We start from the raw sequence: 55229 nt of genomic DNA, 5'->3' as shown, positions 1-55229 counted from the left end.
TGATCCTCACCACGCTCATGGCGGCCGTCGCGGTCATGCTGCTGGGCCTGGCGGTGCCGGTGACGGCGAGCTTCATCATCGCCGCCGTGATCATCGGGCCGGCGCTCACGACGCTCGGGGTCACGCCGGCCGAGGCGTACATGTTCGTCTTCTACTACGCCGTGCTGTCGGAGGTGAGCCCGCCCACGGCCCTGTCGGCGGTGGCGGCGGCCGCGATCACCGGCGGGAACACGTACAAGACGATGATGATGACCTGGCGTTACACGCTGCCGGCGTTCCTGGTGCCGTTCGCGTTCGTGCTGACGCCGAACGGCCAGGCGCTGCTCGGCCAGGGGCCGATCGGCACCGTGCTGCTGATGACCGCCGTCTCCGCGCTCGCCGTGGCGGCGCTCGCCATGGCGACGGGCGGGCTGAGCGGCCTGCCCGAGCGGGTGCTGGCGGCGGTGGCCGCGGTGCTGCTGCTGTTCCTGGAGCCCGTCCCCATCGGCTCGGGCCTGGCCGTGCTGGCCGTGGCCGCTGCCGTGCACCTCGTCAGAAGAAGGAGAGAGGACCCAGCGTGAAGCGGATCTTTGCGATGATCGCCGTGGCCGCCGTGGCGGTCGCGGGCTGCGGCGGCGGGGGCGGGGGCGGCGGCGCGGGCAACCGGCTGTCGATCGCCACGGGTGGCACGACGGGCGTCTACTACGTCTACGGCGGCGGCCTGGCCAAACAGCTCTCCGCGAACATCGCCAACACCCAGGCCACCGCGTCGGTCACGTCGGCCTCGGTCGAGAACATCAAGCTGCTGGCCTCCGGCAAGGCCGACATCGGCTTCTCCCAGGCCGACACCGCGGCCGACGCGGTCAACGGCAAGGACACCTTCACCGCCAAGCAGCCGATCAAGGCCATCGCCCGCATCTACGACAACTACGCGCACGTCGTGGTCGCCCCCGGCGTGACCGCCGCCAAGGTCGCCGACCTGAAGGGCAAGCGCGTCTCGCTCGGCCCGGCCAACTCCGGCACCCAGGTCGTGGCCAGGCGCATGCTGCAGGCGGCCGGCCTGGACCCCGACGCCGACATCACCAAGCAGCAGCTGTCGATCAACGAGTCCGTGCAGGCCGCCAAGGACGGCACGGTGGACGCGTTCTTCTGGGTGGGCGGGCTGCCCACGGCGGGCATCACCGACCTGGCCACCAGCAAGCCCGACATGAAGCTGCTCGACACCGGCGACGTGCTGGAGAAGATGCGCGCGACCTACGGCGAGCAGTACGTCCCGCTCGACGTGGACCTGAGCACGTACAAGCTGTCCGGCACGATCAAGACCGTCGGCATCGCGAACGTGCTCCTGGTGCCGGACAAGATGACCGACCAGCTCGCGTACGACATCACCAAGACCCTGTTCGAGAAGAAGGCCGAGCTGTCGGCCGTGCACCCGGAGGCGAAGAAGCTCGACGTCAAGCTGGGCCAGCAGGTGGCGCCGGTCGAGCTGCACCCGGGCGCCGCCCGCTACTACAAGGAGAAGGGCTGACCAGGCTGCTCCTGGCGCTCGCGGCGGTGCTGGCGCTCGGCTCCGGCGGCGGCGCCGGGCGCCTGACCCTGAACGGCCTGCCGGTGCGCGGCGCCTTCGCGATCGGATACGTCCATTCGGTCTACCAGGCGCCGTCGGCCGAGGTGTTCACGGTGGAGGGCCGCCGGTTCACCATGCGGGCGATCGTCTCCACCAGCCAGGGCGTGCTCGACTACTACGCGGTCGAGGGCGATCGCACCCGTACGCGGGACGGCCTGTGGGTGCTGCGCCTGGCCGCGCCCGCCTCCTACGGCGAGCTGTCGCTGCTGACCACCTCGATCGGCCGCAGGACGCTGCTGTCGGGCGAGCGCTGCCTGGCCCTCTACCCCGCCACCGGGGCCGCGCAGGTGCGCCTCGCGGTCCTGCTCACGGCCGAGGTCCGCGGCGAGCCGTGCCCGCCGCCGTTCGACCGGCTCGCCCCTACAGCCAGTCTTTCCGTTTGAACACCGAGTAGAGCCACACCGACGTCACCGCTATCAGGACCGAGGACGTCCAGAACCCCCACGGCTCCCCTGATCCCGGATAGGGCACGTTCTGGCCGTAGAAGCCGGTGATCATGGTGGGCACGGCGATGATCGCCGCCCAGCTCGTGACCCGCTTCATGATCTCGTTGAGCCGGAAGCCCTGCTGGGCGAGGCGGGTCTCGCGGACGTTCGCGAGCGTCTCGCGGATCGACTCGACCCATTCCGTCACCCGCAGCACGTGGTCGTAGACGTCCGCGTAGTAGGGGGCCAGCACGGGGTCGGCGACGAGCTTCTGATCGCGGCGGAGCAGGGTGCCGACCACCTCGCGCATCGGCATCGTGACCTTGCGCAGCGTGGCGGTGTTCCTGCGCAGGACGAACATGCTGCGCTGCAGCTCCTTGCCGTACGTCACCTGCTCCTCGAACAGCGCCTCCTCCAGCGCCTCCGCCTGCCCGTCGAGGTCCTGCACCAGGTCGAACTGGGTGTCCACCACGTAGTCGAGCAGGCCGTGCAGCAGGAACGTCACGCCGTGCCCGGCCAGGCTGGCGGCGGCGTCCCAGCGCTTGACCACCTCGCCGATGTCGAAGTGGTCGCTCGCGCGCACGGTGACCAGGGCGTTGCCGGTGACGAAGACGTTCACCTCGACGGGGTCGATCCGCCCGTCGTCGAAATGGACGCCGTACACGGTGATGAACAGGTGGTTGTCGTAGACGTCCACCTTCGGGCGCTGATGGTCGGTGACCACGTCCTCCACCGCCAGCTCGTGCAGCCCGAGCTCCTCGCCGATCACCGCGAGATCGTCCGCCGAGGGCGCGCACAGGTCGAACCAGACCGTGTTGTCAGGGTCGCCGACGTGATCGGAGACCTCCTCGACGGGGAAGCCCTCCTTCTCGAGGACGCCGTTGCGATAAAGACGCGTATGCACTAGGCGAGTCTGGCAAATCGGATGGCGTTTCGCACGGCCGCTCCTCCTGGATCGTTGTTGAAGTACACGTAGGCGTCCTGCCAGCCCGCCTCCCCGACCCGCCGGGCCCAGGTCTTCAGCGCGGTCTCGCCGTACGCGAAGCCCGCTCTTCCCTCGTGCAGGCGCACGTAACCCCAGTCCGCCGTACGCCAGAACGGGCTCTGCGGCCTGCCCTTCCGATCCGCCCAGCACAGGGCGGCCGCGTGCGCGCCGAGGATCTCGCGCACCTCGCCGGTCCACCACGAGGGGTGGCGCGGCTCCACGGCCACCCGCACGCCGTCGGGGAAGCAGCCCAGGCACCGGTCGAGCCGGCCGGGGTCGGCCTGGAGGGTGGGCGGGAGCTGCAGCAGGATCGGCCCCAGCTTCTCCTTCAGCGCGGACGCGGCGCTCATCAGCCGCTCCACCGGCTCCTCCGGGTCGGCCAGCCGCTTGATGTGGGTGAGGAACCTGCTGGCCTTGACGGCCATCACGAACCCGTCCGGCGTGCGCTCGCGCCAGGCGGCGAACGTCTCGGGCGACGGCAGCCGGTAGAAGGCGTTGTTGCTCTCGACGGTGCAGAACGTATCCGCGTACGTCTCCAGCCAGAGCCGCTGCGGCACGCCCTCCGGATAGAGGACCCCGCGCCAGTCCTTGTACTGCCATCCGGAGGTGCCCACCTGCCACGTCATGGCGTTGGACTACCCCGCGGCGCGAGGTGCAGTACTGTCCTTGTTCGTCAGCCGAGGAGGAGCTTCACCCGATGGGCGCCAACCACGCGCACGGCACCACCGCCGTCCCCAGCTCGCGGCGCACCGTGCTGGCCAGCCTGGCCGTGCTGGTGCCGCTGGCGATCATCACGCTGGCCGCCCTGCTGTGGCTGTGGCCCGACGGGCGGCCGGCCGCCGCGCAGGGGTCTCCCGGCGTCGAACGGCACAGCGGCACCCTCACCGGCGTGACGCTCAAGCCGTGCCCGGCCGTCACGGAGGGCGCGCCCCGGCCCGACCCGGCGACCTGCGGAAACGCCACCGTCAGGGTCGAGGACGGTCCCGACGTGGGCAAGGATGTCACGCTTCGCCTGCCGAGCGGCCCCGGGGCCCAGCGATTCGCCGCGGACGACGCGGTCATCCTGCTGCGCGACACGGACGGGGCCTACCAGATCTCGGACCATGACCGGGCGACGTCGCTGTGGCTGTTCGGGGCGGCGTTCGCGCTGGCGGTGATCGCGTTCGGCCGGTGGAAGGGGGTGACGGCCCTCGTCGGGCTGGCGGTGACGTTCGTGCTGCTGCTGACGTTCGTCATCCCGGGCATCCTGGAGGGCAGGTCGCCCATGCTGGTGGCGATCGTCGGGGCGGCGGCGATCATGCTGGCGGTCCTCTATCTCACGCACGGCTTCTCTGTGCCCACGTCCATGGCCGTGCTCGGCACCCTGGCCAGCCTGACGCTCACGGGGCTGCTGTCGTACGGCGCGCTGGGGTTCGCCAGGCTCAACGGGATCACCGACGACAGCGCGATGACGCTGGGCATGAGCCTGTCGATCGACACGCAGGGGCTGCTACTGGCCAGCATCATCATCGGCGCGCTCGGGGTGCTCGACGACGTCACGGTCACGCAGGCGGTGACGGTGGCCGAGCTCGCCCACGCCAACCCCTCCTACGGCTTCGCCCGCCTCTACCGGGCGGCCGGGCGCATCGGGCGCGCGCACATCGCCTCGGTGATCAACACGATCATCCTGGCGTACGCGGGGGCGTCGCTGCCGCTGCTCCTGCTGTTCAGCATCGGGGAGCAGCCGCTGGGGGACGTGCTGACCACGCCGGTCATCGCCCAGGAGATCGTCCGCAGCATCGTGGGCACGCTCGGCCTCATCGCCGCCGTCCCCATCACCACCGCCCTGGCAGCCCTGACGGCCTCTCGCACCCACGGCAGCACCGACTCCCCTGACGATTCTGTGGGCCACCGTGACGAGCGCGACCCCTTCGAAGGTGCCGGCCACCACGATCACGAGGGCGGCTTCTTCGGCCGCGAGGAGGAGCCCACCGGGTTCTTCACGCCGCACCCGGACCAGCGCGGCCTCGCCGGGCGGACCGGCGGTCCCGCGCCCTCGGGCGACGGCCGCTCCGCCCGTCACCGGCGCGGCACGGGCGGCTGAGGGGCGGTCAGTCGACCTCGGCGCTGCCGTCCACCCGCAGCTTGCGCCGGGCGCGTTCGTAGAACGTGGTGCCGAGCCGCACCACGTTGGCCGCCCCCGGCCAGGCGGCGACCGTGACGCTGTCGCCCGGGCACAGGTGCCCGACCACGGCCCCGTCGACCTCCACCGCCAGCCGCCCGCTGGTGGGCAGCACCTGCAGCGTCACCTCCTCGTCCGCGGGCAGCACCAGGGCCCGGTTGAAGGAGGAGTGCGCGGCGGCGGGCACGACGAGGATCGCCTCCACGCGCGGCGACACGATCGGCCCGCCAGCGGAGAAGCTGTAGGCCGTGGAGCCGGTGGAGGTGGCCACGATGACGGCGTCGGCGGCGTAGCGGACGAAGGGGCTGCCCGACGGGGTGACGGACACGGCCGCCAGCCCGTCGCCGGGGATCCGCACCAGCGCGATGTCGTTGAACGCGGTCACGTTCGTCCCGGCCACGGTGCTGCGGATGGCCATGCGCGGCTCGGTCGTGTAGCGGTGGCCGTCGATGGCCGAGAGCGTGTCGGCCAGCCCGTCCACGTCGATCTCGGCCAGGAAGCCGAGCCGCCCGAGGTTCACCCCGAGTATGGGCGTCGGCCGCCCGGCGAGCAGCCGCATCGTGCGCAGCATCGTGCCGTCGCCGCCGAGCCCGACCAGCAGGTCGGCCCGCTCGACGAGGCTGTCGGCGTCGACCGCCACGGCGGTGCAGTCGATGCGTCCTACCTCCTCGGGCAGGCCCAGCACGGTCACGCCCTTGTCGGCCGCCCAGCGCAGGATGGTGTCGATCGCCTTCTTGGAGTCGCGCTGGGGGTGCAGCACCAGCCCGACCGTCCCGACCATGCCCATGCGCCCACACTAGGCGATGTCCCGCACCGCTCTCTCAGCGGACGAGGCAGGGCCGCTTGGCGTCGAACGTCCAGCCCTCCACCAGGTACTGCATGGCCACGGCGTCGTCGCGGGCGCCGAGGCCGTGGCGGAGATAGAGCTCGTGGGCCGCGGCCAGCGCGTCCCGGTCGAGCTCGACGCCGAGCCCGGGCGTGTCGGGCACGTCGATCCCGCCGTCGGTGATCTGGAACGGCCTGGTCGTGAGCGCCTGGCCGTCCTGCCAGATCCAGTGCGTGTCCAGTGCCGTGATCTCGCCCGGGGCCGCCGCCCCGACGTGTGTGAACATGGCCAGCGAGATGTCGAAGTGGTTGTTGGAGTGCGATCCCCAGGTCAGCCCGAAGTCGTGGCAGAGCTGGGCGACGCGGACCGAGCCCGCCATGGTCCAGAAGTGCGGGTCGGCGAGGGGGATGTCCACGGCGCCGGCCCGTACGGCGTGGGCCATCTCCCGCCAGTCCGTGGCGATCATGTTCGTCGCGGTGGGCAGGCCGGTGGCCCTCTTGAACTCGGCCATCGTCTCCCGGCTGGAGAAGCGGCCTTCCGCGCCGCACGGGTCCTCGGCGTAGGCCAGGACGCCGCGCAGGTCGCGGCCCAGGCGGACGGCGTCGGCGAGCAGCCAGCCGCCGTTGGGGTCGAGGGTGATGCGCGCGTCGGGGAACCTGGCGGCCAGCGCCTTGACCGCCGCCGCCTCCTCCTCGCCGGCCAGCACGCCGCCCTTGAGCTTGAAGTCGGTGAACCCGTAGCGCTCCCTGGCCGCCTCGGCCAGCGCGACCACCGACTCGGGCGTCAGGGCGGGCCTGCGGCGCAGCCGGGACCAGCGGTCCGCGCCCTCGTCGTCGACCCGGTAGGGCAGGTCGGTCTTGCCCGGGTCGCCGACGTAGAAGAGGTAGCCCAGCATGGGCACCCGGTCACGCTGCCGCCCGTCGCCGAGCAGCTCGGCCACCGGCAGGCCGAGGTACTGCCCGTGCAGGTCGAGCAGCGTGGACTCGATGCCGGTGACCGCGTGCACGGTGGTGCGCAGGTCGAACGTCTGGGCGCCGCGCCCGCCCGCGTCCCGGTCGGCGAAGCGGGCCGCCACCTCGCGCAGCAGGCTGCGGTAGCGGGCCACGGGCTTCCCGGCCAGCAGCGCTCCCGCCTCCTCGACGGTCCGGCGGATCGCCTCGCCGCCCGGCACCTCGCCGAGGCCGGTACGCCCGTCGGAGTCGGTGGTGATGACGACGTTGCGGGTGAAGAACGGTCCGTGCGCGCCGCTCAGGTTGAGCAGCATGCTGTCGTGCCCGGCGACCGGGACGACCTCGACGCGCTGGATGGTGGGAGACACGAGCCGGCCCTCCGGGCTTAGTTGATCTTGCTGATGAGCGCGGTCAGCTCGGCGAGCTCGCCGTCCGTGAGGTTCTGCAGCGGCGGCCGCACCGGTCCTGCCGGGCGCCCGACGGCCGTGAGGCCCGCCTTGACGATCGAGACGGCGTACCCCTTGGTGCGGTCACGGATGTCCAGGTAGGGCACCACGAACTCGCGAATGCGGCGGTAGACGGCCTCGCGGTCCTGCGCCAGGACGTCGGCGTAGAAGCCGAGCGCGAACTCCGGGACGAAGTTGAAGATCGCCGAGGAGTACGTGCTCATGCCGAGCTGCAGCAGCGGCAGGGCGAAGGTCTCGGCCGTGGGCAGGCCGCCGATGTAGGCCAGGCGGTCGCCGACCCCGGCGTAGATGCGGGTGAGGCTCTCGATGTTGCCGACGCCGTCCTTGAAGCCGACGAGGGTCTCGTTGCGCTCGGCCAGAGCCTGGACGGAGCGGTCGTTGAGCACGGCGTTGGCCCGGCTGTAGACGATGACGCCGAGCCCGGTGGCCGCGCAGACGGCGCTGACGTGCTCGACCAGGCCCTCCTGGCCGGCTTCCGTCAGGTAGGGCGGCATGAGCAGCAGGCCGTCCGCGCCCGCCGCCTCGGCCGCCTTGGCCTGCTCGACGGCGCTCGCGGTGCCGCCGGTGGCCGGGGCCACGACCGGCACCCGGCCGGCCACCTCGTCCACCGCCACGCGGACCACCCGGTCGATCTCGGCGGCGGTCAGCGAGAAGCCCTCACCGGTGCCTCCCGCGGCGAACAGACCGGCCACGGGGTAACCGCTCAACCAGGACAGGTGATCGCGATAGCGCGCCTCGTCGAACTCCAGGTCCTGGTCGAAATGGGTGACGGGGAACGACAACAGGCCGCTCTTGAGCTGAGCGGCGAGCTCCTGCGGCGAGTACTTGGCCATGGCGGACGTCCTTTGCTTGACACGCGCGCGTGGTGTCACCCCGCGCCACCGGTAAGGTCTGACGCCGCCAGGCTAAGAAGGCGGAGTGATTCCTGTCCAAGTGCGATTCTGAATCCGACGATACCCACAAAGCATCGCAAAGCAGGACAAGCCCTCAGCCGATGCGTTCGGGGAGCAGATCGAGCACGCGCCAGAGCGCGGGATTGGTCGAGCCGCGATCCCAGATGACGTGCAGCTCCACCGGCTTTCCCGCGACGCCGTCGCCCTCGTCCAGCGGGTCGCCGCCGCCGCGCGTGAGGTCGCAGAAGGCGATGCCCTCGATGCCGAGCGAGCGCGCGCTGGCCGGCGCCAGCGCCACGCCGCGCCCGGCCGCCACGAGGAGCGCGGCGGTGAGGATCTGGTGCACCTGCTGCTCGATCCGGGGATGGGCGTTGGTCAGGAACCGGACGGTGAGCTCGTGGAAGTAGCGCGACTGGACCGGGCTGTAGCTGATCACCGGCAGGCCGTCGAAGTCGTCCGGCACGAGCGGCCGGCCGAGTGCGGCGAGCGGATGGCCGAGGGGGACCACGGCGCACAGCGGCTCGCGGAAGACGACCCGGGAGTCGAGCGTGGCGATGTCGAAGGGCGGGCGCGCGAGCCCCAGGTCGAGCTCGCCGCGCAGGATGCCGTCCACCTGCCCGGCGGTCACCCGCTCGTGGAGGATGACGTCGATCTCCGGCAGCTGCTCCGCCAGCCGGCGCAGCAGCGCGCCGAGCATGCTGATGGCCGAGACCGCAGTGAAGCCGAGCCGTACCGTGCCCGTGGCGCCGTTGGAGATCCGGCGCGCCCGGTCGCCCGCGGTGTCGACGAGCGAGAGCATCCGCCGCGCGTCCTCCAGGAAGCCGCGGCCCGCGTCGGTGAGCACGACCCGGCGATTGTCACGTTCCAGGAGGGTGACGCCGACCGCACGCTCCAGCTTCTGGATGTGGCGGCTGAGCGGGGGTTGCGTCATGCGCAGCCGATCAGCGGCGCGGCCGAAGTGAAGCTCCTCGGCGACCGCTACGAACGCCCTGATCTGATCGAGTGTTAGCATGATGCGCAAAGAGTATCACTTAATACCGAAATGAGCCTGGACAGGCATCGAAGCTGCTACCTAGTCTCCGGAGACTACGGAGCGGTAACCCAGCCGAAACATCGAGGCGCCTCCGACCGCCGCTCCTTAGCAGAGACGCGGTCCACCGCCTGCACGAAGGAGAAGTCCATGCCGACATCTCGGACAACCCCCCGCCGCATCCTCGTGGGTGTCCTCGGCGCCACCGCCGCGCTCGCGCTGACCGCGTGCGGTGGTGTCAAGACGACCTCCTCTGGTGGCGGCGACGGTAAATATCCGACCGGGAACATCGAGTTCAGCGTCGGCGCCTCCGCCGGCGGCTCCAGCGACCTCATCACCCGGTCGCTGGCCCAGGGCATGAGCAAGGAGCTGGGCGTCTCCACGCCCGTGCTCAACAAGCCCGGCGCCAACGGCGCGCTCGCCGCCAAGGAGCTCCAGTCCGCGAAGGCCGACGGCTACAAGATCGCCGTCCAGAACGCCTCGCTCTTCACCATCACGCCGCTCACGGTGTCCGCCGCCGAGGCCACGAAGATCGACTCGTTCGAGGTCATCACGGGCGTCTCGCGCGACGACTACGTCATGGCCACCAACCCCAAGTCCGGCTTCACCTCGATCGAGGACATGAAGAAGGCCGGCAAGGCGATCCGCTACGGCACGACCGGCGTCGGCACCGGCGCCCAGCTCGCCTCCGCGCTGACCTTCAAGTCGGCCGCGATCGAGGCGACGGCCGTGCCCTTCGACGGCGGCGCCCCCAACCTGACCGCCCTGCTCGGCAACCAGGTCGACGTCTCGACCATGCAGGTCGGCGAGGCCATCGAGAACATCAAGGCGGGCAAGCTCGTCCCGCTCGCGGTCTTCTCCGAGCAGCGCATACCCTTCCTCCCGGACGTGAAGACGGCCAAGGAGCAGGGCTTCGACGTCCTCGTGACGCAGTACCGCTTCCTGACCGCCCCCAAGGGCACGCCCGCCGACGTCAAGACGCGGCTGCTCGACGCGGCCAAGAAGACCTTCGCCACACCTGAGTACAAGAAGTTCAACGAGGACAACTCCCTCACCCCGATGGAGGTCGCGCCCGAGGAGGTCCTCAGCTCCCTGAAGAACGACTCCACCACCTACAAGGCCCAGCTCGACAAGTTCGGGATCAGTCTGGCCGGTTGATCGCGGCAGCGGCGGCCGGCGGCCGCCGCACCCCGGCACCGCCACCAAGGAGTGTGCATGTCCATGTCCGACCCCACCAGGTCGCCCGGCGCCGAGACACCTGGCCCCGACGGGGACGTCCTCGACGTCGACCGCCTCCAGGCGGAGCTGCTGGAGGAGACGCGACCGCCGCACGCGGGCCCGATCTCGCAGGTCGCGGCGGCCCTGGTGGCGCTCGCCACCGGTGTGGCCGGGGCGCTCGGATCCCTCGCGCTCGGGCTCGGCCGGCTCACGCAGCCGGGTCCGGGACTGTGGCCGTTCGCCATCAGCGTCGTCATCGTCGTGCTGTCGGTGACGCTCGTCGTCACCGGCCGCGGCCTGGAGGACACCGAGCGCTTCTCCAAGTCGAGCCTGCTCACCGTGATCGCCCTGGTGACGCTCGTCGCGCTCGCCGCGCTGCTCCCGGTGATCGGCTTCGAGATCCCCTCGCTGCTGCTCGTCTTCGTCTGGCTGCGCTGGCTGGGCCGGGAGTCGTGGCGTTCCTCCATCGTGATCAGCATCGGCACCGTGGCCGCGTTCTACGCGCTCTTCGTCCTGCTGCTGCAGATCCCGCTTCCCCGCCTCATCTAGGGCCCCATCCGAGAAAGCCACATGGACATCTCCCCGATCCTCAACGGCTTCAGCGTCGTCCTGGAGCCGGCCAACCTGCTCTACTGCCTCATCGGCGTCATCATCGGCATGCTCATCGGCGTGCTCCCGGGGCTCGGCCCCGGCGCGACGATCGCCATCCTGCTGCCGATCACGTACGGCATCGGGCCGGTCCCGGCGATCATCATGCTGGCGGGCATCTTCTACGGCGCCCAGTACGGCGGCACCATCACCTCGGTCCTGCTCCGCCTGCCCGGCGAGGCGTCCTCGGTGGTGACCGTGTTCGACGGCTTCGCCCTGGCCAGACAGGGCAAGGCGGGCACCGCACTCGGCATCGCCGCCATCGGCTCCTTCATCGGCGGCACCGTCTCCATCATCGGCCTGACGCTGCTCGCCCCGGTCGTGGCCGGCTTCGCGCTCGACTTCGGGCCCCCCGAGTACGCGGCGCTGGGCATCCTCGGCGTCCTGCTGATCTCCTCCGTGGGCAACGGCAACAAGCTCAAGGCGGTCATCGCGGCCGGCGTCGGCCTGCTCCTCGCGACCGTGGGCCGCGACACCTTCACCGGCGCCGAGCGCTTCACCTTCGAGAGCCTGAACCTCGCCGAGGGCATCGACTTCATCCCGGTGGCCATGGGCCTGTTCGGGCTCAGCGAGATCCTCTACAACATCGAGGAGCGGCACAACAAGGTCCACTCGCCGGCCACGGTCGGCAACGTGTGGCCGTCCCGCAAGGACCTCGGCCAGGCCAAGGGCGCGATCGGCCGCGGCTCGCTCATCGGCTTCATCCTGGGCGTGCTGCCCGGCGGCGGCGCGACGCTGGCCTCGCTGGCCGCGTACGCGCTGGAGAAGCGGCGGGCCAAGCAGCCCGAGCGGTTCGGCAAGGGCGCCGTCGAGGGCGTGGCCGCCCCCGAGACCGCCAACAACGCCGCCGCGACCTCGTCGTTCATCCCGCTGCTGACCCTCGGCATCCCGGCGAACGCGACGATGGCCCTCATGTTCGGCGCGCTGCTCATCCAGGGCATCCAGCCGGGGCCGCAGCTCGTCACCGAGCACCCGGACGTGTTCTGGGGCGTCATCAACTCGATGTACATCGGCAACATCCTGCTGCTCATCATGAGCATCCCGATGGTCGGCGTGTTCGTGAAGATCCTCCGCGTCCGGCCCGGAGTGCTGGCCCCGATCACCGTGCTCATCACGCTGCTCGGCGCGTACACCGTGAACAACCAGGTGTACGACATCTTCCTGGTCATCGGGTTCGGCCTGCTGGGCTACCTGATGAAGAAGTTCGGCTTCGAGCCGGGGCCGCTGGTGCTCGCGTTCGTGCTCGGCCCGATGATCGAGAACTCGGCGCGGCAGTCGCTGCTCATCTTCGGCGGCGACCCGTCCGGCTTCTTCACCCGCCCGATCTCCGGAACGGTGCTCGCCCTGGTGGTGCTCGTCGCCCTCCTGCCGCTCATTCGTAAGGCCGTGCGCCGCAAGAGCCCCGATCCTGTCGAGGAGAAGATCTCATGACCATCCTGGTCGGTTACCTGCCCACGCCCGAGGGGGCGGCCGCGGTGGACGCGGGCCTGCGCGAGGGCGCCCTGCGCGGCGAGCGCGTGATCATCGTGAACTCCCCGCGCCGGGGCGCGCCCGTCGACGAGCACAAGATCGACGACGCCGCGGGCGCCGAGCTGCTGAAGCGGGCGCGCGAGGCCGGCGTGGACGCCGAGGTACGCCAGCCGCTGCACGACGACGACCTGCCCGAGACCTTCGAGCAGCTCGTACGCGAGACCGGCGGCAGCTTGATCGTCATCGGGCTGCGGCATCGCTCGCTGGTGGGCAAGTTCATCCTCGGCAGCGAGGCCCAGCGCATCCTCATGGAGGCCAGCGTGCCCGTGCTGACGGTCAAGGCCGAGCTGTGAGCGGCCCGGCCGACCTCGCCGACCTCGCCGCCCGGATCAGCCGGGTCACCGTCACGCCCGTCGCCTTCCGCGACCCGCCGCTGCTCAACGTCGTCGGCGTGCACCAGCCCTTCGTGCTGCGCGCGATCGTCCAGGTGCACACCGACTCCGGGCTGGTGGGGCTGGGCGAGACGTACGCCGACCAGGCCCACCTCGACCGGCTCGGCGCCGTCGCCGCCGCCCTGCCAGGACTGGACGCGTTCGACCTGAACGGGCTGCGCCGCGTCGTCGTGGAGCGCCTCGGCGCGTCCACCGGCGGGGCGGGCGCCAGCTTCGGCGGCATGCTGGAGGTCTCCAGCGCCGTGGACACCGTGGCCGCGCCCTTCGAGGTGGCGCTGCTGGACCTGCAGGGCAAGGTGCTCGACCGGCCGGTGAGCGCCCTGCTCGGCGGCGCCGTACGGGATCGGGTGCCGTTCTCGGCGTACCTGTTCTACAAGTGGGCCGGCCACCCCGGCCACGACGAGGACTCCTGGGGCGAGGGCAGCACGCCCGAGCAGATGGTCGCCCAGGCCCGGCGGATGGTCGACGACTACGGCTTCACCGCGATCAAGCTCAAGGGCGGCGTCTTCGAGCCCGGCCACGAGATCGACACGATCGAGGCGCTGGCGGCGGCCTTCCCCGATCACGCCCTGCGCATCGACCCCAACGGCGCGTGGACCGTCGAGACCTCGATCAAGGTGGCGCACCGGCTGGCCGGTGTCCTGGAGTATCTGGAGGACCCCACGCCCGGCATCGACGGCATGGCCGCGGTCGCCAGGCACACCGACCTGCCCCTCGCCACGAACATGTGCGTGATCGCCTTCGAGCACCTGAAGCCGGCCGTAGCCGCCGACGCCGTGCAGGTCGTGCTCTCCGACCACCACCTGTGGGGCGGGCTGCGGCGCTCGGCGCTGCTCGGCGGCATCTGCGAGACGTTCGGCATGGGCCTGTCGATGCACTCCAACTCCCACCTCGGCGTGAGCCTCGCCGCGATGACCCACCTGGCCGCGGCCACCCCGAACCTCACCTACGCCTGCGACACGCACTACCCGTGGAAGAGCGAGGAGGTCGTCAAGCCGGGCGCGCTGGAGTTCCGTGACGGGAGCGTGGCCGTGCCGACCGGTCCCGGGCTCGGGGTCGAGCTCGACGAGGACGCACTCGGCGCGTTGCACGAGCAGTACCTCGGCTGCGGGCAGCGCGGCCGCGAGGACACCGCCTACATGCGCGGCATCGTGCCGGACTTCACGCCCAACACGGCCCGCTGGTAGCTAGGGAGCCTGTAGGCGGGCGCGCGAGTTGGACAGGTGCAGCCGCATCGCGGCCCGCGCCGCCGCCGCGTCCTGGTCCGCGATGGCGCGGTAGACGTTCTCGTGCTCCAGCGTCACCCGCGTGAGGTGGGTGGCGTCGGAGACCGTGTACGGGTGCGCCAGCCGCGTCCGCGGCAGCATGATCATCATCGGGCCGAGCGACGCGAGCAGGTCGGAGTAGAACCGGTTGCCCGCGGCCAGCGCGATCTTGAGGTGGAACTGGAAGTCGGCCTCGACGGCGTTGCCCGGGTGCTCGCCCGAGCGCGTGAGATCGACGAGCGCCCGTTCGACGGCCTTGAGCTGCAGGTCCGTGCGGCGCTGCGCGGCCAGCCCGGCCGCCTCCGACTCGACGCCGATCCGGAAGTCGATCATGTCGAGGACGTCGCGGTGGGTGCGGATCTGCGCCGCCTCCACGGAGAAGGCCGTGGAGGCGGGCAGGGCCAGCACGAACGAGCCTCGGCCCTGGAACGTCTCGACGAGCCCGGCCGCCTGGAGCCGCGAGATGGCCTCGCGGACCACCGTGCGGCTCACGCCGAACTCCTCGACCAGCGAGGACTCCGTCGGCAGCTTCTGACCGGGCTCGATCTCGCCCGCGAGGATGCGCGCCTTCAGCCGCTCGACGAGCTCATGCGCGAGCCCGCGCCCGGTGTCGCGATCGAGCCTGCGGTCTGATGGCACGGGTCACAACCTACCCGCGAACTCGGCCGCGTCGAGCCGCCAGTCCGCGGCCTGCCCGGCCAGGCTGAGCCCGAGCCCTGGACGGTCGGGGACGATCATGCGCCCGTCCTCGATCGCGAGCCGTTCGTTGAACAGCGGCGAGAGCCATTCGATGTGCTCGACCCAGGAGTCGCGCGGGTAGGCCGCGGCCAGGTGCACGTGGATCTCCATCACGAAGTGCGGCGCGACCTGGAGGTTGGCGTGGTCGGCGAGCGCCGCGACCTTGAGGTAGGGCGTGATGCCGCCCACGCGCGGCACGTCCGGCTGGAGGAAGTCGGCGCCGCGCAGGTCGATGAGGCGGACGAGCTCGGGCACGGCGGTCAGCATCTCGCCGGTGGCGATCGGGGTGTCGAGCGCGGCGGCGAGCCGCGCGTGCCCCTCGGCGTCGTGGGCGTCCAGCGGCTCCTCGATCCAGACCAGGCCGAGCTCCTCCACCGCCCGGCCGAACCGCAGCGCCGACGCCCGGTCCCACTGCTGGTTCGCGTCCACCATCAGCGGCACGTCATCGCCCAGATGCTCGCGAACCGCCGCCAGCCGCCGCAGGTCCTCCCGCATGTGGGGCTGACCGACCTTGATCTTGATGCCGCCGATGCCGTCCGCCAGCGACCGGCTCGCCCGTTCTGTGACCTCCTCGACCGGGGCCTGGAGGTAGCCGCCCGAGGTGTTGTACGTCCTGACCGAGTCGCGGTAGGAGCCCAGCAGCTTGGCCAGCGGCAATCCAGCCCGCCTGGCCTTGAGGTCCCAGAGCGCGGTGTCGACGGCGGAGATCGCCTGGGTGGCGACCCCCGAACGGCCGACGGAGGCGCCCGCCCACAGGAGCTTGTCGTAGATCGCGCCGACGGCGGAGGGGTCCTCGCCGAGCAGGGTCGCGGCGAGCTCCTTGGCGTGGGCGAACTGGGCGCGGCAGCCGGCCCGGGTGGTGTAGGAGAAGCCCAGGCCCGCGAGCCCGTCGTCCGTCGTGATCTCGCAGGTCAGCACGTCGATCTGGGACAGGGGCCGCTGGCGTCCGGTGGCCACCTTGGCGTCGCTCACCGCGAACGCGAGCGGCACGGCGTAGTGGCCGAACCGCACGGCCGCGATGCGGCCGGCTTTCGACATTGGGGGCATGCTCAGGCCTGCCCGAACTCGACGCTGTCGGTCGTCCACTTGCGGCACTGGTCGCTGAGCGTGAAGCCGAGGCCGGGGCGGTCGGGGACGATCATGCGGCCGTCGCGGGTCTCCAGCCGCTCGTTGAACAGGGGGTTGAGCCATTCGAAGTGCTCGACCCAGGGCTCGCGCGGGTAGGCCGCGGCCAGGTGGAGGTGGATCTCCATGGCGAAGTGCGGCGCGAGCTGCAGCCCCGCGTGGTCGGCGAGCGTGGCCAGGCGCAGGAACGGCGTGATGCCGCCGACGCGCGGCGCGTCCGGCTGGATGATGTCGGCGGCGCGGGCCTCGATGAGGCGTACGTGCTCGGCGACGCTGGAGAGCATCTCGCCGGTCGCGATCGGGGTGTCGAGCGCGGCGGCGAGCTGCGCGTGCCCCTCGGCGTCGTAGGCGTCGAGCGGCTCCTCGATCCAGACCAGGCCGAGCTCCTCCACCCTCCGGCCGAACCGCAGCGCCGACGCCCGGTCCCACTGCTGGTTCGCGTCCACCATCAGCGGCACGTCATCGCCCAGGTGCTCACGCACCGCCGCCAGCCGCCGCAGGTCCTCCTTCATGTCCGGCTGGCCGACTTTGATCTTGATGCCGCCGATGCCGTCCGCCAGCGACTGGCCGGCCCGCGCCTTGACCTCCTCGATCGGCGCGTGCAGGAAGCCGCCCGAGGTGTTGTACGTCCTGACCGAGTCGCGGTAGGAGCCCAGCAGCTTCGACAGCGGCAGGTCCGCCCGCCTGGCCTTGAGGTCCCAGAGCGCGACGTCGATCGCGGCCAGGGCCTGGGTGGCCACGCCCGAGCGGCCGACCGAGGCGCCGGCCCAGAGCAGCGTGTCGTACACCTTGCCGATGTCGGAGGGGTCCTGGCCGATCAGGTTCGCCCCGACCTCCTTGGCGTGCGCGTACTGGGCGGGGCCGCCGGCCCGCTTGGAGTAGCTGAAGCCGGTGCCGCGGTGTCCCTCCTCGGTCGTGATCTCGGCGAAGAGGAAGACGATCTCGGTCATCGGCTTCTGCCGGCCGGTGAGGACCTTGGCGTCGCTGATGGGAACGTCCAGCGGAAGCGTGACGGAGGAGAGCGTGACGTGGCGGATGCGGTCGGCTGCCAATGGAGGTCCCCAGGGTTCGGCGGGCGGTGGATTCGTCAGTCATCGTACAAAGACATAACTCGTACGACAAGTTTTATCGGTGTGGAGAACCTCCGCTAACGTCGAGTCCATGCGGCTTCATGTGGGATGCGCGATGTGGACCCACGCGCGCTGGCGGGGCCGGTTCCTGCCGGATCAGCTCCCTCCGGAGGAGCGCCTGCGCGCGTACGCGACCTGGTGCGACGCGGTTGAGGGGAACACGACCTTCTACGCGACCCCGGCGCGGAGCACGGTGGAGTCGTGGGCCCGCCAGATCGCCCCCGACTTCCGCTTCCTGCCCAAGCTGCCCAAGTCGATCACGCACGAGCGCCATCTCACCGGGGCGGACGAGGAGCTCCGCGCGTTCCTGGAGGCGATCGAGCCGCTGGGGGCGCGTACGCATGCGCTCTGGGTGCAGTTGCCCGGCTCGTTCGGTCCGGCCGACCTCGGCACGCTGGCCGCCTTCCTGCGGCGGCTGCCCGGTTCGTACCGGTACGCCGTCGAGGTGCGCCACCGCGCCTTCTTCGAGGACGAGCGCGCGGCGGCCCGCCTCGAAGAAGTCCTGGCGGGCGCGGAGTGGGTCCCCTTCGACACCGTCACGCTCTTCCAGAGCCCGCCGACCAGCGACGCCGAACGCGACGCGTGGACCAAGAAGCCGCGCCTGCCGCGCCGCTCGCGGGCGCTCACCGACCGCCCGATCGTCCGTTACCTGGGCCGCGACGATGAGGCGCGCACGGTCGAGGGCTGGCGGTTCTGGGTCGGGACGGTCACCGAGTGGCTGCGTGAGGGCCGCTCGCCGACCGTGTTCATCCACACGCCGGACAACGCCGACGCGCCCGCGCTGGCCCGCCGCTTCCACGACGAGGTGCGGGCCGGCCTTCCCGAGCTGGCGCCCCTGCCCGAGCCGGAGCCCGTCGAGCCGCTCACGCTCTTCTGATCCGCCGCAGAAGGGGGGTGCCGCCCACCCGGGCGGCACCCCCTTCTTCACGTTTGGCGCCCCGGTCTTTCGACCGAGGCATGTCGAGATTATTCCTTCGCGTCCTGTTTGTATAGCTTTCAGGCCAACCGTCTCTTCGGGATATGACACAGCCGGTATGGAATCTCGCATGGACCTCAATCGGGGTCGCTGCCGATAATCCGGGGAACGCCCCCCACTGCCCTGCCGGAAGGTCGTCCCCGATGAAGCGAATGCCGCGTTCCGTGGTCATGGCGGCCTGTCTCCTGCTGGCCGCCCTGGGCGTCCTCGTCACCCAGTCGTCGGCGAGCGCCGCGAACCTGCTGGCCAACCCGGGCTTCGAGACCGGACTCGGCCCCTGGTCCTGCACCGGGGGGCTGGGCTCCGTGGTCGCGTCGCCCGTGCGTTCCGGGACGGGCGCGCTCGCGGGGGCGGCGAGCGGCTCCGACACCGCGCAGTGCGGCCAGAGCGTCGCCGTGCTGCCGGGCACCGCCTACACCGTGTCGGCCTGGGTGCGCGGCGCCTACGTCTACCTCGGCGTGACCGGCGGCCAGTCGCGCTGGACCTCGTCGGGCACGGCGTACACACAGCTCACGCTGTCGTTCACGACCGGCGCCACGCAGACGTCCGCGGTGGTCTACCTGCACGGCTGGTACGGCCAGGGCACCTACCACGCCGACAACGTCACCTTCGACGGCCCGGGAACCCCGCCCTCACCCACCGTCTCGCCTTCTCCCACGCCAACCCCCACTCCCACTGACAGCACCTGCGCCGTCAAGCCCCGGCCGGCCGGCAAGGTCCTGCAGGGCTACTGGGAGAACTGGGACGGGGCCTCGAACGGCGTGCATCCCCCGCTCGGCTGGATCCCGATCACCGACTCCCGCATCCGCGCCCACGGCTACAACGTGATCAACGCCGCCTTCCCGGTGATCCGCTCCGACGGCACGGTCCTGTGGGAGGACGGCATGGACGCCACCGTCAAGGTGGCCACCCCGGCCGAGATGTGCCAGGCCAAGGCCGCGGGGGCGACGATCCTGATGTCCATCGGCGGCGCCACGGCCGGCATCGACCTCGGCTCCAGCACCGTCGCCGACCGCTTCGTGGCCACCGTCGTGCCGATACTCAAGCGCTACAACTTCGACGGCATCGACATCGACATCGAGACCGGCCTGACCGGCGGCGGCAGCATCACCCAGCTCTCGGCGTCCCAGTCGAACCTCATCCGCATCATCGACGGCGTCCTCGCCCAGATGCCGCCCGGCTTCGGCCTCACCATGGCCCCCGAGACGGCGTACGTCACCGGCGGCAGCGTGGTCTACGGCTCCATCTGGGGCGCCTACCTGCCGATCGTCAAGAAGTACGCCGACAACGGCCGCCTGTGGTGGCTGAACATGCAGTACTACAACGGCAGCATGTACGGCTGCGCGGGCGACTCCTACGCCGCCGGCACCGTGCAGGGATTCGTCGCCCAGACCACCTGCCTGAACAACGGCCTGGTCATCCAGGGCACCACGATCAAGGTCCCGTACGACAAGCAGGTCCCCGGGCTGCCCGCCCAGCCGGGAGCGGGCGGCGGCCACATGCCGCCCGCCCTCGTCGCGCAGAGCTGGAACAGCTTCTCCGGCGGCCTCAAGGGGCTGATGACCTGGTCCATCAACTGGGACGGCTCGAAGGGCTGGACGTTCGGCGACAACGTCAGGTCCCTGCAGTCCCGCTGACCTCCTCCCCGGTCATCCGGCCGGCCGGCAGGTCGCGGAGGCGGCGCAGCGGGCTCGCCAGCAGGATGAGCCCGCTCAGCGCGAAGACGCCCAGCATCACCCACAGCGCCGCGCGCACGGAGAACGCCTCCGCCAGCGTGCCCGCGAGCAGGGCCCCGAGCGGGATGGCGCCGAAGTTGACCACCTGGACGCTGGTGCTCACCCGGCCCATCAGCTCGCTGGGCACGTACGACTGCATGAAACCGCTGAAGATCACGTTCCCGGCGACGATTCCCGCGATGATCGCGATGCTCGCCGCCACGAACAGCACCAGCCCCGCCCCCCGGTCCGCGCAGGCGATCAGCAGGCCGGCGGGAGCCAGGCCCGCCTTGCCGAGCAGCACCGCCCGCGCGCTGCCCAGCCACGCGGCCAGCGGCCGGGCGGCGAAGGCGCCGACGACGCCGCCTGCACTGGTGGCCGCGATCAGCGCGCCGGTCGGGCCCGCGGCCAGCCCGATGTCACCGATCAGGAAGATCACGAGGAGTGACTGGTAGCCGGTCAGCGCCAGGTTGGCCACGCAGCCGTAGAGCATGTTGCCGCGCAGCAGCGGGTCGCGCAGCACCGTGCGCAGGCCGTCCGCGATCTCGCTGCGCAGCCGCCGCCGGGGGCGCGGCTCGACGGTCTCGACGTGCTTGACGCGCATCAGGCAGACGGCCGACACGGCGAAGCTCGCCGCGTCCACGACGAGACCGCCGATCGCGGACACGAGCTGGGCCAGGAGGCCGGCGACGCCGGGGCCCGCCAGGTTCGCCACCTGCTCGCTCCCCTGCAGCTTCGCGTTGGCCTCCAGCAGGTCGGGCCCCTCGACCAGCGACGGCAGATAGGCCCGGTACGCGGTCGCGAAGAACACCTTCGCCGTCCCCGCGGCCAGCGCGACCACGACGAGCTGGACGATGCCCAGCACCCCGAGGAGCGCCGCGGCGGGCACGCTGAGGAAGGCCGCCATCGACGCCCAGTCCGCGGCCAGCATCACCCGGCGCCGGGGCAGCCGGTCCACCCAGGCCCCCGCGGGCAGGCCGACGAGCAGCCACGGCAGCCAGACGGCCGCGGCCAGCACGCTGACGGCGAACGCGGAGGCGTCCAGCACCGTCACCGCGACCAGCGGCAGCGCGACCGTCGTGACCGCGCTGCCCAGGCTGCTGGCGCTCTCACCGATCCATAACAGCCGGAAGTCCCGCTGCCTGAGCAGCCCGAACCGCCGCGCCCGGGTCACGGTCGTCATGGCCGGCCCGGTACGCCGCGGGCGAAGGCGAACACGGTGGCGCGCTCCTGCCCGTCGTCCGGCACGTCCCGCTCCGCCCACTTGTTCATGACGGCGACGAGCTCGGCGGCGAACTCCGCCAGCTCGTCGTCGGTCGCCTGGATCCAGGTCTCGGTGGAGAAGGGGCCGCGCTGCCAGCGTTCCTGCTCGGACTGCGGCTGGTCGGCCCACCGCCGCACGTGGCCGATCTGCCGCTCCAGGTTGAGCGATTCGAGGGCGCGGGCGATGGCCTCGCCCGCCGCGTCCTCGGCGAAGTCCGCCGAGGACCAGCACAGGCTCTGCGACGTACGCCGCCACCACCGCTCGCGCCGGTCCTTGGCCAGCTCGGGCGCCTCCTCGATGAGACCGGCGGCGGCCAGGGCGCGCAGATGATGGCTGACGTTGCCCACCGCCTCCCCCGTGTGCTGGGCGAGCACGCTGGCGGTGCGGGGCCCGTTCAGCTTCAGCAGGTCGAGCAGGCGACGGCGCAGCGGATGCGCCATCGCGGCGAGCACCCGCGAGTCGGTGATCTGGGACATGACGGCCACCCTAATGCACAAGAGTCATTGTGCAACACCTCTTGTACACTTTCCCGCCGGGGGCTCCGCCTGGCGATCACCCTGCCGTTTACGCACCTGTCATCCGCCCGTGTCATGATCCATTGGATTGTGGACCCTGTGACAGGAGAAGGATGACTGCGTTAGCACGTCGCGCTCTGCGGGCCGTTCTCACCGGTGGCCTGGTCGCCACCGCCGTGATCTGGCCCGCCGGCGCACCCGCGGGAGCGGCCGCACCTCAGGCCGCCGCCGCCAGCGTGTCCATCGACTACACCAAGCCGCTCCGCACGCTGTCCGCCGCCGACTACGGCATCGGCATCACGGGGTACGGCAATCAGTCGTACATCACCAACGACGCCCGCCACCGCGAGCTCATCCGCAAGCTGAAGGCGGGCCGGATGCGCATAGAGCTGCACTACGAGGAGCCCGGCAACCACGCCAGCCCCATCGTCTGCGGCGGCTTCTACTGCGACACCAAGGTCTCCGGCGACGCCTGGATCACGGCCATCCGCGACCTGGGCGCAGAGCCGGTCATCATCCTGCCGGTGGACGCCCGCCAGACCGCCGAGGTGAACCGCGACGACGCGGTCGCGCTGTACGAGCACTTCGCGGCCCAGGGACAGCCGGTACGGCGGTTCATCGTGGGCAACGAGACCGACTGCTCCTGCGTGCCCGGCAAGGCGGAGATCCCGGCGGACGAGTACAGCAGGCGGTTCAACCTGATCGCCGACGCCCTGCGCGCCAAGGACCCGGCCGTCCAGCTCGGCGGCCCCGCCACGTCCGCGAACAAGCTCGACTACATCAGGACGTTCCTGCAGACCTCGGGCAGCCGCGTCGACTTCCTGGACTATCACGACTACGGCAACGGCCAGGACGTCGTCACCGACGAGGCCCTGCTCGGCCCGGTCATCCGCGCCTACGAGACCGACCTGAAGGAGGTGTCCGCGCTCGCCGAGTCCATCCTCGGCCGCAAGATCGGCATCCAGATCGGCGAGTACAACTCCGACTGGGACGACCAGGACGGCCACCGTACGCTGACGCACTTCAACACGCTGTGGGGCGCGGCGGCGCTCGGCCAGATCCTGCACGCGGGCGGCTCCGCCTACCAGTACGGCGACAAGAACGGCCGGCTCGGCCTGACCAGCACCGACGGTGAGGGCGGGGTGCCGCGCAACGAGCCGCTGCCCATCTACCACGGCATCGGCATGTTCACCGGGGAAGAGCTGTTCAGGCCGTTCGGCACGACGATGGTGACGGCGACCTCCGGCAGCGACCAGCTGCACGTGTACGCCTCGGACGCGGCCAAGAACGTCGTCCTCGTCAACGTCGGCGCCGAGCCGCTCACCACCACCCTGGCGTACACCGGCCTGACGACCGGCACGGCCGCGGTCTGGCAGAGCACGGCCGCCGCGTGGGCGCCCCACCAGACCGGCACCACCGCGATCACGGCCGGCCGGAGCACGCTGACGCTCCCCGCGAGCTCGGTCACGACGCTGGTCATCCAGGAGCCGGGCCTGTCGGCCACGTACTTCGACAATGCCGACCTGACCGCGCCCAAGGTCAGCCGCGTCGACCCCACGGTGAACTTCGACTGGGGCTCGGGCACCCCCGACCCGGCCCTGTCCCCCGACACCTTCAGCGCCCGCTGGACGGGCAAGGTGATCGCCGACCGCGCCGAGACGTACACGTTCATCACCACCAGCGACGACGGCGTGCGCCTCTGGGTGGACGGGACGCCGCTCATCGACGCCTGGACGGACCACTCCAAGCGCGACGACAGCGGCCAGATCGCGCTGACGGCCGGGGCCCACGACATCAAGATGGAGTTCTACGACGGCGGCTACGACGCCATCGCGCAGCTCCACTGGTCCAGCCCCACGCTGGCCCGCCAGGTCATCCCGGCGGAGAAGCTCACCACCGGCTGAGCTCCCTGTTCGTGGTCACGAACCCGCCTGGCCGGCGACGGCCAGGCGGCACCGGAACGACGCGCTGCGCACCGGCCCCGCCCGATGCGGAGCGACAAGAATGCCACCTTTGCGACAGTTGCCTGCCGCGCCTCGTCCCGTAGCGTCCCCACCAACGTTCCCGGCCACGTGAGGGATGATCGGCATGTCCGACGAAGCGGTACGGCACGTTTTCCAGACGGTGGACACGTTCGATCCCGACGCGTTCGCGCGGCTGCTGGCCGAGGACGCCACGCTGGTGTTCGGCAACGCCGAGCCGATGGCCGGACGCGAAGCGATCGCCGCCGGGCTGCGGGCGTTCTTCGCCACCATCGGCGGCCTGCGGCACCGGATCGTCAGGAACTGGCAGGCCGGCGCCGACACCATCGCCGAAACCGAGGTGACCTACCGCCGGCTCGACGGGAAGGACGTCAGCGTCGCGGCCGTGTCGATCTGGCGCACCGGCGGCGACGGCTTGATCTCGGACTACCGCGTCTTCATCGACCTCGCGCCCGTCTACGCGTCCTAGCGCCCTCGGGGTCGCATGGTTCGAGCTTCAAGGCTCGGGCAGTTGCGGGTCATGAACGGACAGGACGAAGAACCCTCGGGCACACCGGCCGCCGTAGGACAGGTCAACGGGGAGAGCGACATCATCGCCGAACGCGCCGGGGTGGAGCTCAGGGAAACGCGCCGCCCGATCCCCGCGGAGCCGGTCGAGCCGCCGCCCGACCCGGAGCGGAAGATCGAGGCCGAGCGACGCGAGGCGGCCGAGGATCCCGGCGGAGAGGACGCCCGCCCCGACGCCGAGCCCACCGGCTGAGGGCGCCCGCCCCGACGCCGAACCCACCGGCTGAGGGCGCCTGACCCGGCATGCGATGACCCGCCGCGGATGAACCAAAATGGCACCATGAACGATTTCCGCGTGTCCCTGCTGCCGGCCGGTGCCTCCGCTGAGCCGGCTGTGCTCGCCCGGCTGTCCGACCTGGTCAACGAGGTGTACGCGGTGGCGGAGAAGGGGTTGTGGCTCGACGAGGCGACCCGTACGAGCACCGCCGAGATCGCCGCGACGGCCGGGGCCGGGGAGATCGCGGTGGCCCGGCAGGGGCGGCACATCGTCGGCTGCGTTCGCGTCCGGGCGCTCGACGAGCGGACGGCCGAGTTCGGCATGCTGGCCGCCGATCCCGCCCACCGCGGCCGGGGCGTCGGCCGTGACCTGGTCGCTTTCGCCGAACGGCACGCGCTCGACGGGGGACGCGAGGTCATGCGGCTCGAAGTGCTGACGCCCCGGGAGTGGACGCATCCGTCGAAGGAGTTCCTGGCCGCCTGGTACTCCCGTCTCGGCTACCGCAGGACCGGGGTCGAGCCGGTCGAGGACTTCTACCCGGCGCTGGCGCCGTTGCTGGCCACGCCGTGCGACCTGGTGGTGTACCGCAAGGCGTTGATCTAGGGGCCGCTGGGTTTCCGAAGAATTCACCGCGCATGATGCAACCCTTCCGGTGAGTTGCGGCATCTGGGAGGTTGTGGATCTCTTGAGTGCGGACGAGGAGTACACCGCGTACGTCCGCGGGCGTCTGCTCTGGTTACGCCGGATCGCCTACTCGCTGTGCCAGGACTGGCATCGCGCCGACGATCTGGTGCAGACGTCGATCACCCGGCTGTACGTCAAATGGCGTCACGCCCGCCAGGCGGCCGACCTGGACGCGTACGTACGGGTGATGCTGGTCCGGGTCTTCCTGAAGGAGCAGCGGGGCGGCTGGTTCTCGCGCACCCGGCTGAGCGCGGCGCCCCCCGAGGCCGTCGCGCACGGGTGGGACGCCGATCTGACCATGGACCTGCGCCGGGCGCTGGCCCTGGTGCCACCGCGGCAGCGGGCCACCTTGGTGCTGCGCTTCCACTGCGACCTGAGCGTCGAGCAGACCGCCGCGGCGCTCGGCTGCTCGACCGGGACCGTCAAGAGCCAGACCGCCCGCGGGCTCGCGACCCTGCGCGAGCTCCTCGATGTGACGCCGGCCAAGGAGGATCGATGATGGATCTCAAGCCCTTGTTCGAGAGCTTGGTGCCGGACGAGCCGCCGCCGTCGAAGGTGGACGTGGGCACGGCCATGCGGGCCGGACGCCGGCTGCGCCGCCGGCGCCGGGCTCTGACGGCCTCGGTGCCGCTCACCGCGGCGGCCGTCACCGCGCTGGTGCTGGCGACGGGATCGCTGGCCGACCTCGGCCGGCGCGACGCGTCCGCCACCCCTTCGCCGTCCGCCGCCTCCCCTGCCCCTTCCGGCTTCAGCCCCTCCCCTGGCTTCAGCGGCTCCCCCGTCCCGTCCGGCCTCAGTGGCTCCTCCGGCTTCAGCGGCTCCCCCGGCGCCCCGGTCTCCCCGGTCTCCCCGGTCTCCAGCGGCTCCAGCGGCTCCAGCGGCTCCAGCGGCTCCAGCGGGAACGTCTGGGCGGCCGCGATGAGCACCGTCCCGGTCGCGGCCGCCGACGGCTCGGCGTACACGCCGGTGACCGCCCTGAGCGCCACCGAGCTGCTGCTGCGCGCCGGCGGCAGGCTGGAGGTGTACGACACCGCCGCCCGCAGGACCCGGGTCCTGGGCGACCTGCCGGAGGGCGCACGCGAGCACCGCCCGCAGGCCATCGAACCTGGCCAGGAGCACATCGCCTGGTGGGCCCACGACGTACGCACCCAGAAGTCCGCGGACGTGTGGGCGCTGCCGCGCGCCGGCGGGCGGGCCACTCTCCTGGCCCGCCTCAGCGGGCCGGCCGCGGCGGTGGAACGCCTCGGCGTCCTGCCCGGCCGCGTCGTCTGGTCGGTCCGGCAGGGCGGGTTGTACGCCGTCCCGATCACCGGTGGCGCGCCCCAGGCCCTGCCCGGCACCGACGGCCTGCACCTGATGTCCTGGCCATGGGCGTCCGACGTCCCGCAGCACCAAACAAGCACAGGCACGAGCACGAGCACGAGCGCTGGCACCAGCACCAGCCAGAGTGTGCTCGTCAACCTGGAGACCGGCGAGCGCACATCCCTGCCTGCCCGGCCAGGAGCGACGGGAATGCGCTGCAGCCTGACCTGGTGCGTGGCCACCATGGAGGGCCGCACCGTGACCTGGAATCGCGCCGACGGCGAGTCCCGGGTGGTAGGCGGTCGGCTCACCCCGGCGTCGCAGATCCGCGCCGACCGCTTCATCGACCTCGGCGCGACCGTGCACGACCTCGTCACGGGGCAGGACATCGAGATCGGCCCGAACACGTCACCAGGCGAGTCCTCCCCCGGGCTGGTGTTCAGCTGGCCGGCGCAGCCGCCCTGCGGCTCGTCGAGCTCGGCCTCCTGCGCCTCCGGCAGCCGTACCGAGCTGGCCGTGCTCAACCTGGCGGCGGTTCAAGGGTGAGCCCGCCTCCCCAGAGCCTCGCCCGGACCGCGGTGCGCTGGCTGGTTCCGCCCATGCCGTCCGACGCGTGGTGGGGATGGGCGGGCCCGCTCTTCGTCACCGTGCTCGGCGGAGCCCTGCGCTTCCTCCGCCTCGGCGAGCCGCACGCGGTGGTCTTCGACGAGACGCACTACATCAAGGGGGCCTTTTCGCTGCTGAGGTTCGGTGTCGAGCGGATGACGCTGGGCACCTCAGAAGACCCGGTCGCCGATCGGATGATCATGGCCGGCGACCTGGGCATCTGGCGGCGGTGCCCGTCCGTCGAGGAATGCGCCGAGTACGTCGCGCACCCGCCGCTCGGCAAGTGGATGATCGCCGCCGGCGAGTGGTTGTTCGGCATGACGCCCTTCGGCTGGCGCTTCGCCGGCGCGGTGGCGGGCACGCTGTCGATCCTGATCATGGCGAGGGTGGCGCGGCGGATGACCCGGTCCACGTTGCTGGGCTGCCTGGCCGGGTTGCTGCTCGCTCTCGACGGTTTGCACTTCGTGCTGTCGCGGACGGCGCTGCTGGACGTGTTCCTGATGTTCTGGGTGCTGGCCGCCTTCGCCTGTGTCGTGGCCGACAGGGACTGGGTCAGGCAGCGGTTGTCCGGGACGTCTCCATCGGCGGGTGTGCGGCCATGGCGGCTGGCCGCGGGCGCGTGCCTGGGAGCCGCGTGCGCCGTCAAGTGGTCGGGGGTCTTCTTCCTGCTCGCCTTCGCCGTGCTCTCGCTGATGTGGGACGCGGGTGCGCGGCGGGCGCTGGGGCTGCGGCCGCGTCTGACGGCGCAAGGGCTGACGGGCGCGTTCGCCCTGGTCCCAGGCGCGGTCTACGTGCTCACCTGGACCGGCTGGTTCCTGCGGGCCGAGGGCTGGGGACGCAACTGGGAGCGGGCCACCCAGGCGGGGCCCGGCTTCTTCGTCGTCGACTCGCTGCGTTCGTGGCTCGGCTACCAGCTCCAGGTGCTCGGCTTTCACACCGGCCTGGACACCCGGCATCCGTACATGTCGGAGCCGTGGCAGTGGCCGCTGCTGCAACGTCCCGTCGCCTTCCACTACCAGAGCCCGCAGAACGCCTGCGCGGCCGAGGACTGCTCGCAAGCGGTCCTGGGCGTCGGCACGCCGGCGCTGTGGTACCTTGCGCTGCTCGCCCTCGTCGCACTCGTCGCCCGGTACGCGGCCGTCCGGGACTGGCGGGCCGGGGCCGTGCTGCTCGCCTACGGGGCGGGGTGGCTGCCGTGGTTCTATTACGCCGTCGCGGACAACCGCACCATGTACCTGTTCTACATGGTCCCCGTCGTGCCGTTCATGGTGCTGGCGCTGGTGATCGTCGCGGGGCTGGCGCTCGGGCCCGGCGGGACGGCGTCGATCAGGAGAGCCGCGGGGGCGGCCGTCGTCGGAGCGGGAGCCCTCATCGTCCTGGTCGACTTCTGGTGGCTTTACCCCATCCTGTCCGGCGAGACGATCACGTACCCGGCGTGGTGGGCCCGGATGCTGATGCGGTCATGGGTGTAAAGCGCTCAGGAGGAGACGACGCCCGCGTCGTGGGCGATCAGCCCGGCCTGGGTGCGGTTGTCGCAGCCCAGTTTGTCCAGCAGGCGCGACACGTACCCCTTGATGCGCTGCCGGCCTGGCTGGCCCGCACGATCGCGGCCCGCGCCCGGATCCCTACTTGACGGTTTGGAAAGGAGAAAGTACTTTCCGGTTAGGAAAGTACTTAGGGAGCCGTCATGCACATCACTCCGGAAGACGCCGCGCAGTCGCTCGCCCAGATCCAGCAGACGCAGCACAGGGCGCTGCGATCCGCGCCGCCGATGTTCCCCTCGTGGTACCTCGTGGCGGTCTGGACGTTCGTCGCGGGCATGCAACTCGTCACCGAGGTCACCACGCCGTGGGTGCTCTGGATCGGCGCTCCCGCGCTCGCGATCGCCCTCGCGGTCGCCGTCGTGGCATTCATCCGCGAGGTCCGGAACCAAGCCCTGCGCCCCCATGCCTCCGTGGTCGACCCCTGGTCGTGGGCGGGCTTGGCGGGCTGGATCGTCGCGACCAGTCTCGGGGGCGTCGCGATGGCGTTCGGCTTCCAGGCCCTGGGCGTCGCCTACCCCCGTACGATCATGGGCGCCGTCATGGTCGCGATCGTGGCGCTCACCGCGCCCGTCCTGACCCGGTGGATGTCCGTGCGGACGGCTCGCCGGGCCGAGACGAGCGAGCGATGACCCCGCAGCTCGACCCGATCATCCACGCGCCGACCAAGCTGCAGATCGTCTCCCTGCTCGCCGCCGCGGAGGAGGCCGAGTTCGCCTTCGTCCGCGACAGCCTGGACATCAGCGACTCGGTCCTGTCCAAGCACGCGGGCGCCCTGGAGGCGGCCGGTTACGTGAAGATCCGCAAAGGGCACGTGGGCAAGCGCCCGCGAACGTGGTTCAGCCTGACACACCAGGGGCGCGCGGCCTATCGCGAGCACGTGGCCGCGCTCCAGGCCATCGTCGCCCAGTCGGGCCTCTCGGTCTTCCCAAGCTGACCGGGCTGCTATGGTCGCATCTCGCTCAGCGCCCGCATGGCATCCCGCTCGATGCGCGCGAGGTCGTGCAGGACGACCCCGGCCTGGTCGAGACACGCCGCGTCGCTCCCCTCACCAGCCTTGTCGATCAAGGTGGCCACGTCCGTCCACAGGGCGGCGGCCTCGGCGTACAGCCGGTGGCCGGTGCGAAGGCGGTCGTCGTCGATGAGGCCGGCGCACTCGCCGAGGAAGTCGCGGTAGAGGGCGCGGAACAGGGCGCCGCCGGTGCCGGCCTTCTCCATGAGGAGGGCGATCTGCGGCAGGTCCCGCTTCGGCTCCGCCACGCGATGCGGCCACGCGGGCACCAGGCGGGCGGCCTTCTCGATGCCACGATGACCCAGGTTCGCGATGGGCGGGGCGAGGAAGGCGCCGGCGCAGGCCTTGATCGCGGGGACGATCCGGTCCTGCCAGGAGGGCGGGCGCTCCGGCAGGGTGATGGTGAAGGAACGGTTCCTGGCGGTCATCGGGCCGCGTTCCGCCCTCGCCATGGCCAGGGCGGTCCGGCTCGTCCGCACGGCTCCTCCCTGCTGCGCGGTGTCCACCAGGTACGCCTGATGCTCGTCGTAGCCGTACATCGCGACGACATGGCCGCCGAAGTGCACCTTCGACCCGAAGTAGTCCAGGTGGTAGGAGTCGAGCTGCAGACCGACGGGCAGTCCCACGTCGATGCGGGCGGAGACGTTCTCCCACGCCTTGCGTGCTGAGCCGGTCTCCTCGGTCAGCAGGGTCAGCCCCAGTCTGGCGGTGAGGTTCCTGGTGAGCTCGAAGGGTTTGACGCGGCCTCCGAGGAAGGGGAACTCCATGCTCTTGGCGTCCCAGTAGATGAAGGACAGCCCCGAGCCGAGCCCGAACAGCATGGGCTCGGACAGATCGAGCCCCTGGTGCCGCAGCAGCACGCCCAGTGCCGTCGTCTCGCAGTGGTGCAGGCCGCGGGCCTCGATGCCGTCCACGATGGTCATGCGTCACTCTCCTCGATAGCCGGACGCCGGAACCAGCATGATGCCTCCCATAAGGGGAGAGTCCAGCGTCCTCGCGCAGGCGCTTCCCCGCGCGGCGGGGTTTGCGGCACCATGATCACATCGTTCTCGGTGAAGGAGGCTGCTTGCTCGTTTTCGCCTGTGCGGGGTGCGGCGCCGTGATGACCGCGCGGCTGTCGCGGGTGGCGCTTCCCGACCACTCCGGCCAGAAGTACGGCCACGGCCTGCTCCCCGGTCTCCTGGAGCCGGGAACGTACGTGGTGGACCCTGGAAACGGCCGGCCGTGGGAGCCGCTGCAACCCGAGCCGGAAGAGCACGGCCTCCGGCAGCTGGCGTACTGCATCACGGGACCCCCGGACCGGATCGGGATCGCGCCGGGCGACGTCCGCGGGACCGTCTTCGTCCCGGAGCGGCTGGGCGGCTGCTGTTGCGGCTGGGACGGCCAGTACGGGCCCAACCTGGCGTGCGCGGAATGCGGCTGCCCGGTGGCCACCCGGGTCGACGACTGCGGATTCTGGCAGGTGGTGTGGCTGGAGCCGGACGCCGTGCGCCCCGTCGCCGTCGACGGGCCCGTCCAGCGGGTGATCGGCTGGGCGGAGCTGGCGGGCACGCCGCCCGTGGATCAGCTCGGGTTCTGGAGCCCGCTGTGGGAGGCCGCGGTCGCGGTGGCGCTGGCGCACCTGGTGGCGCTCTCAGGCGGTACCCGGGTCACCGTCCCCGACGGGCCTGTCGCCGAGACGTTTCGCCGGGCGATCGACAGCCTGCTTCCGCCAGGACCACCGGAACGGCGCCTCGTCCTGGCCGGGCCCGGCCTGCCCACCGCGATCAGGGACATCGCCCTGGTGCCGCGGCATCCGCAGACCGGCGAGGTGTGGCCGTGCGACGCGGCAGCGGTCGTGCCGCTGGACGCCGGCGTGTGGACGTACCTGGCCCGCCACGACGACCGGCGGCTCGCCCCGGCGGCGCACGGGATGCCGGCCGGCGTGCGCCGCGACGATCCGCCCCCGCTGCTGCCGCGAGGTCTTTTCGAGCCGGATGGACGGGTGTTCCTCCGCACGCTGGAGCGGCTGGCGCCGGTTCGGCCGCCGTGGTTGGACCACGTCTATGAACGGGTGCAGGCCCGCCCCCGGGAGTTCGCGTAGACCCCCACGGCTCCAGCGCAGAACCCAGGGACATACCAGCATGAATCGCTAGACTTCCGAATCTTCGTTGACGATGGGAGCACTCCCTTGAGACTGGAGATCAGGTGCCTCGGCCCCTGGGAGGTCAAGGCCGACGGCGTCCCGGTCAAGATCGCCGGGCTGCGCAGGATCGCGGTCCTGGCCCGGCTCGCCCTGGCCTCGGGGCAGGCCGTACCCACCGATCGGCTGCTCACCGACGTGTGGGGGGACGGTTCCGCCGCGACCGCGGGCAAGCAGCTGCACATCGTGGTGTCGAAGCTCCGGGAGACGCTCGCCGCCCACGGAGGGGCGGAGATCATCGAGACCGTCCCCGGCGGTTACCTGCTCGCGGTCGAGCCCGGCCATGTCGACGCCCTCGCCTTCATCCGCCTGTCCGGGCAGGCACGTGCCGCCGGCGCCGAAGGAGAGATGGCGGCCGCTGACGCGCTGTTCGGCCGGGCTCTCGGGCTGTGGCGGGGCCCGGCGCTGGCCGAGGTGGACGCGCCCTGGGCGAGGATCGAGGCCGACCGGCTGGAGGAGGCGCGGCTGGCGGTGCTGGAGGACCGTTACGAGCTGCGCCTGGCCACCGGTGACCATCAGGCCGTGGCCGACGAGCTCGCCGTGCACGTCAGAGCGCACCCGCTGCGGGAGCGGCCCGCCGCCCAGCTGATGCTCGCCCTGTACCGCGCCGCGCGGGTGCCGGAGGCGCTCGACGTCTACCAGCGCACCCGCCGGGTCATGGTCGACGAGCTGAGCATCGAGCCCGGCACGGAGCTGCGCCGCCTCCACCAGGCCGTCCTCGCCGCGGATCCCGCGCTCGGCCTGGCGCCGGCCGCGCAGATCACGCAAACAGGAAACGCCGCGCGGGCCGAGCTTCCCGGGGGCACCCGGGTGTTCACGGCGCGGGCCGCCGAGGTCGAGCGGCTGCGCGCCGATCTGGTGAGCGACGCCGCGGTCACCGTGATCAACGGGCCCGGCGGGATCGGCAAGTCCGCGCTGGCCGTACACGTCGCTCATGCCGTGGCCGGACGCTTCACCGACGGCGTGATCTACGTCAACCTGCGTGGTTCCACCGCCGGGCTGGTCCCGCTGGCGCCGATCGAGGCGCTTCGCCAGCTGCTGCGCTCCTTGGGGCTGGACGGCACCGCCGTGCCCGCGGACGCCGAGGAGGCCGCCGCCCGCTACCGCTCGCTCACCGCCACGGGCAATCTGCTGGTGATCCTCGACAACGCCCGCGACGTACGTCAGGTCCGCCCGCTCGTGCCCGCCGGGCAGGGCTGCCGCGTTCTGGTCACCAGCCGCGATCCGCTCACCACCTTGGACAACGCCCGGCACCTGCACATCGGCAGGTTCGACGACACCGGTGCCGCCACGCTGCTCACCCGGATGGTCGGAGCCGATCGCGTGCGGGCCGAACCGCGGGCGGCGGAGGAGATCGTCCGGCTCTGCGGCGGTTTCCCGCTCGCCCTGCGCATCGCGGGAGCCCGGCTGGCCGCCCGTCCCGACTGGTCGCTCTCCGAGCTCGCGGTCCGGCTGGCCGACGCGACCCGGCGGCTCGACCTGCTGGAGTACGCCGATCTGGCCGTACGCGCCAGCATCGCGGTCAGCCACCAGCAGTTGCGCGAGGAATCAGCCGGACGCGACGCGGCCCGGTTGCTCGCCCTGCTCGGGCTGCTGGACCTGCCCACGCACACCCCGGCCACCACGCTCGCGCTGGCCGGCTGGACCGGGCACCGCGCCGAGGCCGCTTTGGAGCACTTGCTGGACGCCGGCCTGCTCGAACCGGCCGGGCCGGCCCGCTACCAGTTCCACGACCTCATCGGCCTGTACGCGCGGGAGCAGGACGTCCCCGCCGGCGAACGGGCCGATGCGGTCAGGCGCGTGCTGCACCACTACCTGGCCACCGCGCAACGGGCCTCCTCCTTGCTGAACGGCGGCAGCGTGGACCCCGTCCGGTACCCGGCCGACCAGCCCGGGGAGCGGCTCGCCGGCCTGGCGGCCGCCAACGACTGGGTCGAGCGCGAGCGGGACAACCTGCTGGCCGCGGTACGGCAGGCGGCGCGTGCCGCCGATCCTGCGACGGCGGGGCTCGCGCACGCCCTTCAGTGGCTGTTCGACTGCCGGGGCTGGTTCCCCGAGCTCGTCGAGGTGAGCGAGGAGGCGCTGCGGCTGGCCAGGGAAGAGGAGGACTGGGCGGCCCAGGCGTACCTGCTGCAGGGGCTCGGCTCCGTCCACCAGCAGCTCGGCCGCTTTCAGGAGTCCATGTCCCGCCTGCGGGACGGCCTGGCCTGCTGGGACCGGGCCGGGCTGCCGGACCGGAAGGCGGGGATTCTCAACGACCTGGGCATCACCTACACCATGATGGGCCGCTACGACGACGCGCTCGCCGTGCTGGAGAGCGCCCTCGTCATCACCGGACGGACCGGGCGCGCGGACCATGAGGCCTACGTCCGTAACAACCGGGTCCACGTCTACTACCGCCAGGGGAGACACGGGGAAGCCGTGGACGAGGCACGGCACGCCCTGGCGATGGCGGAGGAGCTGGACGACACCGGTGACCTCGGCATCGCCCGCGACACCCTCGCCGACGCCTGCCGCGCGCACGGCCTGCTCCACGAGGCCGTCGAGGAGTATCGGCAGGCGATCAAACTCCAGCGCGAGGCCGGCTTCGCCATGGGCACCGCCGTGTCCTGCTGGTGGCTCGGCCACACCCTGCATGATCTGGGACGGCACGAGGAGGCCAGGGAGGCCTGGCGGGAGTCGCTGGGGATCCTGCGCGAAGCCCGCCTCCTCACCCCCGTCGAGGTGGCGGGCTGTCTCGCGCAATCGGTCCCGGACACGCCGGGACCGATCAGGAACCAGCTGTGACTATCCGAACGCCTTGACCGCGAGGTAGAACTCGTACGCCACGGTCTTGCAGGCGGCCTTCTTCACGCCGGAGAACCGCCTGTCACACGTTCTCTTCATGTCTCCGTGGAAGGCCCCGTCCACGCTCTTCTTGAAGGTCTTCCAGCCGCTCGAACTCGCGAGTTTCTTGACGTTCCGGTAGCCGAAGTCGTGCCGGGTGCACGGGATGAGGAAGATGGCCTTCCAGCTGTCGGCGTTCGATATCTTCTTCGGCACGGAGCAGCCGTTGGTGCTCCAGTCGAACGTGTAGTCCTTGATGGCGGCGGTGTTCCGATTCGCGCGGGCCTTCACCCATCTGTCGAAGCTGGCCTTGGAATCCATGGTGAGCTGCACCGCCATCGCGAGCCGCGCCGCCTTGCTCTTGTCCAGGGCCGTGGCCTGGGCCGGGGCGGCCAGCGCGGCGCTCATTGCTAAAACCGCCACGGTGACGGCCAGGGTCTTCTTCATGGATTTCTCTTTTCTGGGAGGGAGGAAGGACAGCTCTCAGCTGCCGGGGAAGTACGGTGTCCAGCCGGGGCCGAGCTCGATGCGGCTGGAGAAATTGTTGGCGCCCTTGCCGTTCCAGACCTGGAGGTGGTCGTTGAGCACGGCCGCGATGTCGGTGTTGCCGTCGCCGTTGATGTCTCCCAGCGTCATCAACGTGGGGATGTACGGCGTCCAGCCGGGGCCCAGCGCGATCGCGCCGGCGAAATCGTTGCCGCCCTCGCCGTTCCAGACGTGCAGGATGCCGTCCTTGACCGCGGCGATGTCACCGATGCCGTCGCTGTTGAAATCGCCGCCGATGGGCCGGCTGTACTGCCCCCAATTCGCGCCGAGCTCGATCCGGCTGGAGAAATTGTTGGCGCCCTTGCCGTTCCACACGTGCAGGTGGTCATTGGCGATGGCGCCGATGTCGGTGTAACCGTCACCGTTGATGTCGCCCAGGCTCATCAGCGTGCCGGCGTACGGCGTCCAGCCGGGACCGAGCGCGATCGCACCGGCGAAATCGTTGCCGCCCTTGCCGTTCCAGACGTGCAGGGTGCCATCCTTGACGGCCATCAGGTCGCTGATCCCGTCACTGTTGAAATCACCCGCGATGGGCTTGCTGTACTGCTCCCAGTTCGCGCCGATCTCGATACGGCTGGTGAAATTGTTGGCGCCCTTGCCGTTCCAGACATTCAGTGTGCCGGTGGCCTCGGAGAAGATGTCACCGATGCCGTCGGAATTGAAGTCCGCACCGAACAGGCTGGGCTTCTTGCAGCCGTTGAGGCTCTCGACGTTGCGCCACTCGCCGCCAGGGGCGGGGCCGTACGCCTTGCCGCCGAACCTGGCCGTGACGCGTTCCGCGCCCTCGAAGCCCCAGCTGGCGGACCCGTCGCCGTTCGCGTCGTAGCCCTGCTCGTAGTGCAGGTGCGGGCTGCCGTTCGAGGTCGGCCCGGTGTGCCCGACCCGCCCGATGTTCTGGCCCCGCGTGACCCGGTCGCCCACACCCACGGAGCGCGACTGCAGGTGGAGGTAGGTGGTGAAGTGGCCGCCGCCGTGATCGATCTGGATCATGTTGCCGGCGTTGGAGTGGTAGGAGGACTTGTTCACCCGGCCGGCGGCGGGCGCGACCACCTGCGAGCCCTCGGTTCCCGACTGCGGCTCGCGGACCATGTCCAGGGCGGGGGCGTGCGTCGAGTCCCAGGTGTTCAGGCGCCATTTCTGGTCGCAGGGGAAGGGCAGTTGGAAGTCGGGGGCTGCTGCGGCGGCCGTCGATGTCGCGACCAGGCCACCGGCGACGACCGAGAGGAGCATGGCCGCGCCGGCTAAACGTCTCTTCAGCACGTCGTACCTTTCGCAGAGGGGGTGCGGAGAAAGGCTCGACACACGGGGGAGATTCCGTCGCGCGCCGAGACGCTACCCGACAGTAGGTTCCGGCGGTATGTCCCTGGTATGTCGCGACCAGCGCCCAGCTCCGCGCGCTTGAAGAGGTTCCGGGCGCAGGCCGCCCGCGCCGGGTTCGACCGGCTGCCGCTGTGGCCGGCCCGGGCCCGGCGGCGGGCTCGTGGTGGCGCTGATCCCGCTGGTGGTGACGCCATGACGGTACGCGTCGTCATCGCCGACGACCATCCGATCGTCCGCGACGGGCTGGCGGCGCTGCTGTCCACGCTGCCGGACATCGACGTCGCCGGCGTCGCGGCCAACGGCAGGCAGGCCGTGCGGGCCGCGGTCACGCTCGCGCCGGACGTCCTCGTGCTCGACATTCAGATGCCGGACATGACCGGCATCGAGGCGGCCAGGGAGGTGGCGGTGGCCGCACCGGGGGTGGCGGTCTTGATGCTCACCATGTTCGACGACGACGAGTCGGTGTTTCGGCCATGCGGGCCGGGGCGAAGGGGTACCTGCTCAAGGGCGCGGACCAGGGTGAGATCGTCCGGGCCATCAACGCCGTGGCCGCCGGTGAGGCCATCTTCGGGCCCGGGGTGGCCCGCCGTGTCCTCGGCTATCTGACCGCGCCGCCCAAGGGTGAGCCGTTCCCGGCGCTCACGCCGCGCGAGCGCGACGTACTCCACCTGATCGCCGCCGGGCGCTCCAACGCGGCGATCGGCACGCAGCTCGCGCTCGCTCCGAAGACCATCAGCAACCACATCTCCAGCATCTTCGCCAAACTGCAGGTCGCCTCACGCGCGGAGGCGATCGTCCTGGCGAGGGACGCGGGCCTGGGACAGAACACTCCGCCCGCACCGTAGCCAGGGGTGCACGCCTCGGCCGGATGAACGGCCAGGATCACTGCCGCGCTCCTTCGAACGCGGTGACGAGCTCTCCCGTGGTGAGGATGGCGTGGGCGAAGGTGGGGCCGTTCAGCTCATGCGCGGCGTGCATCATCTCGGGGAGAAAGGCGGCGGTGGCGTCGCGGACCAGCGTCACGTGATAGCCGAGCTCCATGGCGAACCGGCTGGTGGATTCGATGCAGGTGTTCGCCAGCACGCCGACGACCACGACGTGGGTGATGCCGTGCTGCTTGAGCTGGAAGTCCAGGTCGGTGTTGGCGAACCCGCTCTGCGCCCAGTGCTCGTGCACGACGACGTCGCCGGCCTGCGGCTGGAGGTCGGGGTGGAACTCCCCGCCCCAGGTGCCCCGGGCGAAGCTGTGCCGTTCCTGGATGCCGCGCTGGGTGGGGTTCGGGTGGGCCCAGGTCTCGTAGTCGCCCGGCTCCCAGCGGCGGTGCGGGACGTACACCACCTGGACGCCGGCCTCGCGGGCGGAGGTGAGCACGGTACGCAGGTTGCCCACCAGGCCGACCTCCTTCGCCACGGGCTCAAGCCGTGGCCAGAGCTTGCCGCCCTCGGAGATGAAGTCGTTGTAGGGATCGACCAGCAGAACCGCCGTGCGGCGGAGGCCGTGAGCCTGGGCCACCGTTCCTCCTCGGATGCGCATCCTGAAGCGGGCCGGCTCCGCTCCTTCGGCTGGTCTACCCAGGCCCGGGCATCGCGACCTGGCCGAACGGTCCTGTTCGGGTCAAGCGGGTGAGGTCACCTGGGCGATGCGCGGCGCAGCATGGCCGCGGGGAACGCTCTCCCTGTTCCGCGACCACACCCGCCCCAGCTCCGGCGGGACGGTGGCCGGCCACCCGATCACTGACCGGCCGGGATCGGGTGGCCACGCCACTACAGCGGGCCCGGAGCGAGCGGGTACGGCAGAACCGCGGAGCGAACGCCGGCGCCCGGCGCCGACGGGCAGAAGCGGTCACGTGCCGGCAGCGCCCCAGTGGTCAGGAAGGAGCTCATCGCCTCCTCGGCGCAGCTGCCCAGCCCGATGACGCCGTGGCCTCCCTGGTCGACCGTGATCATGACGGCCCGCCGGCCGAGCACGGCACGCAGGCCGCGTGCGCTCGTCAAGGAGGTGGAGGGATCTCGGGTGTTCTGCAGGATCAGCACGTTGCGCGACCCGTGACCGGTGACCGTCACCGGCGGCTCCACCGGGCGGGTGGGCCACGCCGCGCACGCCCAGAAGCTCGACGGCATCCCGGCCGTCACGGGCCACGCCTGCCGGTCGGCCGCGACCCGCCGGGCGTACGAGGCCACATCGCGTGGCCAGGCGACGTCATCGCAGAGCACCGCCAGAAGAGCGGCGGCATAGTTGTCCGCCGGCACCGTCTCCGTCCCCGAGCCGCCCATCGCACCACGAGAAGCGCGCAGCAACGCCAGTCGCGCCTGAGGAGCGTCGGCCATGGTGGATCCCTGAGGGATGCTCGCCAGCTCTTGCAGGAGTTGCGCCAGGTACGGCAGGTAGCCGTCGAAGTAGATGAACCCCCGGGCGATCTCGCGCAGCAGGTTGCCGTCGAACTCCGGGCCGCCCGGGTTCGGCAAGGGCTGCCGGTCCAGGGCCGCGGTCAGCCGGTCGTAGGTGCGGCGTACCTCCTCCTGGGTTGCGCCGAGGTGGTAGACGGCGTCCCGCTCCGCCGCGAAGGCGAGGAAGTCGGGCAGGCGTATCGCGACCGCCTGATTCCAGGTCGCCAGGAACTCCCGCCAGACCAGCCTCGGGTTGACGGCGCTGTCCAGCACGATCCGGTCGCCTCGGCTCGGGAACAGCGAGATGTAGACCGCTCCCAGGTAGGTGCCGTAGGAGATGCCGAAGTAGGACAGTTTCGGCTCGCCGAGCGCGGCTCGGATGCGGTCCATGTCCCGGGCCGTGTTGGCCGTGGTGATGTACGGGAGCAGATCTCCGGAGTGCCGGGCGCAGGCGGCCGCGGTGTCTCGCGCGAAAGCGACATTACGCTCGATGCTGCCGTCCGGCGCCGGGTACGGGACTAACAGCGTGGGCAGGGTCACCGGGTCGAATGCGCAGGTCACCGGCGTGCTGTAGCCCACGCCTCGTGGATCGAACCCGATGAGATCGTACCGATCCAGGGTGTCGGACGGCAGGACGGTCGCCAGAGCGCTGGGCAGGTCGAGGCCGCGTTCGCCCGGGCCACCCGGATTGGACACCAGGATTCCGCGTCGCGACCCGGGTCGCGACGTGGCGATCCGGGAGATCGCGATGTCGATGGTCCGCCCGCGCGGGGCCCGGTAGTCCAGCGGCACCTTCAAGGTCGCGCACTGCTGGCGCGGGTCGCGCCGGATGCCGCCGGGCTCCGCAGGCGGGCACTCGCCCCAGACCGGCGCCGGTCCCCCGGCGTGGGCCACCGTCGGCTCGGGCATGCGGACTTGGGTGTGTGAGTCGGCTAGCGTCGGCGCGCCTGCGGTCACCGTGGCCACCGTGACCGCACCGACGACGAACGCCGTTAAACCTAAGCGCATTGTGGCTCCTTCTGACGAAAGCGGGAAAAGCTACTGCAGGTCCGCACCGTGATCGGCGGGCCGTCGCCGAGGCCGTGCCGCCGCAGCCACGCTTCCGCGCATCGAACGTCCGCCTGCCGCGGGCCGGCGCTCAGCATGGAGCTGTTCGTCATGCCTGCCTCCTTTTGTTGCAAGCTTTGTATCAACATGTTGCGTCATAGCTTGCGACAAAGTCAACCGGCACGACACCAGAAGCCGAACTCGGCGCATGGTCATCCCTCGGACGAGGTCCTGGTGGATCTCAGCGTGCCGCGACCTGTCGAGGCCTTCTTCGGCATCGGCGGGCAGGCGCCTGATGCCCGGGCCCAGGTCGTGCTCACCGGTCTGCAGCCGATGCCGCCGGGCCGGCACGGCGGCCGGTCGTCGTTCGAGGCCGCGGCGCACGAGGACGGCGACGGCTTCCCGGGCGCGTGGCGGTTGCGGGTGTACGCGGTGTGCGCGAGCCCGCTGCCCGGCCTGACGTACCGGCAGGCTTCCGCGCCGGTCTCGTCGGCGATCACGGCCGCCGAGATGGTGCTCTGCCCGGCGGGCAAGGTCGTGCTCGGCGGCGGCGGGGGGCACGTCGCGCTCACCGAGCACGGGCTGCAGATGGACAACGCGTTCGCCACCGCGTACGAGGACGAGAACGGGATCCCGGCGACGGCGCGCAGGTCGCCAAAGCGCCTCGCGGAGGAAGAGCGGGCGCCCTTACCTGGGAGACGAGTGCCCCACCCTTGAGGCGTGCCATCCCGTTCCACGCTTTGCCCGACGCCCACGGCGCCTGTGTCCAGGCCATCCCCCACTACGGTTGCGGGATGAACACCCCGGCGGCGGAAGCCGACATCGACACCGACCTTGTCAACCGCCTGGTCCGCACGCAGTGCCCGGATCTGATGGGCCCGCTCACCGCCGTCGCCAACGGCTGGGACAACGTCATCTACCGCCTGGGGACGGACCTGTCCGTGCGGCTGCCCCGCCGCCGGGCCGCCGTCGACCTCATCGTCAACGAGCAACGCTGGCTGCCGGTCCTGGCCGGATACGTGCAGGTCGCACTGCCCGTACCCGTCAGGGCCGGCGTGCCCGGCGAGGGCTACCCGTGGCCGTGGACGGTCGCGCCCTGGTTCGACGGCCACACGGCCGCCGACGTATCGCCGTCCGGCCGTGCCGGCATCGCCGTCCCGCTGGCCGACTTCATGACGGGCCTGCACCGGCCCGCACCGCCCGACGCACCGCGCAATCCCGTCCGCGGCGTCCCGCTCGCCACCCGCGACGAAGTCGTACGGGAACGCCTCCAGACCATCCCCCGCTCAGCCGAGCTTCTCCCCCTCTGGCAGCGGCTGATCGATCTGCCGCTCTGGCAGGGGCCTCCGCTCTGGCTCCACGGCGACCCGCACCCGGGCAACCTCCTGCTCGATGGGGACAGGCTGGTGGCCGTCCTGGACTTCGGCGACCTCACCAGCGGCGACCCCGCCACCGACCTGGCCGCCGCGTGGCTGGTGTTCGACGAGAACGCGCGCGAGGTCTTCCGGTCACGGGTGCACGCCGACGAGGTGACCTGGGAACGCGCACGGGGCTGGGCCCTCGTCATGGGCACCGCCCTGGCCGTCCATTCGGCCGACAACCCCACCATGGCGGCCATCGGCGAGCACGTTCTCGACCAGATACTTCTCCCCTGAAGCTCAGCTGAGCGCCTTCTCCAATTCGGCCTTGGTCATCTGCGAGCGGCCCTTGATGTTGCGACGCTTGGCTTCGGCGTACAACTGATCCCGCGTACGGCCACCGCTGCCCGAATGTGAACGCAGGCCGCCGCGCCGCCCTGAGGACATGTCCTGCGTCGACGTACGGCTCGCGGTCTTGGACTCGCCGGCCCTGGCGCGCTCCTTGTTGACCGTGCGGGCCGCGATCTCGGTCGCGCGCTTCTTACCCACCCCTCGCTGCTGGGCGCTGTCCTTGATGTGCTCGTACTGACGTTCCCTCTTCGCACTCGATCCGCGAGGCATCCTTTGCTCCTTTCGCGAGCCTTTGCGATGGTCGGCTCGCTTTCCCATACCCAGGTGAGAGTCGCGAAACGGTCGTCCCTGAACTCAGGCGTGCGCGCTGACCGTGATCAGGCCGGCCGCGTGCAGGCTGGTCAGCAGGGTCCAGTCGTCGGCCGGGTCGAGCCAGATCTGCAGCTCCGCCGGCCCCGGCGGCCTCGGCGAAGGCCCGGCGGGCTCGTAGAAGGCCGACACCAGGACGACGGGCACCGGCTCTCCGCCGACCGCGAGCTGGGCCTGGAGCCTGACCTGGAGGTCCATGGCGAGACGGACGCGTGCCGTGGCACGCTCCGCGTCGGTGCCGAGCTCGGCGTAGTCGGGGACGAGCATGCCGACCAGCTCGGCGGGGTCGTCGGCGTAGCCGCGGTACGTCCCGCCCGCGTAGATCATCTCGAAGCGGTACGGCCGGCCGTCGTCGGTGGGCGCGGCCGGCGGCGGCTCCGTGGCCGCGGTGTTGCGGATGGTCACAGCCATGGGAATGCGTCCCTTCCGGTCATGCCGGGCGCACCCAGCGGGTGGCCGCGTACAGGGCGGTGAGCTGATCCTTGTCGGCGGCCCGCCAGAACAGCTCGTCCATCAGGACACGGAAGGAGAGGCTGCCCCACTCGGTGCGGTCCGCCGACGGGTGCAGGTCCAGGAGGGCGGCGTGGGCGCCCAGCGGGTCGTGCCGGCCCAGGTTGGGCAGGTCGCCCAGGGTCGCGTTCCTGAACGCCGCCTCGACCAGCGCGAGCGACACCTTCACCTGGGACTGGATCACGGCGGGATCGAGCGACCCGTCCCACAGCCGGAACTCGATGTGGTCCTTCGCGGACCCCTTCATGCCCTGCATGTTCACCGCGAAGTCGTGGCTGCTGTGGAAGTGCCGCACGGGGGCTATCGACGTGTAGCCCGGGGCGGGCAGCGGGTTGGGGTGCGCGTGCTTCACGCCCCGGTGGCTGTCCCGCTCCGGGTTGTGCCCCAGCCGGAACAGCGTGTCGGTGTGCTGGCCCGCGTGCCTGAGCACACTTGTGTAGTTCGCCAGGATGTGGTCGTAGTCGTGCGTGCTCACATGGACGTGCCCGCCGGTCGCGCGGCTGGCCGTGCCTCCGTGTTCGCGGATGATCTCGACGGCGACGCGGAGGTTCTCCCACGTCGCGCGCTCGTCGTACAGGATGGGCGAGACCACCTCGCCCGCCACCGTTCCGTCCCGCTCCAGCTTCCACAGACCCAGGCCGCCGTCCTTGCCCGTACGGTAACCCTGGCCCTGCATGGTGTGATAGTCGTGCACCTGGGCGTCGCGCGTGAGACCGGCGTCGTGCAGAGCCCGGCCGATGGCCGTCAGGGCCTGGCGGGCGGCGCGCTCCGGCAGGTCGAACTCCAGCTCCACCCCGAACCCGCGCCCGCCGTCCCGGGCGGCGAGACCTGCGGTCGCGTTCTCGAGCAGGTAGGGGATCACGGGCGCGCCGTCGGCGGCGCGCCCGGCCGCCTGCTCGTAGGCGGTGCGAAAGGCCTCGAAGTCCCTCGTGTACGACACTTCGGACTGCTCCGGCCAGCGCTGCCACGCCTCGGCCCGGGCCTGCAGCGAGGCGACCTGTTCCTGCTCCGCCACCGCTCGCAGATCGGGGCCGGTGAACGCGGAGAGGGCCCGCTTCAGCGGCGGATGGGCCTCCCGGTACGTCTGCTGCGCCTCGGCGTGTTCGCGGGCCGCGGTCTGCCGCGCCTCCCGGACGGCCGGAGCGGACAGGTCGTGCAGTCCCGGCGGGATGTCCGGCGGGTCCGGCAGCCGGCCGGTCGCGGAACGCCCCTGCGACGTCAGGGCGTCGAGCACCTCGCGCCGATCGACCGGCCCGAAGAGGTCGAGCCCGTTCCGCTGGGCCTCGGCCGCCTGGTGCGCCAGCCGTTCGACGGAGTGGTCGAGACCCGCGTCGCCCGCGAGCCGGCGCAGCGGATCGAACACCCACAGCCGGGAGGGCGTCTCGGAGCCGGTGATCTCCGCGAGCCGGGCAAGGGCCCGCGCCTCGTCGCGGCCCGGGAGCGTGAGGTCGTACTCGGCGGCGATCCGCAGCCCGTCCCAGAGGTGCGGGTCGCGCGCCCGGTGAGCGAGCAGACGGTCGGTGAGCTCCTGAGGGCCGGGCGCCCGCGCGAGGTCGGCTCCCGCCGCCTGCGCCTCCTCGGCCAGGCGGACGAACTGGTCGATCGAGCCGCCCTGCCCGGCGTCCTCGGCCAGGCGCCGCAGGGCGGGGACGGGGTCGCCCGGGCGCGCGGTGATCTCGACCAGGCGCGCGGTCAGCCGCGCCGTCGGCTCCCGGAGTCCGGTCAGGCCGTGCTCCTCGGCGAGCAGAATGCCGTTCCACAGGTACGGGTCCGCCCGCCAGAAGTCGTCCATGGCCGCGGTGAAGGCCGCCTCGCCGGTCGTTTCCGGGGGGAAGTGACCGTGCCGGTGAGCCGCCTGGACGACCGGCAGCAGATGGGCGGCGTCAGGGATGCCGTGCCGCTCCAGCACGGGCCGGACGAAACTCCTGGCCTGGCTCGATGTGAGGGGGTCGCGCATCATCCCGATCATCAGCCCGATCGCGCGGGCCTGCTCGGGGGTCGCGTCGCGGAGGGAGAACAGGGTGTGGTGCCGGTAACCCGTCCAGCGGTAGGGGTCCGCGGCCATGCGCCTGCGGAGCACGTCGGCCAGGGCCGCGCGGTCGCTCGCGGTGTCCGGGGACATGTCAGACCGCAGGGCGTCGTTGTACACCTCCACCAGGGCGTCGACGTCGAGGGTGAGGCCCACCTCGGCCGCCAGTTCGGGGATGGTCCGCTGCGGGTCCGGGCCGCCGATGACCCGGCTCATCGACGCCAGAGCCCTGGCCGTCGAGTCGCTCTCGTCGAGGACCGGCAGCTGTTCCGCCAGCCGCCGGCCGTCCGCCAGGAGCTCCGCGTCCCGGCCGGCGATCTCGTCCGGGGAGCCGCGGAGCAGGCGTTCGATCCGGTTCGGGCGGCCGGGGTCGTTCGGGTGGCCGGGACTCCAGCGGTGGACGATCGCCGCGGCTTCCGCGAAGTTGCGCGGCCGCGGGTCCGCGATCGGCGACCGGTCGCCGGGCACCGCGGCGGCCGGCGGATCGGTCACGCGGGCAGGGTCGCCGATCGCCGCCCGCCGGGGCTGCGAGTGTCCCGCGCCGGGAATGCCGTGCGCGGCGTCGGCGGCCTGCCGGGCGGGGCCACTGACGGGCTCGTACGCGTCGTCCCGGCTGAGCCGGGTCATGGGCTCGATCCGGCGGGGGTCGCCGGGCAAGGCGCTGGGGCGGGGGTTGCTCGGCCCGCTCTGCAGGTCCGTGGCCCGTGCCTGGCTCAGGGGGTACGGCAGGACGACCGCTGCCTCGTTGTCCGGCGCGGAGTCCGGGCGGTCGTGCGGCGATGCCGGAAGCGGATCGGCGGCCGGCGGAGTGGGATGCTCCTCACCCATCGGAAGGGGCGCCGCGGGTGCTTCGTCCTGCGGGTGCGGGGCGGGATCGCGCAACGAGGGCGTGGCGGCGGGGGCGTCCCGGACGGAGTGCGCAGGATGGGGCTCGCCTAACGGGAGCGCGGCCGTGGGGGCGTCACTGACCGGGCGCGCGGGATGGGACTCGCTTAACGGGAGCGCGGCCGTGGGGGCGTCACTGACCAGGTGCGCGGGACGGGACTCGGCTGACGGGGGCTCGGCGACAGGGGCGTCGCCGACCAGGTGTGCGGGACGGGCCTCGCCTTGCGAGTGCGGCGCCGGAGCAGCCTCGCGGACCGGGTGCGGAGCGGGGGACGCCTCCTGGTGGCCTGCCTGGTCGGCGACTTCGGGGGTCGCGCCCACGATCGCCGGGACGGTGGCCGGGAGCAGCGAGCCGCGGGGAGGACCGCCTGGGCTCGCGGCGTCGGTGTGCGGGACGGCTGCGCCGGCTGAACTTCGATCGGCGGGCAGGCCCGGCTGAGTCCGAGCGAGGTCCGCGCCGGGCTCGGCTCGATGCCCGCCGATGCCTGGGTCGGCCTGGCGCGGGAGCGGTCCTGGGTCGGGCTGGCGTCCGGGCGGTCCTGGGTCGGCGTGGTGCGCGGGCGGGCCTGGGTCGGGCTGGCGTCCGGGCGGGCCGGAGTCCGCCCGGGGCGTGGGTGGGCCGGGCAAGAGCTCGTCGTGGCGCCGGGTGACCTCACCCACGATCACCTGGTGCCCCTGCGTCTGCGCCGGGTCGGCGCGCGGTTCGACCGGCGGTCCCATGTCGGTGCGTGCCAGGGCGGTCTGCGCCGGCTGGGGCTCCACGCTCCGGGGAGAGGTCGGCGCGCCGGACTCGGAGCGCGAGGCGCCGGGTGCGGCCGCGTCTCCGGAACGGGCCGGCGAACTCGAAAGAGCCGGAGCATCAGGAGAGGCCGAAGCACCGGAAGAAGCCGAAGCGCCGGGAGAGGCCGGGTCGCCTGGAGTAGCCGGGTCGCCGATCTGGGCGACCGCGTCCATCGGCAGGTAGCTCGTCCGAGCCCCGGCCGGAACGTCGAGGCCACCCGCGACCCCGGCGACAAAGGTGTAAGCCAGGTGCGAGGTGTCCAGTTGCCCGCTGAGCGCCAGCCCGGGGATCGCGCCACCGGTGCCCGCCACCCCGCCCACCAGCGCCTGCCCGTACATGCTCTGCGCGATCGCCGCGATCTTGTCGCGTACGGCCAGCTCGGCCCTGGAGGCGACGTACACCATCGGCCGGCTCAGCAACCGCGAGAGAGCCGCGTTCGCGCCCGCGAACAGCGCGCCCGTCAGCGCGCCGCTGCCGGCCGACATCGCCAGTGACGCGACGTCGAAGTCCCCCGCCTCCCGGACCCCCCAGATCTGCTGCGCCGTCTGCACACTGAGGTCCAGCCCGCCCATGATCCCGCCGAACTTCAGCATGTTGACGAGGACGAGCCGCTTCATCGTCTGGATGTTCACCTGGGTCAGCAGCGCGTTGTGCTGGATCAAGTGGAGCACGGCCGGGCCGTTGACGTAGATCCACACCAGCAGCTTGACGATCACCGCGCCGAGCAGGGCCAGCGAGGCGTAGATCATCCACTCAGTGTGCTGCATCCGCACGCCGTGCTCGCGCAGGGCCGCCGCCTCGTCCCGGAGCGCCTGCTCCAGCAGGTCGAGCAGCGCCGCACCGGAGGCGGAGCCGGCCTCGTCCCGCTTCCCGCCGAGCGCTTCGAACGACCGCTCGAACGCCTCCTTGGCGGCCCCCTGCCATTCGTGGTCGCGCAGCATCCGCGCGACCACGCCACCGTCCTCCGACTTGAGCTTGGCGAGGAGGCCGGCGAGGTTCTCCAGCGTCTGCGCCTCGGCGATGACCCCGTCCACGTCGGTTTCCGGGAACGCCCCGCCCGTCAGAGGCCGCGCCAGCGGCTTGACGATGTCGGGCACCAGGCTGAGATCGAGCCCCATCAGACGATCACGATCGCGGCGGCTCCGGCTCGCGCGGCAGGAACGACTCGAAGCCCGTTCCCTCGCCGAACAAGTCCTCGAACGGCAGGTCCGATGCGAAGGGCTCCATCAGCTCCTTCATCTCACCGGAGACCTGCCGGGTGGCCCGCTGGATCTGCTCGACGGTCAACGCGGACAGCTCCGACGGCGACAGCTTGCGATAGACGCGGGGGTCGAAGTCGATCGCCCGCACCTCACCACGGGGGCCGACGGTCACGCTCACCAGGCCGTCGCTCGATCTGACCGTCACCGACAACCGGCTCACCTGCTCGTGCACCTGCTTGAGCTGCTCGGTCTGCTGGTTGACCTCCTGGACGAGTTGATCCAGCAGCCGCCATGGCTCCTCCGTCGTCATCAATATCCTCACATCTCACCCAGAGATCCCAGAATTATCATTCTTTACTAACGTTGTGCGGGATATCGACACGAAGGAGGCCGCTGGCTGTGACGTTCAACGGTGCCGCGTACAGCCAGACCCAGTTGCACCTGCTGGCGGCCTCGGCCGACGGCATGGCCGGTGACGTGTCGGAGATCCAGACCGGGTTCGAGGCGTCGTCGGGCGCGACCCGCGCCGCGCTCCGCGACGACGACTACGGCCGCAGGTACTGGCAGAACCACGGCCGGCGGATGGCGGACATCGGCACCGGGCTCGAACTCCTGGCGGACGCGCTACGCGAGCAGGAGACGCGGATCGCGCGAGCGTCGCGGAACTACAAGGACGGCGAGGACGCCAGCACGCTGCGCACCGCCTGACCACCTCACATGCGGAGCCGCCGATCGCGAGCCAGCAGGAACGCCGTGACCTCCTCGAACGGCAGGAACACCTGGTCCCGCCCGCCCGATACATGGGACTGCCACCGAAACGACGCCCAAGTGGTCGCGAAAAGCCACTGCATCGGCCGGCCCAGCGGATAGACCGGCATCGATGCCAGCGCCGGGATGCTGGAGCTGGCCAGGCGGCGGCTCGGTGACGACACGGCCCTGCACGTGGTCAACCTGAACGACCGCCTGCCGTTCGCCGACGGCGCGTTCGACGACGTGGTCGCTTCGCTGGTGCTGCACTACCTGGAGGACTGGGGGCCGACGCTGGCCGAGATGCGGCGCGTGCTCAGGCCCGGCGGCCGGCTGATCGCATCGGTGAACCACCCGTTCGTGGAGCACCTGGCCCAGAATCCGCGGCACAACTATTTCACGACCACCAGCTATACAAGCGAATGGACGTTCAACGGGAAGTCCTTCCCGATGATCTTGTGGCGCAGGTCGTTGCACGCGATGACCGACGCCCTCACCAGCGCCGGCTTCCGCCTCACCGTCATCGACGAGCCGCAGCCCGACCCGGCCGCCCGCGAGCTGTTCCCCGAGGACTACCAGGACCTTTCCCCCAAACTCAGCTTCCTGTGCTTCGTCGCCGAGGCACCGCCGTCGGCTGCGAGTTCGGACGGCTGACTGACCACGCCACGATCATGGTTCGATGGCGGCGGACCGCCATCCGTCCGCTGAGTGATGGCCGCTGCGTAGTCGGCCCAGCCGCCGGGAGCACGGCTGGCGATATCTGCACGGAAAGATCGCGGATGGCCGCTACATCCGCCTCGGCAGGAACCCTCCGCCCGCATCACGACCCCGTGGCCGCGGGCCCGGCGCGTGAGGCTCACGAAGCCGTGGAGAACTGGGCCGGCAGGCCGTCCAGCAGCTGGCTCAGCAGCGGGTAGCCGCCATCGACGCGGATCACCTGGCCGGTGACCGTGGCGAACGCGCCGTCCACGAGCGCGGCGATCGGGCGAGCCAGGTCCTCCGGCCGCAGCATCGTGCCGGTCACCGACCGGTCGCCGAAGTGGCGGCGGATGCCATCGGTGAACACCGCAGCGGTGGCATCGGTGCCGACCGCGCCAGGGGCGACGGCGTTGACGGTGATGCCGTCCCGTACGGCCTCGCCGGCGACCTGCTGGGCGAAGGCGTTCACGGCGGCTTTGGCCGTGGACTGGGCGGCGCTGCCGATGATCAGCTCGGCCGCGGTGGCCGAGACGTAGACGATCCGGCCGGACCGTTGCCGGCGCATGACCGGCAGCACCCGCCGGGTCAGGTGGTAGACGCCGGCCAGCTCATCGCTCATCTTGGCCGCGAACGCCTCCCACGGCACATGCTCCAGCGGGCCGAAAGGGGGCGCCGCGGTGTGGGCGTTGCCCACCAGCACGTCGATCCGCCCGTGCTCGGCGATCACCCGGTCCACCAGCGCGGTCACCTGGGCCTCGTCGGTCACGTCGGCCTGGATCGCCTGCGCGGCGTCGATCTGCTCTGCCACCAGCTCGGCGGACTCGGCGTCGCGCAGATAGTTGACGATCACGTGATAGCCGAGCCGGCCCAGCTCGCGCGCGGTCGCGGCCCCGATTCCCCGGCCGGCTCCGCTGACGAGCGCCACCTGCTTGCTGTTCATCTGTCTCTCCTGATTCGTCGTACGAGGACGTGAGAGACGCTAGGTTTTGGGCTTACATTTTGTAAGTACGCACCTTCAGGTAAGCCGTAGAGACAGCGGTAGGTGAGCAGGTGGACGAGAGCGACGCCCGGTGGATCAGTGACACGTTTCACAGCGAATGCCCCGGACGGGAGGTGATGGAGCATGTCACCGGACGATGGGTGCCGATGATCCTGGCCGCTCTGACGCCTGGGCCGATGCGCTTCTTCGAGGTGCGCCGGCGTATCGAGGGCATCAGCGAGAAGATGCTGTCCGCCAAACTGCGGATTCTGGTCCGCGACGGGCTGGTGGAGCGCACTGTGGAGCCGACCACCCCGCCGCAGGTCAGTTATGAGCTGACCGAATTGGGACAGGGCCTGTCCCGCCCGTTCGCCCAGCTGGTCCGCTGGATTTCGGCGCACACCCCGGAGGTCGTCGCGGCCCAGCAGCGCTATGACGACAGCGTCAATCCTGCGGGTCAGGCGATTCTCAGTCCGTGATGCGGATCATCCGTTCGCCTGGGCGTCGCCGGCGTGGACCATCAAAGAGAACTTCGCGATCACTGGGCTCGTTCTCCGGTGTGCACGAATTCCCGGGGGATGGGTGGTCATCGGTACGGCCAGGACCAATGAGCGACGTCTGAGAAAACGCGCTCGGCGGCAGGCGATATGGCCAGGGCGGACCGCGCGCAGCGCAGAACCGGGGGTAGGAATGGGGGCCGGTGACGGCGGCCACGCTGGTCGCCGTCGAGCTGCTCTCTTTCTTCGTGGTCGCCGACGCGCGCGGAGGGACGAGCATTTCCGGTGTCGCCGTAGCCGCCGCGATTGGTTGTGTTGTGGCGGTCGCGAACGTGGGCGAAAACCGGCGGTCACCACTGGGCGATGAGCGGCGTGTCCCGTTCGTGCTGCCGCCAGGCTTCGGTGAGACGGGCGAGGCGGGCGGGTGCGGCGATGCCGCGTACGGTCGCGATCTTGCCGTTGGTGATGTCGAACGCCACGGTGCCGGCGACCTGGTCGCCGACCACGAAGAGGAGGGCGGGGCCGCCGTTGACGAGTGCGTAGTGGATGGCGGGCGTGCCGCCGGCGAATCGCCGTTTCGCGGGTGTGGGTGTGAAGCCGGCCCGTACGACGGCGGCGATGCGCTGCGGAGTGTCGTACCGCAGCAGCGTCTCGGCCAGGCCGGCGCCGTCGGAGATCGCGATCACGTCGTCGGTGAGCAGCGCCGCCAGCCGTTCGGTGCGGCCCGAGGAGGCAGCGGCGAGGAATTCCTCGACCATCCTGCGGGCGGATGCCGGGTCGACGTCGCCGCGGCGGCGCGCGGCGGTGATGCGGCGCCGGGCCCGGTGGAGATGCTGCTGGCTTGCGGACTCGGTGAGGTCGAGGATCTCGGCGATCTCGGCGTGGCTGTAGGTGAACGCTTCGCGCAGGAGGTAGACGGCCCGCTCAAGGGGTGACAGGCGTTCCATGAGGGTCAGCACGGCCAGGGAGACCGATTCGCGCTGCTCGAACGTGTCGGCCGGGCCGAGCATCGGGTCGCCGTCGAGGAGCGGTTCGGGCAGCCAGGCGCCGACGGCGCGTTCGCGGCGGGCCTGTGCCGAGCGGAGCCGGTCGAGGCACAGGTTGGTGACGACCTTGGTCAGCCATGCTTCCGGCACCTTGATCCGCTGCCGGTCGGCGGCCTGCCAGTGCAGGAACGCGTCCTGCACGGCGTCTTCGGCGTCGGCGGCGGAGCCCAGCAGCCGGTACGCCAGCGAGGCCAGCCGGTTCCGGCTGGCCTCGAACCGGCCGGTGTCGAAGCGGTCAGTGGCGGTGCTGTCCACGCGGATCACCCTAGACGGGCTACGCGAACGCCTTCCCGGCGGACGCATCCGGCGCGGCGGCCAGGCGGTGCTTGCGCTTGGGCACGCCGAAGGTCGGGTGCGCGTTGGCCCACAGCGAGACCTTGAGGATGCCGGACTTGATCCGCGCGGCCTTCCGGCCGCCCACGTACGTCGGCTTTGCCCGCCCTTCGTCGTCGACCATCTGCAGGATCCCGTCCCGCCGTCCGAGGCTGATGTGGTTGTAGGAGTAGAGCAGCTTGGTCTTCGCAATCCTGCGGCCGGTCAGGCGTCCCACGATCGCGTGGATCGCCTGCCCGCCGGTGAAACCGGCCGAAGCGCAGGACATCGGCAGCGGCCGGCCGTTGTCGCCGATGGCGTAGGCGCTGTCGCCGGCGGCGTAGACGTTCGGGTGAGAGACCGACCGCATGGTGCGATCGACGATGATCTGCCCGTTCTCGGTGACCTCCAGCCCGCCGGCGGCGGCGATGGGGCCGACCGCGAACCCGGCCGTCCACACGGTCGCGTCGGACGCCAGGGCGGTGCCGTCGGCGCACAGCACCCGCGTCGCCTCGACGGCTTCGACGCTGGTGTGCTCCCAGACGGTGATGCCCAGCCGGTCGCAGGCCCGGCGCAGGTGGCCGCGGGCACCGGCGGAGAGCCGGGCGCCCAGCTCGCCGCGGGCGACCAGCGCCACCGACAGGCCTGGCCGGGAGCCGGCGATCTCGGTGGCGGTCTCGATGCCGGTCAACCCGTCGCCGACGATCAGCACCCGCCCGTCTTCGCCCCGCCCGCCGAGGCTGTCCAGGCGCTCGCGCAGGCGCAGCGCGGAGGGCCGGGCGGCGATGTCGAAGGCGTGCTCGGCCACGCCGGGAACGCCGCAGTCGGAGCCGTGGCTGCCCAGCGCGTAGACGAGCGTGTCGTAGCCGAGCTCGCCGCCGCCGTCGGCGTCGGCCACGGCGACGACCTGGCGCTCGGGGTCGACGGCAGTGACACGGGCCACGCGCAGCCGTATCCCCGTGCCCGCGAAGACGTCGGCGAGCTTTTGAGCCTCGATCTCCCGGCCGGCCGCGAACTGGTGCAGCCGCAGCCGCTCGACGAAGTCCGGCACAGCGTTGACCACGGTGATCTCGGTGTCCGCCGGGGACAGCCGGCGGGCCAGGTTCCCGGCCACGTAGACCCCGGCGTAGCCGGCGCCGAGGACGACGATGCGGTGCTTCATGTGGTGCTCCTGTCGGTTCGCGTGCTCTCGGTGAGTTGAGCGGGACGGCGCCCCGATTGCTGACAGGAACCGCGTGTGGCATGGGTCACAGAGCGTCAGGAGCGCCGGCCGCGTCCTGTCGGCCATGAGGCGCCGATGACCCGGGTGCCGGTCATGTGACGTACGCCAGCGAGGGCGGACTTCCTCGGCGTCGGCGCCGGCCGGTAACGCAGGCGGCGATCAGGCCTGGTGCGCGGTCGTATCAGCGGCCGTGTCAGGACGGCGACGGCTCCGTATCAGGGCGGTCGGCGATGGTTACTCCATGAGCGGTTCACAGCCGGTCCGCTCACTACAGTTCGAAGGAGCACACCATCATGTCCGTCACCCTCGCCCTCACCGACCAGGACAAGCTCACCCTCCGCGTCGCCGCCTGGGGCGCCGTCTCCCTGATGTCCGCCGCCGGTGCCGCCGGCTCGGCCCACAAGGTCGCCACCCAGGGCTCCATCGCCCTGACCTCCGCCACCGGCACGGTCGGGCACGTGCTCGCCAAGGCCCCCAAGGGCGTCAAGTACGGCAAGACCGTCGCCGACCTCGCCGACCAGGTCCTGCCCGCCCTCACCTCCGCCATGACCCTGCTCAAGCAGCAGGACCCGGCCGAGGCCGGCAACTTCCGCAGCACCGTCATCGTCGCGATCGACGCCGCCACCCAGGACCGGCCCAGCCCCACCCTGACCGAGATGGCCCGCAAGATCACCGAGGCCCTCGACGCCGCCTGATGGGATGCCGGGCCCAGCGCTGCGACCGCTTGTGCCGGGGTCCTCTCCGGACCCCGGCTCATCCCCCGCGACGTCACCCGCCAGAACCCCTCCTGGATCTCTGCTGCCGGTGACATGACCCGACCGCGGAGGATCTCGAGACGCACGCTGCAGGGCGGCAAGCCTCCTGTCGGCATTTCACGTTCCCACCGCATTCGTCACCGGTACAAAGGACCACCGCCATGCTCATCACCCTTACCGACCAGGACAAGATCACCCTGCGGACCGCCGCCTGGGGCGCCGTCTCGCTGATGGCCGCCGCCGACGCCGCCGGCAAACCCCACCGGGCCGCCTCCGACGGCTCCATCGCCCTGGCCTCCGCCACCGGCCTGGTCGGGCATGTGCTCGCCGAGTGGCCCAAGGGTGTGAATCTGCGCGGCAAGTCCGTGGCCGCGCTCGCCGATCACGTGCTGCCGGCTCTGACGGCAGCCATCGGCCTGCTGAAGAAGCAGGTGCCGGTAGAGGCCGACAACTTCCGCCGGACCGTCATCGTCGCCATCGAAGCCGCCGCCCGCACCCACCAGGGCCAGACCAGCCCCGCGCTGGCCGAAATGATGCGCAAGATCACCGCAGCCCTCGACGCCGCCTGATTCCTTGCCCCGGCTTGCGCCTCAACTATTCAGCGTTACTATGTACCAGTAGTCAGCATTGCTAGGTAGCCGACGAGGGCCTAGGTGCATGCGCGAAGGAGGTCTGTAGCCATGGACGCAGAATCGAACCAGCCGAAGAGCCGCGCCCGGCAGTACCTGGAAGTGGTTACCGGGCCGTGGGAGGACAAGAGGCGCTGGCGGCAGTACAAGGCGCGCGTCAAAGCGCTTCCCGAAAACTACCGCACGGCGGTCGAAGCGCTGGAGCGGTACCTGATGCACTTCGGGCCGGGGGACGGGACCGACGCGGCCTCGATGTTCGAGGACCTTGCCGATCTGTTCGAGCAGAGCGCGGCGGACGGCACCCCGATCCGCGAGATCTTCGGCGAAGACCCCGTGGAGTTCGTCGAGGCGTTCATGCAGAACTACTCCATGGGGAGCTACATCCGCCGGGAGCGAGAACGCTTCACCAGCGCCATCGACCGCGCCGCCGGCGAAGACACCGGAAGAGAAGACAGGACGGTCTGATGACCACACAGCAAGCCCAGGCGATCCGCGTGCAGGGCCTGGAGAAGTCGTACAAGGACCTGCACGTGCTGCGCGGCGTGGACTTCGCCGTGGCGCCCGGCAGCATCTTCGCCCTGCTCGGCTCCAACGGAGCCGGCAAGACCACCGTCGTGAAAATCCTGTCCACCCTGCTCAAGGCCGACGCCGGAACGGCCGGCGTGCACGGCTTCGACGTCACCACCCAACCGGCGGACGTACGCGAGTCGATCAGCCTCACCGGGCAGTTCGCCGCCGTCGACGAGATCCTCACCGGCCGGGAGAACCTCGTGCTGGTCG

General features: G+C 71.2%; 57 protein-coding genes (1 of these 57 running past the window's edge). 33 read left to right on the top strand and 24 right to left on the bottom strand.

All coding sequences use genetic code 11. The annotated features are described in order from the left end of the window. The 3 genes in view from ABEA43_RS14065 to ABEA43_RS14055 are tightly spaced (at most 26 nt apart) and all read left to right on the top strand, a layout consistent with a single transcriptional unit that may run on beyond the window. A protein-coding gene (locus ABEA43_RS14065; RefSeq protein WP_345561851.1) for a TRAP transporter permease crosses the window boundary here: on the top strand, positions 1–560 show its final stretch. The gene continues 1423 nt to the left of window position 1, outside the view; 560 of the gene's 1983 nt are visible here — the last part of the coding sequence; its start codon lies beyond the left edge, outside the window; the stop codon is at positions 558–560. Then, a complete protein-coding gene (locus ABEA43_RS14060) occupies positions 557–1507 on the top strand; it encodes a TAXI family TRAP transporter solute-binding subunit (RefSeq protein ID WP_345561849.1) in 951 nt (316 codons plus the stop codon). The genes ABEA43_RS14065 and ABEA43_RS14060 overlap by 4 nt, the downstream gene beginning before the upstream one ends. Positions 1508–1533: 26 nt before the next feature. After that, the gene (locus ABEA43_RS14055; RefSeq protein WP_345561847.1) at positions 1534–1989 is read left to right on the top strand and encodes a DUF1850 domain-containing protein; all 456 of its coding nucleotides are present in this window, start codon (positions 1534–1536) and stop codon (positions 1987–1989) included. Here ABEA43_RS14055 and ABEA43_RS14050 read toward each other — a convergent pair. After that, on the bottom strand, positions 1967–2935 hold the full coding sequence (locus tag ABEA43_RS14050; RefSeq protein ID WP_345561845.1) for a magnesium transporter CorA family protein: 969 nt from the start codon (positions 2933–2935) through the stop codon (positions 1967–1969). The genes ABEA43_RS14055 and ABEA43_RS14050 overlap by 23 nt on opposite strands. Continuing rightward, positions 2935–3642 carry a DUF72 domain-containing protein gene (locus tag ABEA43_RS14045; protein ID WP_345561843.1) on the bottom strand — a complete coding sequence of 236 codons (708 nt, stop codon included), beginning with the start codon at positions 3640–3642 and terminating at the stop codon, positions 2935–2937. Before ABEA43_RS14045 ends, ABEA43_RS14050 begins: the two co-directional genes overlap by 1 nt. A gap of 71 nt (positions 3643–3713) precedes the next feature. Between ABEA43_RS14045 and ABEA43_RS14040 the strand changes: the two genes are divergently transcribed. Continuing rightward, positions 3714–5099, top strand: a complete 1386-nt coding sequence (locus tag ABEA43_RS14040) for a YibE/F family protein (RefSeq protein ID WP_345561841.1) — start codon at positions 3714–3716, stop codon at positions 5097–5099. 7 nt (positions 5100–5106) lie between these two features. Here the strand turns inward: ABEA43_RS14040 and ABEA43_RS14035 are convergent, their stop codons facing one another. From ABEA43_RS14035 to ABEA43_RS14020, 4 genes are all read right to left on the bottom strand, one after another. Then, entirely contained in the window at positions 5107–5964 is an 858-nt protein-coding gene (locus ABEA43_RS14035; RefSeq protein ID WP_345561839.1) for an NAD(+)/NADH kinase, read from the bottom strand. 34 nt (positions 5965–5998) lie between these two features. Then, positions 5999–7321: an enolase C-terminal domain-like protein gene (locus ABEA43_RS14030; RefSeq protein ID WP_345561838.1), complete on the bottom strand. Its 1323-nt coding sequence runs from the start codon at positions 7319–7321 to the stop codon at positions 5999–6001. A 17-nt stretch (positions 7322–7338) separates the two neighbouring features. Then, on the bottom strand, positions 7339–8253 hold the full coding sequence (gene kdgD / locus ABEA43_RS14025) for a 5-dehydro-4-deoxyglucarate dehydratase (RefSeq protein ID WP_345561836.1): 915 nt from the start codon (positions 8251–8253) through the stop codon (positions 7339–7341). A gap of 154 nt (positions 8254–8407) precedes the next feature. Beyond that, on the bottom strand, positions 8408–9325 hold the full coding sequence (locus ABEA43_RS14020) for a LysR substrate-binding domain-containing protein (protein WP_345561834.1): 918 nt from the start codon (positions 9323–9325) through the stop codon (positions 8408–8410). 168 nt (positions 9326–9493) lie between these two features. Here ABEA43_RS14020 and ABEA43_RS14015 point away from each other — a divergent pair, with 168 nt between their 5' ends. Genes ABEA43_RS14015 through ABEA43_RS13995 form a run of 5 tightly spaced genes read left to right on the top strand, consistent with a single transcriptional unit; the run spans position 9494 to position 14318 of the window. Then, entirely contained in the window at positions 9494–10501 is a 1008-nt protein-coding gene (locus tag ABEA43_RS14015) for a tripartite tricarboxylate transporter substrate binding protein (RefSeq protein ID WP_345561832.1), read from the top strand. A 57-nt stretch (positions 10502–10558) separates the two neighbouring features. Next, positions 10559–11110: a tripartite tricarboxylate transporter TctB family protein gene (locus ABEA43_RS14010; RefSeq protein ID WP_345561830.1), complete on the top strand. Its 552-nt coding sequence runs from the start codon at positions 10559–10561 to the stop codon at positions 11108–11110. Between the two features lie 21 nt (positions 11111–11131). After that, entirely contained in the window at positions 11132–12640 is a 1509-nt protein-coding gene (locus ABEA43_RS14005; protein ID WP_345561828.1) for a tripartite tricarboxylate transporter permease, read from the top strand. Next, the gene (locus ABEA43_RS14000; RefSeq protein WP_345561826.1) at positions 12637–13032 is read left to right on the top strand and encodes a universal stress protein; all 396 of its coding nucleotides are present in this window, start codon (positions 12637–12639) and stop codon (positions 13030–13032) included. Before ABEA43_RS14005 ends, ABEA43_RS14000 begins: the two co-directional genes overlap by 4 nt. Then, a complete protein-coding gene (locus tag ABEA43_RS13995) occupies positions 13029–14318 on the top strand; it encodes a glucarate dehydratase family protein (RefSeq protein WP_345561824.1) in 1290 nt (429 codons plus the stop codon). The genes ABEA43_RS14000 and ABEA43_RS13995 overlap by 4 nt, the downstream gene beginning before the upstream one ends. On the opposite strand, the gene ABEA43_RS13990 is transcribed toward ABEA43_RS13995, so the two are convergent. Genes ABEA43_RS13990 through ABEA43_RS13980 form a run of 3 tightly spaced genes read right to left on the bottom strand, consistent with a single transcriptional unit; the run spans position 14319 to position 17311 of the window. Further along, a complete protein-coding gene (locus ABEA43_RS13990; RefSeq protein WP_345561822.1) occupies positions 14319–15035 on the bottom strand; it encodes a FadR/GntR family transcriptional regulator in 717 nt (238 codons plus the stop codon). It abuts the gene before it with no gap. 3 nt (positions 15036–15038) lie between these two features. Continuing rightward, the gene (locus ABEA43_RS13985; protein ID WP_345561820.1) at positions 15039–16172 is read right to left on the bottom strand and encodes an L-talarate/galactarate dehydratase; all 1134 of its coding nucleotides are present in this window, start codon (positions 16170–16172) and stop codon (positions 15039–15041) included. A gap of 11 nt (positions 16173–16183) precedes the next feature. Beyond that, on the bottom strand, positions 16184–17311 hold the full coding sequence (locus ABEA43_RS13980) for an L-talarate/galactarate dehydratase (protein WP_345561818.1): 1128 nt from the start codon (positions 17309–17311) through the stop codon (positions 16184–16186). Positions 17312–17420: 109 nt separating this feature from the next. Here ABEA43_RS13980 and ABEA43_RS13975 point away from each other — a divergent pair, with 109 nt between their 5' ends. Together ABEA43_RS13975 and ABEA43_RS13970 are read left to right on the top strand one after the other, a co-directional pair. Next, on the top strand, positions 17421–18266 hold the full coding sequence (locus tag ABEA43_RS13975) for a DUF72 domain-containing protein (RefSeq protein WP_345561816.1): 846 nt from the start codon (positions 17421–17423) through the stop codon (positions 18264–18266). Between the two features lie 242 nt (positions 18267–18508). Next, on the top strand, positions 18509–20002 hold the full coding sequence (locus ABEA43_RS13970; protein ID WP_345561814.1) for a glycosyl hydrolase family 18 protein: 1494 nt from the start codon (positions 18509–18511) through the stop codon (positions 20000–20002). Here ABEA43_RS13970 and ABEA43_RS13965 read toward each other — a convergent pair. Beyond that, positions 19980–21263, bottom strand: coding sequence for an MFS transporter (locus ABEA43_RS13965; protein WP_345561812.1), 1284 nt, complete (start codon positions 21261–21263; stop codon positions 19980–19982). The genes ABEA43_RS13970 and ABEA43_RS13965 overlap by 23 nt on opposite strands. Then, complete coding sequence (locus tag ABEA43_RS13960) at positions 21260–21820, bottom strand: helix-turn-helix domain-containing protein (RefSeq protein ID WP_345561811.1); 561 nt, start codon at positions 21818–21820, stop codon at positions 21260–21262. The genes ABEA43_RS13965 and ABEA43_RS13960 overlap by 4 nt, the downstream gene beginning before the upstream one ends. Before the next feature lie 152 nt (positions 21821–21972). On the opposite strand from ABEA43_RS13960, the gene ABEA43_RS13955 reads away from it, so the two are divergent. The 9 genes from ABEA43_RS13955 to ABEA43_RS13915 all read left to right on the top strand — a co-directional run bounded on the left by ABEA43_RS13955 (position 21973) and on the right by ABEA43_RS13915 (position 29695). Next, entirely contained in the window at positions 21973–23763 is a 1791-nt protein-coding gene (locus ABEA43_RS13955; protein WP_345561809.1) for a PA14 domain-containing protein, read from the top strand. 184 nt (positions 23764–23947) lie between these two features. After that, the gene (locus ABEA43_RS13950; protein ID WP_345561808.1) at positions 23948–24310 is read left to right on the top strand and encodes a nuclear transport factor 2 family protein; all 363 of its coding nucleotides are present in this window, start codon (positions 23948–23950) and stop codon (positions 24308–24310) included. Positions 24311–24361: 51 nt separating this feature from the next. After that, complete coding sequence (locus ABEA43_RS13945; protein ID WP_345561806.1) at positions 24362–24601, top strand: hypothetical protein; 240 nt, start codon at positions 24362–24364, stop codon at positions 24599–24601. A gap of 87 nt (positions 24602–24688) precedes the next feature. Further along, the gene (locus tag ABEA43_RS13940; protein ID WP_345561804.1) at positions 24689–25228 is read left to right on the top strand and encodes a GNAT family N-acetyltransferase; all 540 of its coding nucleotides are present in this window, start codon (positions 24689–24691) and stop codon (positions 25226–25228) included. Positions 25229–25301: 73 nt separating this feature from the next. After that, complete coding sequence (locus ABEA43_RS13935; protein WP_345561803.1) at positions 25302–25808, top strand: SigE family RNA polymerase sigma factor; 507 nt, start codon at positions 25302–25304, stop codon at positions 25806–25808. Then, the gene (locus ABEA43_RS13930) at positions 25805–27157 is read left to right on the top strand and encodes a hypothetical protein (protein WP_345561801.1); all 1353 of its coding nucleotides are present in this window, start codon (positions 25805–25807) and stop codon (positions 27155–27157) included. Before ABEA43_RS13935 ends, ABEA43_RS13930 begins: the two co-directional genes overlap by 4 nt. After that, positions 27154–28689 (top strand): dolichyl-phosphate-mannose--protein mannosyltransferase, encoded by a 1536-nt coding sequence (locus ABEA43_RS13925; RefSeq protein WP_345561800.1) that lies wholly within the window; start codon positions 27154–27156, stop codon positions 28687–28689. Before ABEA43_RS13930 ends, ABEA43_RS13925 begins: the two co-directional genes overlap by 4 nt. A 215-nt stretch (positions 28690–28904) precedes the next feature. Beyond that, positions 28905–29390 (top strand): hypothetical protein, encoded by a 486-nt coding sequence (locus tag ABEA43_RS13920; protein ID WP_345561799.1) that lies wholly within the window; start codon positions 28905–28907, stop codon positions 29388–29390. After that, positions 29387–29695: a transcriptional regulator gene (locus ABEA43_RS13915; protein WP_345561798.1), complete on the top strand. Its 309-nt coding sequence runs from the start codon at positions 29387–29389 to the stop codon at positions 29693–29695. Before ABEA43_RS13920 ends, ABEA43_RS13915 begins: the two co-directional genes overlap by 4 nt. An 8-nt stretch (positions 29696–29703) precedes the next feature. On the opposite strand, the gene ABEA43_RS13910 is transcribed toward ABEA43_RS13915, so the two are convergent. After that, positions 29704–30693 carry a BtrH N-terminal domain-containing protein gene (locus ABEA43_RS13910; RefSeq protein ID WP_345561797.1) on the bottom strand — a complete coding sequence of 330 codons (990 nt, stop codon included), beginning with the start codon at positions 30691–30693 and terminating at the stop codon, positions 29704–29706. Positions 30694–30836: 143 nt separating this feature from the next. Here ABEA43_RS13910 and ABEA43_RS13905 point away from each other — a divergent pair, with 143 nt between their 5' ends. Beyond that, positions 30837–31853, top strand: coding sequence for a hypothetical protein (locus ABEA43_RS13905; RefSeq protein WP_345561795.1), 1017 nt, complete (start codon positions 30837–30839; stop codon positions 31851–31853). Between the two features lie 87 nt (positions 31854–31940). Next, the gene (locus ABEA43_RS13900; protein WP_345561793.1) at positions 31941–34739 is read left to right on the top strand and encodes an AfsR/SARP family transcriptional regulator; all 2799 of its coding nucleotides are present in this window, start codon (positions 31941–31943) and stop codon (positions 34737–34739) included. On the opposite strand, the gene ABEA43_RS13895 is transcribed toward ABEA43_RS13900, so the two are convergent. Continuing rightward, entirely contained in the window at positions 34740–35225 is a 486-nt protein-coding gene (locus ABEA43_RS13895) for a phospholipase A2 (RefSeq protein ID WP_345561791.1), read from the bottom strand. Between the two features lie 36 nt (positions 35226–35261). After that, the gene (locus tag ABEA43_RS13890; RefSeq protein WP_345561789.1) at positions 35262–36584 is read right to left on the bottom strand and encodes an FG-GAP-like repeat-containing protein; all 1323 of its coding nucleotides are present in this window, start codon (positions 36582–36584) and stop codon (positions 35262–35264) included. Positions 36585–36722: 138 nt separating this feature from the next. Here ABEA43_RS13890 and ABEA43_RS13885 point away from each other — a divergent pair, with 138 nt between their 5' ends. Together ABEA43_RS13885 and ABEA43_RS13880 are read left to right on the top strand one after the other, a co-directional pair. Then, positions 36723–37250, top strand: a complete 528-nt coding sequence (locus ABEA43_RS13885; protein WP_345561787.1) for a response regulator — start codon at positions 36723–36725, stop codon at positions 37248–37250. Continuing rightward, on the top strand, positions 37223–37489 hold the full coding sequence (locus ABEA43_RS13880) for a response regulator transcription factor (RefSeq protein ID WP_345561786.1): 267 nt from the start codon (positions 37223–37225) through the stop codon (positions 37487–37489). Before ABEA43_RS13885 ends, ABEA43_RS13880 begins: the two co-directional genes overlap by 28 nt. A 37-nt stretch (positions 37490–37526) precedes the next feature. On the opposite strand, the gene ABEA43_RS13875 is transcribed toward ABEA43_RS13880, so the two are convergent. Then, positions 37527–38156 carry a cysteine hydrolase family protein gene (locus tag ABEA43_RS13875; RefSeq protein ID WP_345561785.1) on the bottom strand — a complete coding sequence of 210 codons (630 nt, stop codon included), beginning with the start codon at positions 38154–38156 and terminating at the stop codon, positions 37527–37529. Between the two features lie 251 nt (positions 38157–38407). Next, the gene (locus tag ABEA43_RS13870) at positions 38408–40039 is read right to left on the bottom strand and encodes an alpha/beta hydrolase (RefSeq protein WP_345561783.1); all 1632 of its coding nucleotides are present in this window, start codon (positions 40037–40039) and stop codon (positions 38408–38410) included. A gap of 285 nt (positions 40040–40324) precedes the next feature. On the opposite strand from ABEA43_RS13870, the gene ABEA43_RS13865 reads away from it, so the two are divergent. Continuing rightward, positions 40325–40795, top strand: a complete 471-nt coding sequence (locus ABEA43_RS13865) for a hypothetical protein (RefSeq protein ID WP_345561781.1) — start codon at positions 40325–40327, stop codon at positions 40793–40795. Between the two features lie 77 nt (positions 40796–40872). Beyond that, positions 40873–41733 (top strand): aminoglycoside phosphotransferase family protein, encoded by an 861-nt coding sequence (locus ABEA43_RS13860; RefSeq protein WP_345561779.1) that lies wholly within the window; start codon positions 40873–40875, stop codon positions 41731–41733. A 3-nt stretch (positions 41734–41736) separates the two neighbouring features. Here ABEA43_RS13860 and ABEA43_RS13855 read toward each other — a convergent pair whose 3' ends face one another. The 4 genes from ABEA43_RS13855 to ABEA43_RS13840 all read right to left on the bottom strand — a co-directional run bounded on the left by ABEA43_RS13855 (position 41737) and on the right by ABEA43_RS13840 (position 47873). Continuing rightward, a complete protein-coding gene (locus tag ABEA43_RS13855) occupies positions 41737–42057 on the bottom strand; it encodes a plasmid stabilization protein (RefSeq protein WP_345561777.1) in 321 nt (106 codons plus the stop codon). 84 nt (positions 42058–42141) lie between these two features. Next, the gene (locus tag ABEA43_RS13850) at positions 42142–42567 is read right to left on the bottom strand and encodes a hypothetical protein (RefSeq protein ID WP_345561775.1); all 426 of its coding nucleotides are present in this window, start codon (positions 42565–42567) and stop codon (positions 42142–42144) included. A gap of 19 nt (positions 42568–42586) precedes the next feature. Then, positions 42587–47479: an amidoligase family protein gene (locus tag ABEA43_RS13845; protein WP_345561773.1), complete on the bottom strand. Its 4893-nt coding sequence runs from the start codon at positions 47477–47479 to the stop codon at positions 42587–42589. 7 nt (positions 47480–47486) lie between these two features. Further along, positions 47487–47873 carry a YbaB/EbfC family nucleoid-associated protein gene (locus ABEA43_RS13840; protein WP_345561771.1) on the bottom strand — a complete coding sequence of 129 codons (387 nt, stop codon included), beginning with the start codon at positions 47871–47873 and terminating at the stop codon, positions 47487–47489. A gap of 89 nt (positions 47874–47962) precedes the next feature. Here ABEA43_RS13840 and ABEA43_RS13835 point away from each other — a divergent pair, with 89 nt between their 5' ends. Continuing rightward, the gene (locus ABEA43_RS13835) at positions 47963–48271 is read left to right on the top strand and encodes a hypothetical protein (RefSeq protein WP_345561769.1); all 309 of its coding nucleotides are present in this window, start codon (positions 47963–47965) and stop codon (positions 48269–48271) included. Positions 48272–48276: 5 nt separating this feature from the next. On the opposite strand, the gene ABEA43_RS13830 is transcribed toward ABEA43_RS13835, so the two are convergent. After that, positions 48277–48441: a hypothetical protein gene (locus tag ABEA43_RS13830; RefSeq protein WP_345561767.1), complete on the bottom strand. Its 165-nt coding sequence runs from the start codon at positions 48439–48441 to the stop codon at positions 48277–48279. A gap of 16 nt (positions 48442–48457) precedes the next feature. Here ABEA43_RS13830 and ABEA43_RS13825 point away from each other — a divergent pair, with 16 nt between their 5' ends. Next, on the top strand, positions 48458–48964 hold the full coding sequence (locus tag ABEA43_RS13825; RefSeq protein ID WP_345561766.1) for a class I SAM-dependent methyltransferase: 507 nt from the start codon (positions 48458–48460) through the stop codon (positions 48962–48964). A gap of 202 nt (positions 48965–49166) precedes the next feature. On the opposite strand, the gene ABEA43_RS13820 is transcribed toward ABEA43_RS13825, so the two are convergent. Then, positions 49167–49949: an SDR family NAD(P)-dependent oxidoreductase gene (locus tag ABEA43_RS13820; RefSeq protein ID WP_345561764.1), complete on the bottom strand. Its 783-nt coding sequence runs from the start codon at positions 49947–49949 to the stop codon at positions 49167–49169. Between the two features lie 110 nt (positions 49950–50059). Here ABEA43_RS13820 and ABEA43_RS13815 point away from each other — a divergent pair, with 110 nt between their 5' ends. Next, positions 50060–50467 carry a winged helix-turn-helix transcriptional regulator gene (locus ABEA43_RS13815; RefSeq protein ID WP_345561762.1) on the top strand — a complete coding sequence of 136 codons (408 nt, stop codon included), beginning with the start codon at positions 50060–50062 and terminating at the stop codon, positions 50465–50467. Between the two features lie 368 nt (positions 50468–50835). Here ABEA43_RS13815 and ABEA43_RS13810 read toward each other — a convergent pair whose 3' ends face one another. Both ABEA43_RS13810 and ABEA43_RS13805 read right to left on the bottom strand, forming a co-directional pair. Then, entirely contained in the window at positions 50836–51786 is a 951-nt protein-coding gene (locus ABEA43_RS13810) for a sigma-70 family RNA polymerase sigma factor (protein WP_345561761.1), read from the bottom strand. Positions 51787–51805: 19 nt separating this feature from the next. Next, positions 51806–53005, bottom strand: coding sequence for an NAD(P)/FAD-dependent oxidoreductase (locus tag ABEA43_RS13805; protein WP_345561759.1), 1200 nt, complete (start codon positions 53003–53005; stop codon positions 51806–51808). A 353-nt stretch (positions 53006–53358) separates the two neighbouring features. Here ABEA43_RS13805 and ABEA43_RS13800 point away from each other — a divergent pair, with 353 nt between their 5' ends. The 4 genes from ABEA43_RS13800 to ABEA43_RS13785 all read left to right on the top strand — a co-directional run. Then, positions 53359–53760 (top strand): hypothetical protein, encoded by a 402-nt coding sequence (locus ABEA43_RS13800; RefSeq protein WP_345561757.1) that lies wholly within the window; start codon positions 53359–53361, stop codon positions 53758–53760. Between the two features lie 221 nt (positions 53761–53981). Then, a complete protein-coding gene (locus tag ABEA43_RS13795; protein ID WP_345561756.1) occupies positions 53982–54389 on the top strand; it encodes a hypothetical protein in 408 nt (135 codons plus the stop codon). A 111-nt stretch (positions 54390–54500) separates the two neighbouring features. Then, positions 54501–54914, top strand: a complete 414-nt coding sequence (locus ABEA43_RS13790; protein ID WP_345561755.1) for a DUF1048 domain-containing protein — start codon at positions 54501–54503, stop codon at positions 54912–54914. Continuing rightward, positions 54914–55229, top strand: a 316-nt coding sequence (locus tag ABEA43_RS13785) for an ATP-binding cassette domain-containing protein (RefSeq protein WP_345561753.1), incomplete at its 3' end; no start/stop codon positions are given. The genes ABEA43_RS13790 and ABEA43_RS13785, both read left to right, overlap by 1 nt.

The organism is Nonomuraea rosea (genome assembly GCF_039539705.1).
Classification (GTDB): domain Bacteria; phylum Actinomycetota; class Actinomycetes; order Streptosporangiales; family Streptosporangiaceae; genus Nonomuraea; species Nonomuraea rosea.
The sequence above is the reverse complement of the archived record's forward strand: the minus strand, read 5'-3'. Positions and strand labels throughout refer to the sequence as shown.

Coding starts and splice junctions, on each gene's coding strand:
- ABEA43_RS13845 (WP_345561773.1), bottom strand. CDS start 47,479: ATGGGGCTCGATCTCAGCCTGGTGCCCGACATCGTCAAGCCGCTGGCG.
- ABEA43_RS13945 (WP_345561806.1), top strand. CDS start 24,362: ATGAACGGACAGGACGAAGAACCCTCGGGCACACCGGCCGCCGTAGGA.
- ABEA43_RS13800 (WP_345561757.1), top strand. CDS start 53,359: ATGTCCGTCACCCTCGCCCTCACCGACCAGGACAAGCTCACCCTCCGC.
- ABEA43_RS13985 (WP_345561820.1), bottom strand. CDS start 16,172: ATGTCGAAAGCCGGCCGCATCGCGGCCGTGCGGTTCGGCCACTACGCC.
- ABEA43_RS13965 (WP_345561812.1), bottom strand. CDS start 21,263: ATGACGACCGTGACCCGGGCGCGGCGGTTCGGGCTGCTCAGGCAGCGG.
- ABEA43_RS14035 (WP_345561839.1), bottom strand. CDS start 5,964: ATGGGCATGGTCGGGACGGTCGGGCTGGTGCTGCACCCCCAGCGCGAC.
- ABEA43_RS13790 (WP_345561755.1), top strand. CDS start 54,501: ATGGACGCAGAATCGAACCAGCCGAAGAGCCGCGCCCGGCAGTACCTG.
- ABEA43_RS13870 (WP_345561783.1), bottom strand. CDS start 40,039: ATGCGCTTAGGTTTAACGGCGTTCGTCGTCGGTGCGGTCACGGTGGCC.
- ABEA43_RS13850 (WP_345561775.1), bottom strand. CDS start 42,567: ATGGCTGTGACCATCCGCAACACCGCGGCCACGGAGCCGCCGCCGGCC.
- ABEA43_RS13820 (WP_345561764.1), bottom strand. CDS start 49,949: ATGAACAGCAAGCAGGTGGCGCTCGTCAGCGGAGCCGGCCGGGGAATC.
- ABEA43_RS13855 (WP_345561777.1), bottom strand. CDS start 42,057: ATGCCTCGCGGATCGAGTGCGAAGAGGGAACGTCAGTACGAGCACATC.
- ABEA43_RS14000 (WP_345561826.1), top strand. CDS start 12,637: ATGACCATCCTGGTCGGTTACCTGCCCACGCCCGAGGGGGCGGCCGCG.
- ABEA43_RS13895 (WP_345561791.1), bottom strand. CDS start 35,225: ATGAAGAAGACCCTGGCCGTCACCGTGGCGGTTTTAGCAATGAGCGCC.
- ABEA43_RS13955 (WP_345561809.1), top strand. CDS start 21,973: ATGACTGCGTTAGCACGTCGCGCTCTGCGGGCCGTTCTCACCGGTGGC.
- ABEA43_RS13840 (WP_345561771.1), bottom strand. CDS start 47,873: ATGACGACGGAGGAGCCATGGCGGCTGCTGGATCAACTCGTCCAGGAG.
- ABEA43_RS13940 (WP_345561804.1), top strand. CDS start 24,689: ATGAACGATTTCCGCGTGTCCCTGCTGCCGGCCGGTGCCTCCGCTGAG.
- ABEA43_RS13930 (WP_345561801.1), top strand. CDS start 25,805: ATGATGGATCTCAAGCCCTTGTTCGAGAGCTTGGTGCCGGACGAGCCG.
- ABEA43_RS13950 (WP_345561808.1), top strand. CDS start 23,948: ATGTCCGACGAAGCGGTACGGCACGTTTTCCAGACGGTGGACACGTTC.
- ABEA43_RS14010 (WP_345561830.1), top strand. CDS start 10,559: ATGTCCATGTCCGACCCCACCAGGTCGCCCGGCGCCGAGACACCTGGC.
- ABEA43_RS13825 (WP_345561766.1), top strand. CDS start 48,458: ATGCTGGAGCTGGCCAGGCGGCGGCTCGGTGACGACACGGCCCTGCAC.
- ABEA43_RS13860 (WP_345561779.1), top strand. CDS start 40,873: ATGAACACCCCGGCGGCGGAAGCCGACATCGACACCGACCTTGTCAAC.
- ABEA43_RS13915 (WP_345561798.1), top strand. CDS start 29,387: ATGACCCCGCAGCTCGACCCGATCATCCACGCGCCGACCAAGCTGCAG.
- ABEA43_RS14015 (WP_345561832.1), top strand. CDS start 9,494: ATGCCGACATCTCGGACAACCCCCCGCCGCATCCTCGTGGGTGTCCTC.
- ABEA43_RS14045 (WP_345561843.1), bottom strand. CDS start 3,642: ATGACGTGGCAGGTGGGCACCTCCGGATGGCAGTACAAGGACTGGCGC.
- ABEA43_RS13920 (WP_345561799.1), top strand. CDS start 28,905: ATGCACATCACTCCGGAAGACGCCGCGCAGTCGCTCGCCCAGATCCAG.
- ABEA43_RS13975 (WP_345561816.1), top strand. CDS start 17,421: ATGCGGCTTCATGTGGGATGCGCGATGTGGACCCACGCGCGCTGGCGG.
- ABEA43_RS13970 (WP_345561814.1), top strand. CDS start 18,509: ATGAAGCGAATGCCGCGTTCCGTGGTCATGGCGGCCTGTCTCCTGCTG.
- ABEA43_RS13830 (WP_345561767.1), bottom strand. CDS start 48,441: ATGCCGGTCTATCCGCTGGGCCGGCCGATGCAGTGGCTTTTCGCGACC.
- ABEA43_RS14040 (WP_345561841.1), top strand. CDS start 3,714: ATGGGCGCCAACCACGCGCACGGCACCACCGCCGTCCCCAGCTCGCGG.
- ABEA43_RS14020 (WP_345561834.1), bottom strand. CDS start 9,325: ATGCTAACACTCGATCAGATCAGGGCGTTCGTAGCGGTCGCCGAGGAG.
- kdgD (WP_345561836.1), bottom strand. CDS start 8,253: ATGGCCAAGTACTCGCCGCAGGAGCTCGCCGCTCAGCTCAAGAGCGGC.
- ABEA43_RS13805 (WP_345561759.1), bottom strand. CDS start 53,005: ATGAAGCACCGCATCGTCGTCCTCGGCGCCGGCTACGCCGGGGTCTAC.
- ABEA43_RS13960 (WP_345561811.1), bottom strand. CDS start 21,820: ATGTCCCAGATCACCGACTCGCGGGTGCTCGCCGCGATGGCGCATCCG.
- ABEA43_RS14005 (WP_345561828.1), top strand. CDS start 11,132: ATGGACATCTCCCCGATCCTCAACGGCTTCAGCGTCGTCCTGGAGCCG.
- ABEA43_RS13795 (WP_345561756.1), top strand. CDS start 53,982: ATGCTCATCACCCTTACCGACCAGGACAAGATCACCCTGCGGACCGCC.
- ABEA43_RS13910 (WP_345561797.1), bottom strand. CDS start 30,693: ATGACCATCGTGGACGGCATCGAGGCCCGCGGCCTGCACCACTGCGAG.